The following is a 56,826-nucleotide window of genomic DNA, read 5'->3' as shown; positions in this document are numbered from 1 at the left end:
GGAAAAGCATGGCGGCGAGTATAGCACCGGCAGCGCCCCATGTTGCGTTGCATAAGAAAAAACCGCCTGCAGGCAGGCGGTTCAGACACTTGGCTCGGCTTGGCTTGTGCGCGGGCTCAATACGCACCCGGTGGCGGACCGTAATACACCGGCGGCGGGCCGTAATACCCCGGGGGCGGCGGCGGTGCGTAGTAGTAGCGCGGGTGGTAGGTATAGACGGTGGTGGTCTGCACCGGCTGCTGCACCTGGTTGCCCTTGCTGTACATACACTGGGTGTAGGTCATGTCGTAGCGCTGCTGCATCGAGTAATTGCCTCCCGCCGCGGCATTGCTGCCGGCGGCACTGCCCACCAGCAAGCCACCGCCGGCACCGATGGCCGCACCCGCACCGGCATTGCCCGAGGCCGCGCCGATGAGGGCACCGGCCACGGCACCCACGGCGGTGCCGACCGCGGCGCTGTTGGCGGCATTGTTCTGGGTCTGCGCAGCCTGGCCGCCGATGGCGTCCTGGGCGTATTGCTGGCATTGCTGCTGGTCGGCGCGGAACTGTTCGTAGGTCTTGTCCTTGCCGGGCATGGCCATCACCGACGGGCCGGTCGGCACGCTCACGCAGCCGCCCAGTGCCAGCATGGCACCGACGGCGGTCACGGTGGCGGCGGTTTTGTAGAGGGGTTTCACGATGTTTCCTTTGTCGGGGGGATCGGCGAAATACGGCTCAGGCGATCTGCCTCACTGCGGCGGCGCACTGCCCGGCACGCCGGGGGTATTGGGTACCACTTTCATCCAGGGGCTGGGGCAGTTCTGGACGTAGGGATAGTAGGACTTGGACTCGGCGCAGTAGTACCAGTAGTCCTGGCGCTGCGGTTCCACGTAGACCGGTGCGGGGGCCCGCTCCACGTAGACCGGCGGCGGGTAATACACCGGCGGCGGATAGTAGACCGGGGGCGGCACCCACACCGGTCCGCCGATCACCACGCCACCATAGAAGCGCCCGTGCGCATAGGCCGAGGCGCTGGCGACCAGGCCGGCTACCGCCAGCACGCCACAAACGCCAATTGCCGCTAGTTTTTTCATGTTCTTGCCCTTGGGTGTGTCTCAGAATAATTGGACTGCTTGCCGGATGGCATCAAGGCCGCGTTCCCCACGCGACCGTATCAGCCTGCAATCCTTGCCTGGTGCGGCCTGCAGACGCATCTGGCGCAGGAAAGCAATATACGCCGGGGCTGCGGTGAAATCTTGAGATGTTTCAATTCGTAACCCTAATCAACAGAGATATACACGGGGTTGAAAAGGCTTTGCAAGTTCGGAATGGCCAAGGCAGAACCATGCAGGAGGGCTCGTTGTTGTTTCTCTGATTCCTCTGCCTAGCTGCCATTACTATCGCGTCCACCAGATCGAAAAAATTCCGCTCACACGGCTTTCTTCGCCTTCGACCAACCGGGACTGACGTTTTGCCTTCTAGTATCGCAAATTCGGCTCGTCCGCTTCGTGGTGTCCCATGATGATGTGAGCCGCCAACTGCAGCATGTGGCACGCGCCTGCCCCACTGCCGCCTACCAACTCCTCAGCTTCGCCCACTTCAACGCCATGATCATCACCTACCCCATTGAACTGCCGTATGTCGCCGGCAACGAGCAACGCGTCGTACCTGACACTCTTTTTAACAACAGCGGAATTCTCAGCGGCCCCTACCTGATTGGCAAGAACCGATTCTGGCACGGCGGCCTCCATATCCATCCCACCGACAGAAATGCGCCGATACGGGCGATCGCAGACGGTGAACTGGTCGCCTATCGTTACGATGCGAACGACACCTCAGATGCGTTTTTTAATCAGTCGACCTATTCGCGGAGTTTTGTGCTGTTAAAGCATGAAGCGGAACTCGGCCAAACAGTACTGGGAACGAGCAGCTTGGTCTTTTATTCCCTCTATATGCATTTACGTGCCTTCCAAGAACTCAAAACGGGCCAACTTCCTGGTCTGAATTTCATCCGGAAAATCATCCCGGCACGGCCGCTGGTAAAAGACGGACAGCCCGTGTTTGACAAGAAGAAACGCCCGGTCATCGAACCAGCGCGCGAAGAGGTCATCGAGCCAACCGCGAATGGCGCAGTCATTTCCGGCGTCGGCTCGGCACGCGTCCGCAGAGGCGACATCCTTGGTTATTGCGGGAGCATTCCCGACAACCTGACCACGCCAGCCAAAGGCTTCCACTTTGAAATTTTCTTTGGCGACAACGCATTCCTCAAGAACGTGAACAAGACCATATGGGGAAAATGTCTGCTCACGCAGGCGCAATCCGTCCTGAATGACTTGCTGACGGAACAGATGTTTGCTGTAGATACCTCCATGCCTCTTGAAGTCGCGCCGCATCAGCCGGAGGGGGGGTTATTACAAAATACGGGTGAAAAGTGACCACTATTGGGTCAGCGAAGATCAGATCACGGAGGAAATGGTCGAAACATCGTCTTTGCACCGAAAAGGCAAAAAAAGTGTCGTAAAGCAGTTCCTCCCCAAAACCGACAGCCTGATCGCGTTCGCCAACAATCCCGTTAAAAACGAGCACATCTTGCCCGCTGGAACGGTGGTGGTGCCATGGATGGCTCCATGGCTGAAGGATGAAGAGTTTATCAAGCGGGAGTATCGAGGAACATTCTGGATCCCGCTTTATGTGCCAGACAAGGACAGGCTGTACTGGACTAAAGCGGATGACATCAAGTTCACCAGTGACGCAGACTGGGCGGGCTTCCAGGCCTTTGCAGAGACAGCCGCTCAAAACAGTTTGGACGGCGTAGTTGATGATGAAGGTCTACTAGCTCTGACAAAACCATCGACATCAGAAACTGATTCGTCGGTTGGCATCAATAGGATCGCTGGCAAAAACGAAGAAAAAATTAGCGGCCTGATCGCCAGTCATCCGACAGAATGGAGCAAGACGGACATTCCGGTTCGATTCCAGCGGGTAACCACAGATGAGTTCGGCGCTCAAAAACTCACCATGGATCAGTTTGCCGCGCTGACGAAGCACATCGAGCGCATTGCCTTCTGGGAAGATGTGGCGGGTCTTCCTGATTCCAAACGTGTCTGGCATGCACATCCCCTGCGATTCATCGAACAACTCGCAAAATGCATGTGGCTGAGTGAAGCTGAACTTGTGCGGATCATGCCCAATACCGATCAGGAGACCGTCAAGACACATCGCATCAATCTCAACAAAACGATGCTGCAATGGGGCGTAACGGATCGTCTGGAGCAGGCGCATTACCTGGCGCAAGGCGCTCACGAATCAGCGGAGATGAGGCTGATGACGGAACTCCCGTCAAAGTATGCCAGCAGCGCCTCCCGCTACAAGGGCAGAGGCTTTGTTCAAATCACATCTGAAACCAATTACAAGGCGTTCAATTTTTATCTGAATCGATACATCAGGACAGTCGATGTAGTCAGTGCCCCCGAGATTCTGAGTTCCGACTCTTACCTTTCGTTTGCGGCCTCGTGCTGGTACTGGCGCACCAACGACGTAAGGCGATCTGCCAGAAAAGGCGAGTCGGAGGCAGTGGTTGACGAGGTGGGAAGAGTGATCAATCGCGGCCCCGGACGAAGAGATCTGCCTGAGTATCCGCCCCTTAGCAGAGAGGATCGGCTGGACAAATTCCGCTTCATCAGCAAATTGCTACTGAAGTGAGAAAAAAATGAAAAGGATGACATTCTCCATTTTTCTCGCTTTTTTCGTGCCCTGCGCTACTGTCGCCACAGACATCGAAAAGAAGAAGATAGCTCTCGTCAAGACGGTCCCGGCAAGCGGTCGCGTCAAAAAGGCGAACATCAAGATCGGAGGAATACTTCGCGAAATCACTCTTCCCCCTCCAGGAGCCCATCGACCTTCATTCTCCGTGGCGCAAACCAACTGGGGAGATGTTCAGATCCTCGCATTGACGCTGGATGCGCGGGGAAGAATCCCTTCCATCGCTTACTACGGCATCACCAAGACAAGCATCTGCTTCCTCGGAAATCACGCCCCCCTCATGCTGGATACGCAAACCCGGCTTCTGGTCGAAGTCCTCTACGACAGCGCCAGCAAACAGATCATCAATCGCTACACCTACCAAGAATGCGAGATACGTCTGCATGATCAACTCATCGATCAGGCGATTGACACGCAATCCGCTGATAACATCAGACGGTCCGTAACGCGGGTGACTACCGATGCAGCACAACAACCCACGTGCGAATACGAAATCCGGCAAGGCAAGCCGGTCGGCGACCATGCGTGCTTTGGCTTTTGAATCAGCAAGCAGCGTCGCATGGAAGCAAGACCTGAAACAAAACGGCCTTTTTCAAGGCCGTTTATGGTCGCAGTCCTGGGTAACTTAAAGCCTCCAGCGCCCCTGCAACCAGCCAACTATATCACGCTCAACCAGGCCGCGTCATCTGCTCCGGCTTGATCCACTCGGCAAACTGCTCTTCCGTCACATAACCGAGCGCCAGCGCTGCCTGCTTCAGGGTGGTGCCGTCGTGATGCGCCTGTTTGGCGATCTTGGCAGCCTTGTCGTAACCAATGTGCGGGGCCAGGGCCGTCACCAGCATGAGCGACTTTTCCATCAGCTCGCCGATGCGGCTGTGGTTGGCTTCGATGCCGCGCGCGCAGTGCTCCTCGAAGCTGGCCATGCCGTCGCCCAGCAGACGAACGCTCTGCAGGAAGTTGTGAATAATCACCGGCTTGAACACGTTGAGCTCGAAGTTGCCGCTGGCACCGCCAATGTTGAGCGCCACATCATTGCCGAACACCTGTGCGCACAGCATGGTCATGGCTTCGCATTGGGTCGGGTTGACCTTGCCCGGCATGATGGAACTGCCCGGTTCATTCTCGGGGATGGTGATCTCGCCCAGCCCCGAACGCGGACCGGAAGCCAGCCAGCGCACGTCGTTGGCGATCTTCATCATGGCCGCTGCCAGGGTCTTGAGTCCGCCGTGCGCGGCCACCAGGGCATCATGCCCGGCCAGCGCGGCAAACTTGTTGGGCGCGGTCTTGAAGGGGAAACCGAAATACTTGGCCAGCTCGGCCGCCACACGCTCGCCGAATTCGGGATGCGCGTTCAAACCCGTGCCGACCGCAGTGCCGCCAGCGGCCAGCTCGGAGATGGCGTTGAGGCTGGCGATGATGGCCGACTCGGCATGATCGAGCTGGGCCACGTAGCCCGAGAACTCCTGGCCCAGCGTCAGCGGCGTGGCGTCCTGCAGGTGGGTGCGGCCGATCTTGACGATGTCGGCAAACTGCGCGGACTTGTCCGCCAGCGTGGCGCGCAGGGTGTGCAGCGAGGGAATCAGGTGCGTGGCCACGGCCATGCAGGCCGCCACGTGCATGGCGGTCGGGAAGATGTCATTGGAGGACTGGCCACGGTTGACGTCGTCATTGGGGTGGATCAGGCGGTCTTCGCCGCGCATGCCGCCCAGCAGTTCGGAGGCGCGGTTGGCCAGCACCTCGTTCATGTTCATGTTGCTCTGGGTGCCGGAACCGGTCTGCCAGACCGACAGCGGAAACTCCAGCGGATGCTTGCCGGCGATGACCTCATCGGCCGCCGCGATGATGGCGTCGGCCTTCTTGCCGTCCAGCTTGCCCAGGTCGCGGTTGACGGCGGCACAGGCGCGCTTGACGGCGGCCAGGGCCACGATCAGCTCGGCCGACATGCGCTCGGTGGAAATATGGAAGTGGTGCAGCGAACGTTCGGTCTGCGCGCCCCACAGGCGATCGGCAGGGACTTCGATCAGGCCAAAGGTGTCGCGCTCCATGCGGTGGTTCATGATGCTGGTTCTCCGTGATGAGAGGGCCGCAGGCGGCCCGATGATCCCGTGAGACTCTGGCGCAAGCGGAAGACTGAGTCACCAACGAGACCGACGATATGACATCTAGTGTAACTGCTGGCGGGACCGCCCGCAGGAAGCGGCGGCATGTAGCTGGCGAGGGTACGGCATTGCGCGGCCAGGCAATCAGCCGGCCTTGTTGTCCTTGGGCGGATCCGGCAGCACACAGGCCTCGACCACTTGCAGGTCGTTGTCCTTGGCGAAGTTGACCACGAAGTGATAGGCCAGCGGCTCCAGCTCGCGCAGGGCTTCGTTGACCACCACCGAGCGCACGCCATCGATGTGGGTGGGCAGCACGTAGGGAGAATATTTCAGGTGTGCATTGCGACCGCCACTGCCTTCGGGACGGAAGCACGACATCACGCCGCACAGGCGCTCCGCCCAGTCGCTGGGGCGGAACTGCCGGCCATCCGAGGTCTTGCCCAGGATGATGAATTCTTTGGCCGGTGCGTTTGCGGGTTTGATGGGATCAGCCATACATGCATTCTTCTAAAGCGCTTGCAACCGAATGCCCTTGTCCTGGTGGGACCGGAGCCCTGGAGTCCGCGGTGCCTCGGCGATCCACTGCCTGGGTGCCTGCGGTAGTGAGTATTATATCTTATAGAAGACTTGGCTTCTACCGGTCTCCCCCGGCTACTGCGTGCCGCTCATGGTCTGCGGGCAAGGTACGATCCCTGCACGTGGCGGCCTTCTGAAGTGAAGTGCGAAGTATACCGGGTTGGCGCGAATCGCGTTCCCAAAAACAAAGCGGGCCTGAGCCCGCTTCTTGAAGGACCAGTGCTTAGCCCATCCACACCGCCACCGACAGCAGCAGCAACAGGAACATCCACAGCAGCAAGGCGCGCCAGACCAGGCCCACGGTGCTCTGCAGGGTGCGCGGCGAGGGGGTATCGCCGGGCAGGCCATCAGTTTCTTCCGCCATGGAATCGACGGTAGCAGCATCGGCCGGCAGGATGATGCCGGCGGCCGCTTCCTTCTCGGTACCGAAGCGCACACCCATGGCACCGCCACCGGCGGCCAGGATGATGCCGGCGGCTTCGTCGTCCCAGCGGCTGGCGAAGTTGCGCCAGGCGTAGATGGCATCCTCGAAGTTGCCGACCACCGCAAAGGCCGAGGCCGTCAGGCGCGCCGGAATCCAGTCGATCCAGTAGAAGGCCTGGGCGGCAAAGCGGCCGAAAGCTTCATATTTCATGTGATCCGGCTCGTTCCACGCGCGCGAGAGGTATTCAGCTACACGGTACATCACCGCCAGCGCCGGGCCGACCGGCATCAGGAACCAGAAGAACACGCCAAAGACGTGGCGATGCGTGGTGATGAGGGCGCGCTCGGAGGCGATGCGCGAAATTTCGCTCACATCCATCGCCGTGGTGTCCTGCTTGGTCCATTCGGCCAGCAGGGTGCGGGCGGTCATCTCGTCGCCACTGTTCAACGCAAGCTGGATGGAAGTGAAGTAATGGCTGTAATGGCGGAAGCCCAGGGTCATGTAGACCACCAGCACGTTCCAGGCAAAGGCCGCCACCAGGCTCACATGCAGCAGCAGCCAGTAGACCAGCGCCACCGGCACCGTCAGCGCCCCTACCATCACCACCCAGCCCAGGCGACCGTGATGGGCGTGGCCAGCGTTGAACCAGCCTTCAATGGTGGCCGCGAAAGACTTGATCGACGCGTAGACCGGATTGTCTGCGCGCAGCGGTTTGAGTTGCTCGATTAACAGCGCAAAGAGAATGGAAAGAAATGTCATCAAGCTGCCTTAGGGGTCTCTGTAGGCCGTACGATAGCGCAGTGCAAGAGGGGAATCAAACAATTGATTCGTTGACCACAATCAAACGCGCTATGTCACGGATTTTTACTTATTTGAACATTAACAGCGACATTGCGTAGCTGTGAGGCGACAAATCCTGTCGCTAGCTGCGCAGGAAGTGGAACAGGTTGCGCAGCATGCCCGCAGTCGCCCCCCAGATGAAGTAACGGTCATAGGGCATGGTGTAGAAGCTGCGCCGGCCTACCGGTGCCGGCAGCTCGACGGAACGGCGCTGGTGGTTCAGGCCATCCATGAGGAAAGCCAGTGGCACTTCGAAGATCTCGGCCACTTCGCGCGGATCGCCCACGGCCTCGAACGGCGGCTGTATCAGTCCGGCCACGGGCGTGACCCGATAACCGGTGCCGGTGAAGTAATCGGGCAGCGAGCCGATGACTTCAATGTGCTGGCGCGCCAGGCCGATTTCTTCTTCGGTCTCGCGCAGGGCGGTCTCGATGGCCGAACCGTCATAGTCTTCGCGGCGGCCGCCGGGGAAACTGATCTGTCCTGCGTGATCCTTCAGGTCAGCTGTACGCTGAGTGAAGAGAACCGTCATCCCCTCCTCGCGCAGCACGATCGGGATCAGCACCGAGGCCAACCGGAAGCGTCCCTTGGACTCGGCCAGGCGCGCCATCTGGTCGCCGCTGTGCTCGGGCTCCCAGCGCGGCGGGTCGGCGAAGCGCTGGCGCAGCCAGTCGGCATTCAGGCGCGCGGCCTCCAGCGCAGTTTCGCCGGCGACGGCATCTACAGGCAGATTGACGGGATCGAAACTGGCCACGTTGTGCTCGCTTGATCGTGAGGTTGTCAGGACTTCAATCGGGGGTCAGAAACGAAAAAGGGGCGTCGCGAGACACCCCTTTTCCTGACGCATCAACAGGCGACCGATTACTCGGCAGCAGCAGCCTTTGCCGCACGGCTGGGCAGCTTTTCCTTGATACGTGCCGACTTGCCCGAACGTTCGCGCAGGTAGTACAGCTTGGCACGACGCACGTCACCACGACGCTTGACTTCGATCGAGGCGATCAGCGGCGAGTACAGCTGGAAGGTACGCTCAACGCCTTCGCCCGAAGAAATCTTGCGGACGATGAAGTTGGAGTTCAGACCACGGTTACGGCGGGCGATGACCACGCCTTCGTAAGCCTGAGCGCGCTTGCGGGTACCTTCAACCACGTTCACGTTGACAATCACGGTGTCGCCGGGGGCGAAGTCGGGAATGTTCTTGGCGAGACGCGCGATCTCTTCTTGCTCGAGTTGCTGGATCAGATCCATTTTTTGCTCCTGTAACCATCTTGCCGGCGCTATTGCCACGAGGGCGGATTGTAAAGCCCGGTAGAGGATGGGGTTTCAAACACGGTGACATCGGCCACCGCACGGTGCAGGTCCGTTGCCGGGCCTGCGGTACTGCATTTGCTGCTAAAACTTCACTCGGACGATCTGCTCGCGCGCAAGATTACTGCTGCGGCAAACTGCCCAGAAACTTTTCATCGGCCTTGCTCAGCAGGCCCTGCTCGCGCGCCCTGGCGATGAGGTCGGGACGCTTGCTCTGCGTGGCCTCCAGTGCCCGCTGCCGGCGCCATTTCTGGATCTCGGCATGGTGCCCACCCAGGAGGACGGACGGCACCGGTTCACCTTCATAGACTTCCGGACGCGTGTAATGGGGCGAGTCCAGCAATCCGTTGACGAAGCTGTCTTCCACAGCCGAGGCACTGTCGTTGAGCGCGCCGGGCAAGAGCCGGATCACTGCATCCATCAGCGCCATCGCCGGCAATTCACCGCCGGAGAGGACGAAGTCCCCGATGCTGATTTCCTCGTCCACGCACTTGTCGAGCAGACGCTGGTCGATCGCTTCATAGCGTCCGCACAGCAACACCGCCCCGCTGTCCTGCGACAGCCGCACCACGCGCTCATGCGTCAGCGGTGCGCCTTGCGGTGACAGATAGATCACACGCGGCCGGGCCAGGCCCAGCGCTTGCTGCCGCTGCTGCGCCGCCTCGATGGCAGCCTGCAGCGGCTTGGCCAGCATCACCATGCCGGGGCCGCCGCCATAGGGGCGGTCATCCACGGTGCGGTGATTGTCCGTGGTGAATTCACGCGGATTCCACAACTGCAAGCCCCAGCGCTGCTGCTCCAGCGCCCGGCGGGTAATGCCGGACTGCGTGAGCGCTGCGAACATCTCGGGAAACAGAGTGACGACATCAAACTGCATCACGCCTCCATTTCCTGGGTTCTTTTGACTCGTTTGAATCTGTTGAATCGGTTCAATCTGTTCACATCAGCGAGCCGGAAAAGAAAAAACTGACCTTGAAGGTCAGTAATCCTTGTCCCAGTCGACGATGATCTTTTTTTCGCTCTGCTGCACCGTCTTGACGAACTGGTCGACAAACGGAATCAGCAGTTCGGGTGCCGCCGCGGATTTCTCCTTGGCACCCTTCTTCGGCTTTGCGTCGGCAGTGGGTTGCGGTTGCGGCTCGGGCGCAGTTTCCTGCACCGGGGCCTTCACCACCAGGATGGGATGGGCGCCGTTGTCCATCATGTCGGACACCACGCCCAAGGCTTCACCCTGGAGATTTTCCACTGCCGAGCCGATCAGATCGACCCAGTAGAATTCATTGTCATCCAGCGCCGGGAAGTGCTTGCGGGAGATGGAGACCACCGTTCCCTTCATCGCTTCGGCCGCATTGCGGTCCGCTACCCCGGTCAGGCGCGCAACGACATCGCCGCTGTGCCCCTTGGACTGCATGACATCGACATCCTGCTTGGGCTGGCCGGTTTTCTCCAGCCACCAGGTCTTGGCATTCAACAAGGCATCTGCCTCGGAAGAATAAGGACGCACGCGAATCCAGCCCTGGATTCCGTAGGCTCCGGTCACATGGCCGACGGTCACGAGATCGTCGGGTGCGGAGAACCCCGCTTGGGCTTGATCAGTCATGAGTACACCAGACCTGTTCTTCATCCGGGCGTCAGCAAAACTGACGCGGAATCAGACAGGAAAACCTGTATTAAGCAGCAGCCTTGGAACCGGCTTCAGCGACCAGGCGAGCAACGGTCGGCGACAGTTGTGCGCCAACGCCTTGCCAGTGAGCCAGACGGTCAGCAGCGATACGCACGGTTTCTTCCTTGCCGGAAGCGACCGGGTTGTAGAAGCCGATGCGCTCGATGAAACGGCCATCGCGACGATTGCGCGAGTCGGTTGCAACGATGTTGTAGAAGGGGCGCTTCTTGGCGCCGCCACGAGCTAAACGAATAACGACCATAATGGTTCCAGTAAGAATACGGACACGGAAAAGCCGCAGATTATAACGGACTTCCGCCCACCCGGGCAAGTTGCTTGGTGCTTTTGTGCCATAGACCAACGCACAACGCCTCGCAAACTCCCCAAAACACGGCAAAAGTGATGTCTTTTGGCATCACTTTTGCCCCTTTCTCCGGCCAGGACCGCCACATCGCAGCTTGCCCTGATGGAAATCACCCTGCGCCAGGGGCTCGGCTATACTGCTGCCAGACCTGACCACAACATGGCCGCCAGATTCAACTCCGGCGGCTTACAACAGAATAAAGAGACGCGCAGCATGCCCTTGCCTTCCGCACCCCGCCACAAGAACAAGACCCTGACGACTTTCCTGGCCACCGTCTTCGGCAGTATCGGCCTGCACCGTTTCTATCTCCACGGCGGCCGTGACCGCTTCGGCTGGCTGCATATCCTGGCCATTCCTTTATCGCTGGCCCTGATGGCGGCGCAGCCGGAGGCACCCAAGCTCTTCACCGGCCTGCCCTTCGTGCTGTCGGTGCTGATTGGCTGCCTGGAAGCACTGGTACTGGGCCTGTCGCCCGACGATAAATGGGATGCGCGCTACAACGCCGGCAGCGGCAAGCGTTCTGAGTCGCACTGGATCCTGGCGCTGATCCTGGTCCTGACGGTGGGATTGGGGGCCATGGGCGTGATCGCCCTGCTGGCGCGCAGCTTCGACCTGCTCTTCACCGGCGGGGCCTTCGGCTGAGCTGACGCCCTGCCCTCGCGATCCTAAAGAACAAGCCCGGCACATCGTCACTGCGATGTTCCGGGCTTTTGTTTGAAGCCGGGATCAGAACTGCTCTTCAGCCAGTGCCATCACCGCTGCACCGCCATCGACGATGGCCGTGCGATAGGCCAGCGCCTGCGGCAGGATCTGCTCGGCATAGAAACGCGCGGTCGCCAACTTGGCTTCGTAGAACTTGCCGTCGCCTTCGCCGGACTTGAGCTTGCCCGCTGCGATGGCCGCTGCACGCGCCATCTGCCAGCCGCCGAGCACCACGCCGGCCATCTTCAGATACGGGACGCTGCCCGCGAAGACCGCCTTGATGTCGCTCTTGACGTTGGCCACCACATACCCGACCACCTGTTCCAGCGCATCGGCGGCTTCGGCCAGGCGCGCCGCGATGGGCTGCAGTTGCGCATCGCCCTGCAGTTCGGCCACGGTCTGGCGCACCTGGGCGATGATGCCCTTGGCAACAGCGCCGCCGTCGCGCACGGTCTTGCGGCCCACCAGGTCATTGGCCTGGATGGCGGTCGTGCCTTCGTAGATCGGCAGGATGCGCGCATCGCGGTAATGCTGGGCCGCGCCGGTTTCCTCGATGAAGCCCATGCCGCCATGCACCTGCACGCCGGTGGAGGTCACATCGATGGACATCTCGGTGATCCAGCCCTTGACGATGGGCACCAGGTATTCGTAGAAGGCCTGGTTGGATTTGCGGGTAGCGTCATCATCGCTGAAGTGCGCCGCATCCGAGGTGGCCGCGGCCACATAGGCCAAGGCCCGCGCCGCCTCAATCTGGGCGCGCATGGACATCAGCATGCGGCGCACATCGGGCTGATGGATGATGGCCACCGGACCGGGCGAACCGGCCAGGTCGCGCGACTGGATGCGGTCGCGGGCGTAGGACACGGCCTTCTGATAGGCACGCTCCGACACCGACAGCCCCTGGATGCCCACGGCGAAGCGCGCCGCATTCATCATGATGAACATGTATTCCAGGCCGCGATTCTCTTCGCCGACCAGGGTGCCGATGGCGCCGCCATGGTCGCCGAACTGCAGCACGGCGGTCGGGCTGGCCTTGATGCCCAGCTTGTGTTCGATGGAGACGCAGTGCACGTCATTGCGCGCGCCCAGCGAACCGTCGGCGTTGACCAGGAACTTGGGCACGATGAACAGCGAGATGCCCTTCACGCCTTCGGGCGCATTGGGGGTGCGGGCCAGCACCAGATGGACGATGTTCTCGGCCATGTCGTGCTCGCCATAGGTGATGAAGATCTTGGTCCCGAAGAGCTTGAAGGTCCCGTCACCCTCCGGCACGGCGCGCGTGCGCACCAGTGCCAGGTCGGAGCCGGCCTGCGGCTCGGTCAGGTTCATGGTGCCGGTCCACTTGCCGGAGATGAAGTTGGCGATGAAGGTTTCCTTCTGCTGCTGGGTGCCGGCCGTCATCAGCGCTTCGATGGTGCCATCGGTCAACAGCGGGCACAGCGCGAAGGAGAGATTGGCCGAGTTCAGCATCTCGATGCAGGGCGTGGCCAGCAGCTTGGGCAGGCCTTGTCCGCCGAACTCCACGGGATGCTGCACGCCCTGCCAGCCGGCTTCACCGAACTGGCGGAAGGCTTCCTTGAAACCGGGGCTGGTGGTGACCTTGCCGTCAGCCCAGCTGCTGGGGGCCTTGTCGGCAGAATGGTTCAGCGGGGCGATCACTTCACTGCAGAAACGGGCGTTTTCTTCGAGAATGGCCTCGGCCGTTTCCGGCGTGGCATCCTCGCAGCCCGGCAGCGCATTCACGGCTGCCAGACCGGCCAGTTCGTTCATGACGAACAACATATCCTTCACGGGCGCGATATAACTCATCTCCAACCTCCAATGCGGAACGCTCTGCCGGCGTTCCTTGCTTGCACGAAAACACCCCGGCCTGAGCCGGGGCGGATACTACCTTTCAGACCACATCAGCCAAGCTGCTTGACCAGCTCGGGGACGACCTCGAAGAGGTCACCCACCAGGCCGTAATCGGCCACCGAGAAGATCGGCGCTTCCTCGTCCTTGTTGATGGCGACGATGACCTTGGAGTCCTTCATGCCGGCCAGGTGCTGGATCGCGCCGGAGATGCCGACGGCGATGTAGAGCTGGGGCGCGACGATCTTGCCGGTCTGGCCGACCTGCCAGTCGTTGGGCACGTAGCCTGCGTCGACCGCAGCGCGGGAGGCGCCCATGGCGGCGTTCAACTTGTCGGCCAGCGGCTCCAGGATCTTGAAGCTTTCCGCCGAACCCATGCCACGGCCACCGGAGACGATGATCTTGGCAGCGGTCAGTTCCGGACGATCCGACTTGGCCACTTCACGGCCCACGAAGCTGGACTTGCCCGAATCGGCCACGGCCGGGATGCTTTCCACGGCCGCCGAACCACCCTGCGCGGCCGGATCGAAACCGGTCGTGCGCACGGTGATGACCTTGATCGGGTCGATCGACTGCACGGTGGCAATGGCGTTGCCGGCGTAGATGGGACGCTCGAAGGTATCGGCCGACTCCACCTTGGTGATGTCGGAAATCTGGCCCACGTCCAGCTTGGCGGCCACGCGCGGCAGGATGTTCTTGCCGTAGGCGGTGGCGGGCGCCAGGATGTGGCTGTAATCCTTGGCGATGGCCAGGACTTGTTCGGCCACGTTTTCAGCCAGGCCGTCGGCGAATTGCGGGGCATCGGCCAGCAGTACCTTGGCCACGCCTGCCACTTGTGCGGCAGCATCAGCAGCGGCCTTGGCATTGGCGCCGGCCACCAGGACGTGGACATCGCCACCGGCTTGCGCCGCGGCGGTGATGGTGTTGAGGGTGCTGCCCTTGAGGCTGGCGTTGTCGTGTTCGGCAATAACGAGTGCGGTCATGATCAGATCACCTTGGCTTCATTTTTCAGTTTGGCGACCAGGGTCGCGACATCCGGCACCTTCACGCCGGCGCTGCGCTTGGCAGGCTCGGTGACCTTCAGGGTCTTCACGCGCGGGGCCACGTCCACACCCAGCTCTTCGGGCTTGACGGTGTCCAGCTGCTTCTTCTTGGCCTTCATGATGTTGGGCAGCGTGACGTAACGCGGCTCGTTCAAGCGCAGGTCGGTGGTGATGATGGCCGGCAGGGTCAGGGCCAGGGTTTCCAGGCCGCCGTCCACTTCACGGGTCACGGTGACCTTGCCCTCTTCGAGCACGACCTTGGAGGCGAAGGTGGCTTGCGGCCAGCCCAGCAGCGCCGCCAGCATCTGGCCGGTCTGGTTGCAGTCATCGTCGATGGCCTGCTTGCCCAGGATGATCAGCTGCGGCTGTTCCTTCTCGGTCAGGGCCTTGAGGATCTTGGCCACGGCCAGCGGTTGCAGTTCCACATCGGCCGCCACTTCGGCCAGGATGCCGCGATCGGCACCAATGGCCATGGCGGTGCGCAGGGTTTCCTGGCACTGGGTCACGCCGGCGGAGACGGCGATCACTTCGGTGACCTTGCCGCCTTCTTTCAGGCGCACGGCTTCTTCCACCGCGATTTCGTCAAACGGGTTCATCGACATCTTGACGTTGGCAATATCGACGCCACTGCCGTCACTCTTGACGCGCACCTTGACGTTGTAATCCACGACGCGCTTGACTGGTACTAATACTTTCATCGCATGGCCCTTGCAAAAAGGAATTGACGTAAACGTAAACTTCCGCAGGATTATAAAAGCAAAACGGGGTGCCTACCGGTTTTTAGCACGATCGTTCTTTTTAATGTTCGCAGCATACACCAAAGATTCACGTGAGCGGAAGAGGAAATGAAGAGAAGCTGAAAAAAACTTCATGCAGCGGAATTGAAGCGCGGCCTGCCCGCAGGCAACACCGCGCCGTTCAGACCGCCAGGTGGGGGACCGGTTCGCCGCGCAGGCCGGCCAGCAGGTTGGAGACGGCCAACTCGGCCATGGCCAGCCGGGTTTCATGGGTGGCCGAACCGATGTGGGGCAAGGCCACCACGTTGGGGAGTTGCAGCAAGGGCGATTCGGCGGGCAGCGGCTCGACCTCGAACACATCCAGGCCGGCACCATAAATGGTCTTGTCCTGCAGGGCCGCGACCAGCGCCGCCTCATCGACGATGCGCCCGCGCGAGGCATTGATGAAGATGGCGCTGCGCTTCATGAGCGCGAATTCGCGTGCGCCGATCAGGCGTTCGGTATCGGCGTTCAGGGGCAGCATGACGCAGACGAAGTCCGCCTGGGCCAGCAACTCATCCTGGCTGACGTAGCGCGCATCGAGTTCGCGCTCGGCCTCGAGATCGGGGCGGCGGTTGTGATACAGGATCGGCATGCCAAAACCATGATGCGCCCGCCGCGCCACCGCAGAGCCGATGCGGCCCATGCCGATCAGGCCCAGCGTCTTGCCGTGTACGTTCACGCCGAACTGGGCCTCACCGATGCTGCCCTTCCAGCGTCCGGCCTTGACGTATTCGGCCAGTTCCACCACGCGGCGCGCAGTGGAGAGGATCAGGGCAAAGATGGTGTCGGCAGTGGCTTCGGTGAGCACACCGGGCGTATGCGCCAGCATCAGAGCGCGCTGGCGAAAATAATCCAGGTCGAAATTGTCCACGCCCACCGAGATGGTGGAGGCGATCCTGAGTTGCGGCGCGCCCTCCAGCATGTCGTTGGTGATGGGCAGGCTGGCGCCGATGATGCCTTCGGCAGTCTTCAGCGCTGCGAGAAAATCGGCGCGGTTGTCTGGCGTGATACGGTCGAAGAGCGTTACGTCGCATTCTGCCTGCAGGCGCTGCAGCAGGTGCTCGGGCAATTTTTTGTAGACGACTACGTGCGGCTTCATGGCGATTCCTGTAAGAGTCAAATCAGGCCGAGGCCGCCTCCAGCTCGGCCCGGGTGGGCAAGCCTTCCATGTCGCCTACCACCTGGATGGCGAACGCGCCGATGCGGTTGCCGCGCATGACGGCCTCGGGTACCGGCAAACCTTCCAGCATCGCGCTGATGACACCCACTGCGAAGCCGTCCCCGGCGCCCACGGTATCGACCACTTCCTTCACCGGCACGCCAGCCACCCTGCCCTCGCCTTCACGGTTGCGCCAGTAAGCGCCCTCGGCGCCCAGCTTGATGACCACCATCTTCACACCGCGCTGCAGGTAGAAGCCGGCAATGGCGTGCGGATCTTCATATCCGGTCAGAAGCGTCCCTTCCGACAATCCCGGCAGCACCCAGTCCGCCTTGAAGGCCAGCGCATTCAACTGCTGCGCCATGACTTCGCGCGAGGGCCACAGCATCGGGCGCAGGTTGGGGTCGAAGGAAATCGTCTTGCCCTGCGCGCGCATGAACTCCATGGCGTGATGGGCAAAGGCCATCGTCGTGGGCGACAAGGCCGGTGCGATGCCGGTGGCGTGCAGGTGCCGCGCCGCCCCGAAATACGCCGGATCGAAATCCTCCAGCGACAGATGGCTGGCCGCCGATCCCTTGCGGTAATACTCGATGGCGGGGTCTGCTCCATCGACTGCCTTGGCCTTCAACTGGATGGCCGTGCGGAATTCCATGTCGGTCAGCACGCGGCTGACCTCCACCCCTTCCTGCGCCACCCGCTTGCGGATGAAGCGGCCGAAGGCATCATTGCCCACCCGGCTGGCCCAGCCCACCTTCAAACCCAGGCGCGCCAGGCCGATGGCCACATTGGTCTCGGCACCGGCGAGGCGGCGCGTGTATTTTTCCACTTCTTCAAACGGGCCGACTTCATCGGCCACCAGCAAGGCCAGGGCTTCGCCCCAGGTCACCACATCCAGTTGCATCGTCATTGTGTTTGTCCTCAGACGGCCGCCAGCATCGCCACGTGGCGGCGCGTCGTTTCTTCCAGATCCGTGCCCACCAGCGGGAATTCGATGGCCCGCAGGATGCCCGTGGGGAAATGCGCCAGCATGGCCGGCCAGTGCGTATCCTGCGCCTGCAGCGGCACGGCCTTGAGCTTGCCCTTGTCCTCCTGCACACCCTTGCAGTGCACGTAGCGCACGTGCGGTGCCAGCGAGCGCGCGGCGGTCTCGGGATCGACACCCTGCCAGTGCCAGTTGCCCATGTCGAAGGTCATGCCGAAGGCATAGCCATTGCCGGTGCACAGTGCCAGGAAGCTGACGATGGGCTCCAGCCGTCCGCCCTGCGGGGTCTGGTCGTTCTCCAGCAGCACTTCGATGGGGGAATGCGAGAGGAAGCGCAGCAATGATTGCAGATCACTGGCGACAGAGAAATGGCCGAGCGATACCTTCAGGAAACGTGCACCGATCTCCTCGGCCTCGTTCATCGCCTGCCCGATCTGCTCGCGATCAAATCGCCCGTCGGCACGGAACAATTCCAACGGCGCGGAATACACCGAGAACAGCTTGTGCTGCTCCAACAGCGCGCGCAAGGCCGGCAAATCCTGCGGACCATCGAAGAGCTCACGCCGTATTTCAAGGCCAGCCGCCCCGGCCGCCGCCACCATCGGGACCAGGTCGGCATGGCCGACCCGCCGCACCAGGTCCGCCCCATAGGCCGAGGCGGCGACCAGGACCGGACTCACTTGAGGGCCCCTGCACCGATGAACTGCCTGGCTTCCGGCGTCTGCGGATCGGCAAAAAATTCCTTCGAGGGACGCGCTTCCCACACCTTGCCCTGGTGCATGAAGACGGTGAGGTCCGCCACCCGGCGCGCGAACTCCATCTCGTGCGTTACCAGCAGCATGGTCATGCCGCCGCGTGCCAGCTCTTCCATGACCTTCAGCACTTCGGCGGTCAGTTCCGGGTCCAGTGCCGAGGTCACTTCATCGAACAGCATCACCTGCGGCTCCATGGCCAGCGAGCGGGCGATGGCCACGCGTTGCTGCTGGCCGCCGGAGAGCTGCTCGGGATAGGCGTCGCGCTTGTGATCCAAGCCGACCTGCTTCAAGACCTTGATGGCAGTCTCGCGGGCGGTGTCGGTGGCGGTCTTCTTGACGATGCGGGGTGACAGCATGATGTTCTCCTCCACGGTCAGGTGCGGAAAGAGATTGTAATGCTGGAACACCATGCCCACATCCTTGCGCAATTCGATGAGGTGTTCATGCTTGTTGGTCAGCTTGTGGCCGGCCACGGTGATGCTGCCGCCATCGATGGTTTCCAGCCCGTTGATGCAGCGGAGCATGGTGCTCTTGCCGGAGCCCGAACGGCCGATGATGGCCACCACCTGGCCGCGCTCGACCGACAGCGAAATGCCGTTCAACACCTGGTTGCTGCCGAAGCGTTTGGTGATGTTGTCAATCTCAACGATGGGCATGGTATTTCCTCTCCAGGGCAAAAGCGAAACGAGACAGCGGATAACAGAAAACGAAGTAGATACCGGCCACGATGGGGAAGACCAGGAACGGCTGGAAGGTCGCATTGCTGACCAGCTTGCCGGCCTGCGCCAGTTCCACCAGGCCGATGATGGAGGCGATCGAGGTGTTCTTGACGATCTGCACCAGGAAGCCCACGGTCGGCGGCAGCGAAATACGCACCGCCTGCGGCAGGATCACGTAGCGCAGCTGCTGCCAGCGCGTCATGGCCAGGGCGGTCGAGGCTTCCCACTGCGGCACCGGCACGGCCTCGATGCAGCCGCGCCAGATCTCGCCCAGATAGGCGCTGGAATAGATCGTCATGGCGATGGTGGCAGCCACCATGGGCGGGAGCTTGTAGCCGAAGATCGCCAGTCCGTAGAAGGACAGGAACAGGATGATCAGCACCGGCGTGCCCTGGATGATCTGTATATACACCGCCGAGAGCAGCCGCAGCGGAGCCAGGTGCGAGGTGCGCATCAGGGCCACGATGAAGCCGGCGATGCCGCCGCCGATGAAGGCCAGCGCCGAGAGCAGCAGCGTCCAGCGCGCCGCCTCCAGCAGGAACATGAAATTATCGAAGGAAAATTCAGCGAGCATCACATCCTCCTCGGACGAGCCACGCCCAGGCGGCGACGGCGTTTGAAGACCACCAGTCCGATCAGCCAGAAGGCCAGGCGGAACAGCAATGCCAGCAGGATGTAGAGCACCATCACCACCAGGTAGATCTCGAAGCTGCGGAAGGTCTCGGCATCGAGCAGGTTGGCCGTGGCCGTCAACTCCTCAGCCGAGATGGCCGAGACGATGCTGGAGGCCAGCATCATCAGCGTGAACTGGCTGGCCAGTGCCGGATAGACCTTTTCCAGCGCGGGTGTGAGCACCACATGCCGGATCACCTGCCCGCGCGTCATGGCCAGCGCCTGCGCCGCTTCGATCTGCGAGGGGTGGATGGCCATCATGCCAGCCCGCACGATCTCGGTGGAGTAGGCCCCGAGGTTGACCGTCATGGCCACCAGCGCGGCGATGTTGGCATTGACCTGTACACCGATGGAAGGCAGGCCGAAAAAGATGATGAACAGCTGCACCAGGAAAGGCGTACTGCGGATCAGCTCCACGTAAGAGGTGACCGCCAGCCGCGCCGGTGCGCTGCCATGAATGGAAATGATGGCGCCGAAAATGCCGACGGCCAAACCGCAGATCATCGACAGCGCGCTCAGCCGTATGGTGAGCAGTGCGCCGACCAGCAACTGATCCAGGTGCTGGAAGATGAACGCGAACTGAAAATCGTAATGCATCGTGTGCTCCTCCGACAAACCCGCGCCGTCCGTTCATCCCCTGAACGGCGCGTGATCTGTTCTTCTCAGGCTGCGCAGCTCATGCCTGCGCAGCCGCTTCTGCAAGACAGATTCCGCAGGACGGAATCAGAACACCGGCAGGTTGGGCAGCGGGCCGGCCCACTTGCGCGAGATGGCATCGAGTTCGCCGTTGAGCTTGACGTAGTAGATGAAGTTGTTGAGCCACTGCTGCAGCTCGTAGGAGCCCTTGCGCACGGTCATCGAATTGGGTTGCACCGAGTACGGGAACTTGACTTCGATCTTGCCCTGGCCACGGCTCTTGACGATTTCATTGGCCATCGTGTTGGGAATGGAGATGGCATCGACCTGGTTCGACAGCAGCGCCTGGGTCACCGTGGAGTCATCCTCGAAACGCACCAGTACCGTGCCCGGAGGGGCCAGGCGGGTCAGCGCGGTGTCGTTGGTGGAGCCGCGCGAGACGCCCACTTTCTTCTTCACCAGATCGTCCAGCTTCTTGTAGTTGCTGCCGACCGGGCCGACGATGGACAGCTCGAAGCCGCTGTAGGGAATCGTGAACAACACCGACTTGGCGCGCTCAGGCGTGGGGGCCAGGGTGGCGGCCAGCATGTCGACCTTGCCCGATTCCAGCGCCGGGATACGGGCCGGCGGCACCAGCGGCACGATCTCCACCGGCAGGCCGAGATACTTGCCGATCAGGTTGGCCACATCGACGTCATAGCCGATGGGCTCGCCCTTGGCATCGACCGAACCGAAGGGCGGTGTGCCGCTGACCACGCCGATGGTGATCTTGCCCTTCTTGGTCAGCTCGGCGATGCTCTGCGCGCTGGCGCTGGCGGCGCTGGCCACTGCGCAAGCGGCAGCCAGCGTCAGTGCGACGAATTTTGCGTTGAAAATGTTCTTGATGCTCATCCTGGTCTCCTGATCAATCAATGCCGTGTGGACGGCAGTCCGTTGAGTGCGACAGGCGCCGGGTCCCGCCCCGCTATCGCGTGGCTGCATGGACCCGTTTGCCCCTCTTTGTTGCTGCCTGCTTGTGCTTCCCGCTTGCAGGTCTGTGATGCGGCCGCAAGGCCGTAATACGGTTGCGTGATGCTGAAATACGGCTGAAATACGGACAGTCTTTGCACTGAACAGCTCTGCCGTCCTGTTCCAAGGTCTTACCAGTGAGGCGCAGCTTCACATCGGGAGCGCCACGTCTTGGTACCGGTTCCAGCGATGCGTTTAAATCCGGCCCATCTGCGCCGTCGGCGCGGGGGAAATCTTGTCGGTCATGCCGCGCACCAGCGCGCGCTGCGGATGGCCTTCCACACTGGCGGTCGATCCGCGGCAGATGAGGCGGGGATCCAGCAGCATTTCCATGCGTACCGAGCGTTCGCCGTGGATGCGCACCAGCAAGCGTTCGATGGCCGTAAAGCCGATGTCATACGTGGGCTGTTCGATGGTGCTGATGCCGCTGCCCACCAAGGGCGACCAGGCCAGTTCATCGAAGCACAGCAAGCCCACGTCATCCGGAAAGCGCAGCGTCATGCTCTGCAAGGCCAGCGCGATCTGCAGTGACACCATGCCGTTGCCGGCCAGCAGGGCCACACGCCCCGTGCTGCCGGCGGCGGCCCGGCGCAGGAAATATTCGCGCACGACCGTGGCCACATGGCCGGGCTGGTCCACATCCACTTCCAGCGTCTCGCCGTGGCAATCGGGCCGCTGCGCCATCGCCTGCAAAAAACCCGCCTGCCGCCCTTGCCGCGAACTCACGCCGTACAGGGGCTGCACCACCAGCGCGATATCGGTATAGCCCTGCGCCAGCAGGTGCTGCGTTCCCAGCTGCGCGGCCTTGACGTTGTCCAGGCCCACCAGGTCGAAGTCGCAGCCTTCCACGTGGCGGTCCAGCAGCACCACCGGAAAGGCCGCCTGCCCCAGCTCGCGCAGCGGCGTCACGTTGCGGCCCTGGGTGTTGAACAGCAGGCCTTCCACGCTGTAGGAATGCAGGGCCGCCAGCGACTGCTTCTCGCGCGCCTCGTCGTTGCCCGTGTTGCACAGCATGAGCGTGTAGCCATGCTTCTGGCAGGCCGCTTCCGCACCATGCAGCACGGCCACCGAATAGGGGTTGAGGATGTCCGCCACCAGCATGCCGATGAGGCGGGTGCGGCCACCCTTGAGCCCGCGCGCCATCTGGCTGGGCTGATAGCCCAGGCGCGCGATGGTCTTGCCGATCTGGTCGCGCAGGCGTGCCGAGAGCGCGTCGAATTCGCCGCCCAGGTAACGCGATACGCTGGTCTTGGACACCCCGGCCTCCCGCGCGACCTGCGCGATGGTGACCCGGTCGGTGCCGGTCTTGGTGCTTTGTCTCACTATTGCCCGCCAAATCGTTGAACTGCATCGGTTGATTTGCCTGAAGGTTCCGGGCTGCTCGTTTATATGAATCTTTTGGAACCGGTTCCAAGATAGCAGCGGGATTCGGGCGGGTCAAACTTATTTCAGATGAAAAATTTGAGCACATGCCATGAACGGCGCGCTCACGTTCTCGCAGGGCAATATGAATGAATCAGCGCATGAGACGGGGGCGTTTTGGCGATAGCTTCATTCCCGCCATCAAGGGACCGAAGCTCCCGACCTTCTTGACGCAACGCGCCAATCGCGCTTCAGCCGCACAAGGCGACAAGCTGCCAACGATCAGTAAAAATTTGTTGCCAGGCACAAGAATGCGATATTATGAATAGTAATTATTCTCATTATTATCTGATTCATGCCCTCCCTCTCTCCCGGCGCCCTCGCCGTCCTGCTTGCCTTTTCCGTGTTGCCCGCCTCTACCGTCCTCGCGCAAACTGCCGGCACGGACAACAGCGCGGCCTCTGCGCAATTGCCCACCGTTGATGTGGTCGCTGATGGTGTGAACGACACCAAATTCAAGGCCACCCAAAGCCAGGTCAACAAATCGACGACGCCGCTGTCGCAAACCCCGCAATCGGTGTCGGTGGTGACGCGCTCCATGCTGGACAGCCAGCAAGCCGTGTCGTTGGCCGATGCGCTGGAGAACGTGCCCGGCGTGGTCGCGCAGCAATATGGGCGGCGCGGCTGGGATGACCTGATCATCCGTGGCCAGGTCGCTTCCGATTCGCTGTATCTGGATGGCCTGCGGACCACGGCCAGCTCGCGCGTGGCCGAGCAGTTGTTTGGACTGCAGCAGGTGGAAGTACTCAAGGGACCGGGCTCGCTCTTGTATGGGCTGGTGCTGCCGGGCGGGCTGGTCAACATGGTCAGCAAGCGTCCGCAGGACAATGATTTCGCCAACGTGGACGTGACCGTGGGCAGCCACGATTTCTACCAGACCACGGTGGACATGAACAAATCGCTGTCGGAAAACGGCAAGCAAGCCTTCCGCATCAACGGCCTCATTTCCAACTCGAACGACGCCACCGACAAGGTCTGGTTCAAGAACCGCTACATCGCGCCCTCGCTCTCGCTGGACCTGGGTGCGCGCACCGACTTCACCATCCTGACTAGCTACCAGGAACGCAACTACGTGCGCCAGCAAGGGCTGCCGCTGTCGGGCTCGATCAACAGCAACGTCAACGGCGCGCTGCCGCGCAGCCTCTTCATCGGCGAGCCGGGCGCGCGTCCGTATGCGGCCAATGAAACCCGCATCGGCTATGCGCTGACGCACCGCTTCGATGACGGCTGGACCCTCAACAACAACGTGCGCTACCAGCAGTTCGAGATGAGCGGGCAAGTGGTGACCAACGGGTTAATGGACGGCAATAGCCGCAATCTGCCCCGCACTGGCACGGATCAGACCTATGAAGGCCAGACGTTTTCCATCGATACCAATATCCAGCGCAGCTTCGTTACCGCTTGGGGCAAGCACGACGTTACGATCGGTACCGATTACATGAACTCACGTGAGCAGGAGCGAACGATTACCTGCAACGTCGCCGCCTTGAGCAACATCTATAGCCCGAGCTACGGTGCCGCCATCGTTTGTCCGACCAAGCTCACCTCCTCCAATGCCAAGCTCAACGATACCTCCGTTCGTGATACGGGCCTCTATGCGCGCGACACAATCAGCTTGGGCGAGCGTTGGCAACTGCTGGCGGGCGTACGCCAAGACCGCGCAGCGACCTACACCACCAACAGCATTACTGGCATCCATACGAATAACGCCTCCAGCGCCACCACTGTTTCGACGGCCGTCATGGTGGAGCTGTGGCAGGGTGTGCGTCCCTACGTGAGCTACGCCACATCGTTCTACCCCAACAGCGGTACCAACTTTGCCGGGAGCACCTTCAAATCGGAGACTGGCAAGCAATGGGAAGCCGGCATAAAGGTCGATCTCGACGGCGGGCGAACCAGCGTGAATTTTGCACTCTTCGATCTACGTCGCCGGAACGTTCTTGTTACCGACCCTGACCACGACAACCAAAAAATCGCGGTCGGCGAACAACGTTCGCAAGGCGGCGAGATCAGCGTGACCTCGGACTTGCGCAATGGCCTGAGCCTCAACGCGGGCTACTCCTATACGGCGGCCACCGTGACCGATGACGGCGGCCAGCGCAGCACCACCGTGGGCCAGTGGCTGGACAACGTCCCCCGTCACAACTTCACCACCAGCGCCCGCTATCGCTTCAAGGGCCAGCTGGCCGGATGGGAGTGGAACGGCGGCGTGCATGGCCAGAGCATGATGCGCACCAATGGCTATACCCTGCCCGGCTACGTGCTGGCCGATACCGGCGTGGCCTACAACGCCGAACGCTGGCGCGCTGCGCTGAACGTGAAGAACATCTTCAATACGCACTATTACGCGGGCGGTCTGGCGCGTGCGGTGGCCTTGGGGGATGACCGGACCATCTTGCTGACGCTGGGGTATCGTTACTGATCTCCTGTCCCGCCTTCTCGTGATTCAAGTTCGGCCGCTTTCATGCGGCCGATTTTTTTATTCGAATGATTCGACGTGAATTTCCTCATTCGCGAGGTACTGCGACGTAATCATTCATGTATGGGGAATGCCCGCTGACATCGTCCCATGCGAATCCATACAAGATAAATTGCAGAACATCGCGCAGCACGGCTGTGCCGATGCGCATTGGCGTTAGCCGTTACACCGCACCGGCACATTGAATCAATACGCAATAGAAAAAAGAAGACGTCCCCGCACCGCAAGGGCTGCAGGGAAAGAAGAAGAGAAAAAGCAAAAGAAAAGTGGCGGACTCCCGAAGAAGTCCGCCCGAAATGAAGGCCAGAAGGAGCCTATGACGAAACTGAACAGTGTTTCCTTTCAATCCCGGCCCTCATGGTAGTCAGTCCCCTCCACTGCAGGCAAATCCGCACCGCCGATTAGCCGCATCAATACTGCAAATACTTCTCCAGACAGGGCAGCGATCCTCTCGCGTTTGGTGCAGGATCGCGCCAAACGCCCTTCCCGTGCGGGTTTCGCGCATCATGCGGGTGCACCATGCACAAGCCTGCGTACCAACCCGGAGCAGCCTAATCATTATTACTAATATTCATTCGGCCAATTCCTAAATAGAATTTGACCCTGATTTGACCCAGGACGACACTCAGCTACCTCCTTTCAACCAAAGTGGTGTGCCATGAATTCGATCACGCTCGATGTTTATCCCGTCCAGAAAAAAATCGTCACCGCTGCTCCACCGCATGCGGACTCTCCTGAAATGGATACCCTCATTGCGGAAGTGATCGCACGCCGCGATGAGTTCGATCAGTTAGGCCACGTACCGCGCGACATCGTGGCCACCATGAAGAAGGCCGGCATCTTCCGCAGCGGCACGCCGCGCAAGTTCGGCGGAGAAGCCCTGGCCCCGGCGCCCTTCCTGGCCATGGTCGAACGCATCTCCAAGGCTGATGGCTCGGCCGGCTGGGTCGCTGCCTTCGGTTCGGCCAATACCTATCTCGCCGCCCTGCCCATCGAAACGCAACGCAAGATCTACGCAAGCGGCCCCGACCAGGTCTATGCCGGCGGCCTCTATCCGCTGCAGGAAGCCAAGGCCGTCCCCGGCGGATGGGAAATCACCGGGCGCTGGCACTTCGCCAGCGGCTGCAAGGGCGCCGACTGGATCGGCGTGGGCATCAAGGACACCAGTAGCCTCGAGGACGGCGCGCAAAAACCCGCCCTCATGGCCGTGATGCCGGCCTCGGAAATCGAGATCGTCGACAACTGGAACGTGGTCGGCATGCAAGGCACCGGCAGCCACGATACCCGCCTCAAGGACAAGTTCGTGGCCCACGAATGGACCTGTGCCCGTGGCGCGGCCGGCCTCATCGATGAGCCGCTGTATCGCTATCCGGCCCTGGCCTACCAGGCCGAAGTGCACGCCGCCGTCAACATCGGCCTGGCCCGCGCCGCGCTGGACATCGTCACCGACATGGCCGGTGGCGCCAAGATCATGCCGGGCGCGCTGCGCCTGGCCGACCGCGCGTATTACAAGATCAAGCTCGGCGTGTCCGAAGCCAAGTGGCGCAGTGCCCGCATGTTCTTCTACGATGCCTGCGAACAAGCCTGGGAACAGATCGTGGCCGGCAACCCCGTCACCGAAGAGATCGACATGATGCTCAAGCTCTCGGCCACCTATGCCGCCCGGGTCTCGATGGAAGTCGTCAACGACGCCTACCAGGCCGCCGGCATGGCGGCCATCCAGCGCACCCACCGCCTGCAGCGCATCGTGCGCGATGCGATGGTGGTCACCCAGCACGCGGCGCTGTCGGAGTTGAATTACGAAAGCGCTGGCGCGCTTTTTGCAAAGCTGGGGATCAAGCGCTGATGCGCCTCCCCTCCTGAAAAATTGCCTGCGCTCATGCCTGCGCTGCAGGCGCAAGCGCACCCCGTGTTTTGCCTTTGTTACTGCCGTGCCTGCCATCTCCACTGGCGTTTCACCAACTTTACAAAGAGGACCCAGCCCGTGACCCACTCCACCGTTTCGCCACAACGCCGCAAGCTGCTGCTCGGCGCCGCCTCCATGCTCGCTGCAGGTGCTGCCCCTGCCCTGCCAGCCCTGGCCCAGGGCGCGCCCGTCATCATCGGCGTCGGCGCTGATCCCGTCTTCACGGCCTTCTACGTCGCTGCCAACGAAAAACTGTTCGCCAAATACGGCGCCCCCAACGTCACCGTGCAGTCCTACACCGACGGCGGCGAAGCGCTCAACGCGCTGGTGGCCAACCAGGTGCAGCTGGGCTGCGCCGGCGAACCCACGCACATCGTGCGCCTCTCGCGCGCCGAGCTGCGCCCGCTGGCCGTGACCTATCAATCCAAGACCTACGTCAAGCTGGTGGCCCGCAAGGCCATCACCTCGGCCGACAAGATCAAGAAGTTCGGCATCGTCGCCGGTTCGGTCTCGGAATACGTCACCGGCCTGACCCTGAAGACCCTCAACATCGATGCCGCCAAGGTCGAGATGGTGCGCTCCGGTCCGCCGGAACTGCCGGCCCTGCTGGCGCGCGGCGACATCGATGCCTACTTCGTCTGGGAACCGTGGCCCACGCTGGGCGTACAACAAGGCGGCCACATCCTCATGACCGCCGGCGACGTCGGCTACACCAGCACCCTGTGGCTCTCGGCCAATGCCAACTGGCTGGCCGCCAACAAGGAAGTGGCCGGCAACATCCTCAAGGCCCTGGCCGAAGCCTCCGAGATCACCCGCAAGGATCCGCCGCGCGCGGCGCAATCGGTGCAGGCCATCACCCGCATCCCGGTGCCGCAGACGCTCAATTCGCTCAAGGACATGGAACCGATCGTGCGCGACTTCACCGACACCGATCTCAAGACCGCCAATGCCATCGGCGAATTCCTTCTTTCTAAGCAGGCCATCAAGGCACCGGTGGACATGAGCAAGATCCTGCAACGCGGTTTCTACAAGGGGTAAGCCATGGGACATGGATCTTCAGTTTCCATCAAGCGCGTCGGCCTGACCATCGGCAAGAACGAGATCATGGCGGGCATCGACCTCGATATCCGCGCAGGAGAATTCATCTGCCTGCTGGGCCCCTCGGGGTGCGGCAAGTCCACCCTGCTCAATGCGATTGCGGGCTTCCAGGATGTGGCCGGCGAGATCAGCGTGGCCGGCAAGCGCGTCAAGGGGCCGGGGCTGGATCGCGGCGTCGTGTTCCAGTCCTCCGAGGCGCTGTTCCCGTGGCTGTCGGTGCGCGAGAACGTCGAGTACGGTCTCAAGCTGCGCGGCATCCCGGCGGCCGAACGCCGGTCGGCCGCCGAGCGCTATGTCTCGCTGGTGGGCCTCAAGCACGCCATCGACAAGTTCCCGGCCGAGCTCTCCGGCGGCATGCGCCAGCGTGCGCAGATTGCCCGCGTGCTGGTCAATGAACCGTCGGTGGTGCTGATGGACGAGCCCTTCGGCGCCCTCGATGCGCAGACCCGCGAGGTGCTGCAAAGCGAGCTGGACCGCATCTGGAAAAGCACCGGCTGTACCATCGTCTTCGTCACCCACGACATCTGGGAAGCCATCCTCCTGGCCGACCGCGTGGTCACCATGACGGCAGGTCCGCGCGCCCACATCAAGACCATCGAAGAAGTCGACCTGCCGCATCCGCGCGATCCGGCCGACCCGGCCTGCATGGCACTGTATGCCCGCATCCGCGACGACATCGGTGCAGAAGTCACGCGCGTGCTGCGCGCACAAGGTTTGATTGAAGAGGAATCCGTACAATGACCCAGCTCACACAGACAGCCTCCCCGACGGCACAAGAGTCGGCCATGCCATCCAACCTGGGTCGTCGCATGAAAGCAGCCCGTCCTTTCCTGATCTCGGTGGTCGCCATCGTCGGCGGCCTGGTGTTGTGGCAACTGGTCTCGATGACCACCTCGCCGCTGTTCCTGCCCTCGGTCTCGATGACCTGGGCGGCCGCACTGGAACTGATCAATGACGGCACCCTGCAGCAATCGGTGCTGGCCTCCTCCGGACGCATCCTGGCCGGCTGGGGTGCGGGCGTAGCCATCGGCGTGCCGCTGGGCATCTTCATGGGCCGCTTTGACCTGGTGCGGCAATTGCTCGATCCCTACATCGAGTTCTTCCGCTTCATCCCGCCGATCGCCTTCGTCACCCTGGCCGTGATCTGGCTTGGCCCCGGCGAACTGTCGAAGATCGCGCTGATCTTCTACACCACGGTCTTCATCGTCACGCTCAACACCATCGCCGGCGTGCAGGCGGTAAATCCGCTGCGCCTGCGTGCGGCGGCCTCGCTGGGTGCCGGACAATGGAAGATCCTGACCACCGTGATCCTGCCCTCGACCGTGCCCTTCATGGTCACCGGCGCCCGCATCGCGATGGGCAATTCCTTCCTGACGGTGGTCTCGGCCGAAATCGTCTCGGCCCGCGAAGGCCTGGGCGCCCTGATCTGGACGGCGCGCAATTTCAGCCGTACCGAGTGGGTGTTCGTAGGCATCATCGCGCTGGGCCTGCTGGGCTACCTGTTCGACCGCGTGCTGCGCATCGCCACCCGCAAGCTGCTGGCGCGCTACCTGTAAGCCCCAAGCCCCTCCTGGCGGCGATGCACTGATCGCCGCTGCCAACCATGCGTTTGTATGCATGGTTGGCCTTTCCCATCCATACAAGATCAAGATCACGAGAGACCAGGCACCATGACCGACTTTACCCAGGAAATCCAGCAACTCAAACGCCGCCTCGACATCCTCGAAGCCGAGGCCGACATCCGCCGCATCCAGGCGCGCTACATGTTCCTGTGCGACACGCCCTGCCCCGAGCCGGTGGCCGATGACGCCGAACGCATCGAGAAGATCCTCGATCTCTATGCCGAAGACGCCATCTGGGAAGGCGTCGGTTCCTACTACGAGGGCCAGTTCGGCCAAGCCGTCGGCAAGGAAGCGATCCGCAAGCACTTCCAGGCCTTCTGGGGCCAGAAGAAGGATCCGGAACTGCTCCTGAACGTCCACTACCTGACCTCGGAACAGATCCACGTCAATGCCGACTGCACGCACGCCGATGGCCAGTGGGTGCATTGCCAGCCGTGGATCTTCGGCGATGGCTCGTCGCTGCTGCGCTCCAGCCGGCTCAACAACCTGTTCAAGAAGGTGGACGGGGTGTGGAAGATCGCACGTACCCGTACCGAAAACGTGTTTGTGGCACCGCTGGCCGCAGGCTGGGCCAACAATGTGCCGACCTATTCGGTGCTGATGAAGTAACGAAGCGCTGAATTCTTCAAACGATACAAATCGTTTATATCGTTTGCTGTTTCACGCGGCTGTTCGTTGTTGATGATGTGACCGGGAAGAGGCTGCGGCCTCTTCGCCGTGCCAGAGAGCCACTCTTATGTCCCAAGCCCATCCCGCCCTCGTACGCCAGTTCATCCCCACCAGTGCCGGCCCGCTGCACGTGGCCAGCATGGGCGAAGGATTGCCCGTGCTGCTGCTGCACCAGACCCCGCGTTCCTGGGACGAATTCCGCGATGTGCTGCCGCTGCTGGCGCAGCGCTACCGCCCCATCGCCATCGATACGCCGGGCTTTGGCGATTCCTGCAAGCCGCCACCGGCGCAGCACAGCATCGAGCGCTGGGCCAGCCTGGCGCTGGAAGTGATGGACCAGCTGGGCATCCGCAAGGCCGCCGTGGTCGGCCACCATACCGGGGCAGTCACGGCCATGGAAATCGCGGCGTCGTCCCCTGAGCGGGTGGCGGCGCTGGTACTGTCTTCCTGCCCCTACAACGACGCCGCACGGCGCAGCGCACACGCGGGCAAACGCACCGTGGACGATGTGGAGGTCCGCACCGATGGCGCGCACCTGCAGGAACTGTGGCAGCGCCGCCAGCCCTTCTATCCCGAAGGCGATACCGACCTGCTCACGCACTTCATGGTGGATGCCCTCAAGGCCGGACCGATGGCCTCGCATGGCCATATCGTGGTGCGCAACTATCCCATGGAAGATCGCATCGGCCTGGTACGCGCACCCACACTGGTGTTGCGGGCAGGACGCGATCCGCATGCGGCGCCCTACAGCGAACGCATCGCCCAGGCCATTGCCGGCAGCCAGTGGCAGACGCTGGACGACGGCATGGTCCCCATGCCGGACCAGATGCCAGGCCCCTTTGCTGAAGCGGTGATGGATTTCCTGCAGCGCAGTTGCTGAGTTTTAATCACGGGTGAAGGCGTAATCCCGCTCAACCTTGCAGATCCGTGTCTTGTAGGCCTCGTACCACTGCTGGCGTCCCAGGCGCTGGGCCAGCTGGTGATCGAGGTCGCGTTTCCACGCGGCGATGGCTTCCAGGCTCGCCCAGTAAGACACGGTGATACCCACCTCCTCGCGCGCCGACTCCAGCCCCAGGAAACCGGGCTGGCGCGACGCCGCCTCCACCATGGCCTCGGCCATCTCGCCATAGCCGTGATCGCCTTCCGTGCGCAGTGAAGTGAAAATGACGGCGTAATAGGGAACCTCTCCGGTGACGGCAATGCTCATAATGTGACTCCAGTACGGGGAAGGATCAGGCGTTCTCGGCCTCGCGTCCGAACATCTCGATGAGCAGGCTGCGCAGCCACTGGATGCCCGAGTCCGCCGAGAAGCGCGTATGGGTATAGATGCTCACCGGGATGCGCGGCATCTCCAGCGGCAGGTCCAGCAGCACGCAGGCCTCGTCGACGTTGTGGCGCTCGGCGATGCTGCGCGGCAGGAACAGGGCCAGGTCGGTGTCGCGCACGATCTGCGGGGCCACCGTGAAATGCGGCATGCGCAGCGCGAAATCGCGCTTCACGCCGGCATTGCGCAGCACATCCTCGGCCAGCTGGTGGCCGGTGGTATTGGTGTTGGCGTAGACGTAGCGCAGCTGCAGCAGGCTCTCCATGGTCAGCGGTTCGCCGGCCTGGGGATGGGTCTTGCGCAGCATGCAGACGTAGTCGTCATTGAGCACCAGTTGGCTCTGGCAATCCTCGGGCAGGCCCGGCAGGTAGCCGAAGGCCAGGTCGATGTCGCCGTTGCGCATGGCCGCGCCCAGGTTTTCCATGGCCATCTGCTGCACTTCGATGGAGACGTGCGGGGCGGCATGGGCCAGCTCTTCCATCAGCAACGGCAGCACGTGGCTGCAGGACATGTCCGACATGACCAGGTGGAAGGTCCGCGTGGCCGTGGCCGGATCGAAGCTGGCGTGGGTATGCAGGGCCTCGTGGATGATGCCCAGGGCGCGGGCGATGGGTTCATGCAGGCGGATCGCGGTTTCGGTGGGCACCATGGCGCTGGTGCTGCGTACGAAGAGCGGATCATCGAACATTTCGCGCAAGCGGCGCAGGGCGTGGCTCACGGCGGGCTGGGTCAGGTGCAGGCGGTCGGCGGCAGCGGTGAGGCTACGCAGCTCCCAGATGACGATGAAGGTCTTGAGCAGGTTCAAGTCCACCGCGCCGATATTCATTTGCTTCATGCGGAACATTCCAGACAATCATTTGACCCGCCATTTGTGCAGGGTCTATTGTTCATCCCAGGACGCAGGCTTTCATAGGCGATGCGTTCTCCCTCTCACCTGCTGATCGACATCCGCCTGACGGCGCCGCAGACGACATGGCTGATGGCGCAAAGGATACGAAGCCTTGTGCCGGATGTCATCTCTTTTTTGGACGGACCTACCATGAAGCAAGATTTTCGCGACGCCATGGCGCGTCTCTCGGCTGCGGTCAACATCATCACCACCGATGGTCCTGCCGGACGCGCCGCCATGACGGTCAGCGCCGTCAGTTCGGTCTCCGACGACCCGGCCACGGTGCTGGTGTGCATCAACGTCAAGAGCGCTGCCCATTCCATCCTGGTGGGCAACGGACGGCTGTGCATCAACATCCTGGCCGGGCATCACGAAGACGTGGCGCGCATGATTGCCGGCATGACCGGGCTGGCGGCCGAAGAACGCATGGCGCAGGTAGGCTGGGAGATCGGCGACTACGGCCAGCCGGTGCTGCCCGATGCGCTGGCCGTGCTGGAGGGTGACATCGTCTTGCAGCAGCAGGCGGGCACGCACAGCGTACTGTTCGTGGAGATCCGGCATATTCGCCTGGCAGCGTCGCAAGCCGATGGGCTGGCTTATTTTGGACGGCGTTTTCATCGGATTGCGGCGGAGGTGGCGTTGGCGGCGTGAGGAAGAACCTGTGCCGCAAAGTGCTGTTGCAGTGCTTTACTCGCCTCCGATGGGTGGCATCTCCAACACCTCGGCCTCGGGCCACAACCCCGGGAATAGATAACGAAAACTGCCCAAGGGGAAGCCGGGCTGCAACACCCCCACGCGCCCCTCTGAGACGATCAGTCGCTGCTCCAGCAAGCGACTGATCAGCCGGGTCGCCGTGCGATCCGAAATATCGAGTGCAGCCTTGAACTCGCTGCGCTCCATCTGCCCGGCGCGGAACAGCCGATACAGGATCTTGCCCAACAATTCCGGGCGCAGGATGCTGCGATGATGTGGCACCGGCTCCCGGCCAAAACCATGTGCGAACAGCAGTGCCAGATTGACGTAGCGCGCTTCCATTTCCGGAAACCGCAAGAGCTGCCCCATGAATCGAACCTGATCCAGGCAGGTATCAAGCCAAAAGCGGATGAAATCGGCCAGTCCCTTGGAACTCAATTCACCCCGGCCATCGGTGGCATTACGGCGAGGCAAGTCTGCCTGATGGAGGGCACCGTAGTACTCCTCCTGCTTGCGCGCCAACCCGCGCATGGGTGACCACAACCCATCGGTCAATCCGAGATGGTGCAACAGGACATGATTGTGCAGACGGCTGACGCGTCCATTGCCATCCATGAAGGGGTGAATCCATGACAGCCGATGCAAGGATGCGCCAGCGACGACGATCTTGCTGACATCGCGGTAATGCACCTTGCCGTAGCGACCATGGAAGTGTGTCAGCAGATCAGGGAGCAGTTTGTGCTCCGGGGGTATATGCGCCCCGACCTTTACGGCGTGTCGGCGCAGAGCGCCCGGCTGGAAGCGTCCGCGTTCGCGCCCATGCTGGTCCAGCACGATATGGCTTTCTTCCTGCAGCCGCGCATACAGCGACGCATGCAGATCACTGATCCACTCCTGCGTAAACATCGCATCCCACGTCATGGTCCGCGCCCGCGCCTCGAATTCTTCTTCCACCGCCATGTGCGCCAGTGCCAGGATCTGACGCTTGTGGATCTCGGCATCGGCCGAGAAATGGCGGTGCAGCGCATCCTCAAGATCGGCGGGATAAGTATGCTGGCCTTCGATCTTGTTGGAGTAATAGGAATTCATCGCGCGCAGCATGCTCGCCAGCATTGGCCGGGATCGCTCCCCGACATGCGAGAGCAGCAAAATGGATTCAGCCCGCAGATCCGAGGCCAGTTCCAGCAATGGAACCAGCTCCGAATCCATGGGCAGCAGCGGTTCTATCTTTCCAATGGCGAGCATTTGGCGCACTTTCACGATTTTATTGCCGTGAATTTTATCCATTAAATCAACATCTTATCAACGTTTTTTTACACCTATTGGCGGACTATTGGCGCTTTCTGGAAGTTTTCCAGGTAACCTGGCGTGCTTATCGGCACCCGCACTCAACCGACGAAAAAAAACCGCTCATCCAACTGAGCGGTTTCCTCAAAGTCACAAGCAGGCAGCCGCCCTACACTGCCAACTGCTGCATATGCCGGTTCACCGCCTCCAGCACGATGGGATCCAGGCCCTCCCCTTGCGTCTTCTCGATATGCTCCAGGAAGGCCTTGCGCATACGTGGCTCCCAGAAACGCTTGAGGTGCGAAGCCAGGTCGGCAATGGCCTGGTCACGGTCCGGCATGGTGGAAAAAAAACTGCCGATCTGGTTGGCCATCTTGACCAGGTGTTCGATATTCATGATGCGTCTCCTTCTGCTCTGTTCATCGATTGTCCGTCAATTCTTCATCCGCGCCGCTGCCTCACCGCAAACGATGCGGCCGCGCATACACCACGTGGCCCTGCTTGCGCACGAAACCCAGCAGCGTCACATCCGTCTCTTCGGCCAGCCGGATCGCCAGGGCGGTCGGGGCTGATACGGCAGCGATGAAACCGATGCCGACCGTGGCCGCCTTTTGCACCATCTCGTAACTGGCGCGGCTGGTGATGATGGCCGCGCCCTGCGAAAAATCGGTCTCCTCTTCGGCCAGCGCGCCGATAAGCTTGTCCAGCGCATTGTGGCGGCCCACATCTTCGCGGACCAGCACGATGCGGCCCGACGCATCCATCCACGCGGCCGCATGCGTGGCACCGGTGGCCTGCTGCAAGTGCTGCCCGGCCTGCATCTGCTCAAAAGCCGCATGCACCTGCTCCACCGAAAACACCGCGCCGCCGCGCACGGCCTGCGGATGCCGCACCGCCTGCTCCAGCGTCTCGGCACCACACAGCCCGCAACCGGTGCGCCCGGTGAGGTTGCGGCGCTTTTCCTTGAGCGCCACGAAGCGCTCGGTGGCGATGCGCATCTGTACCTGCACGCCTTCGCAGCCGGGGACAATCTCGCATTCATACAGCTCGCCCGGCGCGGCCAGGATGCCTTCGGTAAGCGAGAAGCCCAGCGCAAAATCTTCCAGGTCGGCGGGTGTAGCCATCATCACGGCGTGCGAGATGCCGTTGTATTCGAGGGCGATGGGGACTTCCTCGGCGACCACATCGTCGACCGTCTCGCGCTGGCCATCGCGCCAGCGATCTACCTGCACGCGGGCGAAGGTGGCGTAGTCGCCAGTGGTGTCGTCGATGACTGGGCTGCTGCTGTTGCGTGTGTTCATGCTGTCCTGCCTGATGCGGATGGGTTGGGCTCGTGTCTGCGGAAATCACGCCGGCACGAGCCCGCCAGGCCCGCGCCGCTTACTTCGTCACCAGGGGTTCCGCCTGCGCCTCGCCCTTGAGCAGATCGAGCTGCGCACGGTTGAAGCGCTCGTAGTGCTGCTGCCATTGCGAGGGCTGCGTCACCGGCATCACCTGCACCGCCGTCACCTTGTACTCGGGGCAGTTGGTGGCCCAGTCGGAGTTGTCGGTGGTGATGACGTTGGCACCCGATTCGGGGAAGTGGAAGGTGGTATAGACCACCCCCGGCTGCACCTTCTCGGTCACCGTCGCCCGCAGCACGGTCTGGCCTGCACGCGACTCCACGCCGACCCAGTCACCCTCGCGGATGCCACGGTCCTCGGCATCGTGCGGGTGGATTTCCAGCCGGTCTTCGCTGTGCCATTGCGAGTTCTCGGTGCGGCGCGTCTGCGCGCCCACGTTGTACTGCGACAGGATGCGGCCGGTGGTCAGGATCAGCGGGTAGCGCTGCGTCACCTTCTCGTCGGTGGCGAAATACTGCGTGTTGATGAACTTGCCCTTGCCACGGATGAAGCTGCCTACGTGCATGATGGGCGTGCCTTCCGGCGCGGCATCGTTGCAGGGCCACTGGATGCTGCCGAGTTTTTCCAGCTTGTCGTAGCTCACGCCGTGGAAGCTGGGGGTCAGGGCGGCGATCTCGTCCATGATTTCCGAGGGGTGATTGTACGGCATCGGGTAACCCAGCGCTTCGGCCAGCGCCACCGTGACTTCCCAGTCGGACTTGCCGGCCTTGGGCGGCATCACCTTGCGCACGCGCGAGATGCGGCGCTCGGCGTTGGTGAAGGTGCCATCCTTTTCCAGGAAGGACGAACCGGGCAGGAAGACGTGCGCGTACTTGGCCGTTTCGTTCAGGAACAGATCCTGCACCACGATGCATTCCATGGCCTGCAAGGCCGCCGCAACGTGCTGGGTATTCGGGTCCGACTGGACGATGTCTTCCCCTTCGCAATACAAACCCTTGAAGCTGCCATCGAGGGCCGCATCGAACATGTTGGGAATGCGCAGGCCCGGCTCCGGGTTCAGCGTCACACCCCAGGCCTGTTCAAACTGGCCACGCACGGTGGAGTCCGAAATGTGCCGATACCCCGGCAACTCATGCGGGAAGGAACCCATGTCGCAGGAGCCCTGCACATTGTTCTGCCCGCGCAGCGGGTTCACGCCCACGCCTTCGCGGCCGACGTTGCCGGTACACATGGCCAGGTTGGCGATGCCCATCACGGTGGTCGAACCTTGCGCATGTTCGGTCACGCCCAGGCCGTAATAGATCGCGGCATTGCCGCCGGTGGCGTACAGGCGAGCTGCGCCACGAATGATGTCAGCGGGCACGCCGGTGACGGCGGCCATGGCTTCGGGGGAATTGTCTTCGCGCAGGACGAATTGCTTCCAGTCCTGGTACGACTGCAGGTCGCAGCGTTCCTGGATGTAGGACTCGTTCTGCAGGCCTTCGGAGAGGATCGCATGGGCCAGCGCCGTGATGATGGCCGTGTTGGTGCCGGGGCGCAGCTTGAGGTGATAGTCGGCCTGCAGGTGCGGGGACTTGACCATCTCGGTAGTGCGCGGATCGATCACGATCAGCTTGGCGCCCTGGCGCACACGGCGCTTGATCTGCGAAGCGAACACCGGATGGCCGGCCGCCGGGTTGGCCCCCATGATGAGGATGACGTCGGACTTCATCACCGATTCAAAGGTCTGCGTACCGGCCGATTCACCCAGGGTCTGCTTCAGGCCATACCCGGTCGGCGAGTGGCAGACGCGGGCGCAGGTATCGACGTTGTTGTTGCCGAAGGCGGCGCGCACCAGTTTCTGGACCAGATAGGTTTCTTCGTTGGTGCAGCGGGAAGAGGTAATGCCGCCGATGGAATCCTTGCCATGCTTGGCCTGGATGCGGCGGAACTCGCTGGCCGCGTAGGACAGCGCTTCTTCCCACGACACTTCGCGCCAGGGGTCGTTGATGCTCTTACGGATCATGGGGTTCAGGATGCGGTCCTTGTGGGTCGCATAGCCCCAGGCGAAGCGGCCCTTGACGCAGGAGTGGCCTTGATTCGCCTTGCCATCCTTGTACGGCACCATGCGCACCACTTCATTGCCCTTCATCTCGGCCTTGAAGGAACAACCCACGCCGCAATAGGCGCAGGTGGTGACCTTGCTGTGCTCGGCCTGGCCCAGCATGATGACGGTCTTTTCCGTCAGCGTCGCGGTCGGACAGGCCTCCACGCAGGCGCCGCAGGAGACGCATTCGGATTCCATGAAGGCTTCCATCTGCCCGGCCGAGACACGCGACTCGAAACCGCGGCCGTTGATGGTCAGCGCAAAGGTGCCTTGCGTTTCTTCGCAAGCCCGCACGCAGCGGTTGCAGACGATGCACTTGGAAGGGTCATAGGTGAAGTAGGGATTGGATTCATCCTTCTTCATCTTGGTGTGGTTCTCGCCCTCGTCACCGTAGCGCACTTCACGCAGGCCGACCACGCCGGCCATGTCCTGCAGTTCGCAGTTGCCGTTGGTGGGACAGGTCAGGCAATCCAGCGGGTGATCCGAGATGTAGAGTTCCATCACGCCACGCCTGATCTCGGCCAGCTTGGGGGTCTGCGTCTGCACCTTCATGCCCGGTTCGCAGGGCGTGGTGCAGGAGGCCGGATAGCCCTTCATCTTGCGGCCATCCTTTTCGATTTCCACCAGGCACAGGCGGCAGGAACCAAAAGGTTCCAGGCTGTCGGTGGCGCACAGCTTGGGCACGTTGATGCCGGCCTCGACCGAGGCGCGCATGACCGAGGTGCCGGCCGGGACCGTCACGGCCACGCCGTCGATCTCCAGCGTGACCATCTGTTCCGAGGCACGTGCGGGCGTGCCGTAATCCGTTTCGTTGAGCTGATTCATGGTGCAACTCCTTGCATTCGCTGATGCGCTGATGCGCTAAATCGCTGATGGGATCAGGCTGCCTGTTCGCCGGGCGCGCCGAAGTCTTCGGGGAAATGGTTCAGGGCCGACAGCACCGGGAACGGCGTCATGCCGCCCATGGCGCAGAGCGAACCATTGACCATGGTGTCGCACAGGCTCTTCAACAAATGGATCTGCTGCGGGCGTTCCTCGTTGGCGATGATCTTGTCGATCACTTCCACGCCGCGGGTGGAGCCGATGCGGCAAGGGGTGCACTTGCCGCAGGATTCGACAGCACAGAATTGCATGGCGTAGCGGGCCTGTCTGGCCATATCGACACTGTCGTCAAACGCCACCAGCCCGCCATGCCCGATCATCGCGCCGATCGCGGCGAAAGCTTCATAGTCGAGCGGTGTATCGAATTGCGAGGGCGGTAGGTACGCGCCCAGCGGCCCGCCCATCTGCACCGCGCGGATCGGACGGCCCGAGGCACTGCCGCCGCCGAAGTCTTCCAGCAACTGGCGCAGCGTGAGGCCGAAGGCCTTCTCCACCAGGCCACCCTGTTTGATGTTGCCGGCCAGCTGGAACGGCAGCGTGCCGTGCGAGCGCCCTACGCCGTAGTTCTTGTAGAAGTCCGCGCCGCGCGCCAGGATCACCGGCACCGAGGCCAGCGAGATCAGGTTGTTGATGACGGTCGGCTTGCCGAACAGGCCCTCGATGGCCGGCAGCGGCGGCTTGGCGCGCACCACGCCGCGCTTGCCTTCCAGGCTTTCCAGCATGGCGGTTTCTTCGCCGCAGATGTAGGCCCCTGCGCCCTTGCGCACTTCCAGCCGGAAGGATTTGCCGGAACCGAGAATGTCATCGCCCAGGTACCCACGCTCGGTGGCGATGGCGATGGCGTCGTTCATCGTCGCAATCGCATGCGGATATTCGGAGCGCACATAGATGTAGCCCTCGGTCGCGCCCACCGCGACGGCAGCGATGGTCATGCCTTCGATCAGCGTGAAGGGATCGTCCTCCATGATCATGCGATCCGAGAAGGTGCCCGAGTCGCCCTCATCGGCATTGCAGACCACGTACTTCTGCGCGGCCGGTGCGCGCAGCACGGTCTGCCATTTGATGCCGGTCGGGAAGGCCGCACCGCCCCGGCCACGCAAACCCGAATCGATCATCTGCTGGACGATGGCCTCCGGTGTCTTGGCCAGCGCATTCTTCAATCCGGCATAACCTTCATGGGCCAGATAATCGTCCAGCGAGAGCGGATCGATGATGCCGACCCGCGCGAAGGTCAGGCGCTCCTGATTCTTGAGGAAACCGATTTCTTCAGTCAGGCCCAGATGCAGCGTGTGCTGGCCTCCGGCCAGCAGGCCCGCATCGAAGAGGCCGCTGACATCTTCGGGCGTCACCGGCCCATAGGCCACGCGGCCGGCTGCGGTGGCCACTTCCACCAGCGGCTCCAGCCAGAACATGCCGCGCGAGCCATTGCGCACCAGCTTGATGGACTGGCCGCGTTTTTGCGCTTCGGCGGCGATGGCGGCTGCGACTTCGTTGGCGCCCAGCGCCAGCGCGGTGGAGTCGCGCGGGACGTAGATGGTCACGGGTTCGTGCGTACTCATCATGCCTCCCGCTTGGCCTGGATCAGGCGCTTGAATTTGTCGGCGTCGACACGGGCGTGCAGCTCGTGGTCGAACGTGAGGTTGGGCCCGATGGCGCACTGGCCCAGGCAATACACCGGTTCCAGCGTGAACTGGCCATCGGCGCTGGTCTCATGGAAACCGCAGCCCAGCACGTTCTGTGCATGTTCAGCCAACGCTTCGCTGCCGCGCGCCTGGCAGGCCTCGGCGCGGCACACCTGCACGACGTGGCGGCCGGCCGGTTCCTGGCGGAAGAAGTGATAGAACGAAATCACGCCATGCACCTCGGCGCGCGAGACGTTCAGCTCACCCGCGATCATCGGGACCGCATCGGCAGGGATGTAGCCGACCTTGTCCTGGATGCCGTGCAGGATGGGGAGCATGGCGCCGGCCATGCCCTTACGTTCAGCGATGATGCCGCGCACCGCCGCCACGTCGAAAACCTGTTGCCTCTTCATTGTTGCCTCCTGTGTTGCTTCGATGCGGACCTGGTCCTTCTCCCGGAGGATCTTCTGGGGTCCGCGCAAATGACGAATGAAAGGAAATGGCCGCGCCTAGGGAGGAGCAGCCTGGGGAAAGCAGATCAAGGGATGGGGAGAACAATGCGGCGGCATGACGCTGCCCCGGTGAAGGGTGCGCACGGCCGTGCGAGATGAACCAGCTGGTCTCCGTTGTTGCATGTTCGCCCTGCCTTGATGGGTTGGTGTGAACACTGCGGATGCTGGCCTGCCCTTACCGGGGGACGGGCCATGCTCCTGTTTTTTGATAGTCGCTGACACAAGCTGCCCTGGTTCACGGGGCCATGGCAGCTTGTGTCAGCGGCTTTCGCCGCTGCGGTCCTGCGTGCAGGCCGGGTGGAGCCGGCCTGCGGGTGAGTCGAGATGGCTTGACTGATTCTTTACAACACTACGTAATCGAACAATCAAGCCGTCAATTAGGTTTTACCTGATCAACGGAACAGCACGGCCGACTTCTGCAGCACCAGGGTGATACCCCAGATCAGCGGAATGCCGACAGCGGCCCAGGCCAGGCCGATGAAGAGCGGATTGCCGCCACTACCGATCTGCGACATGTCGCCCGAACCGGCGGTGACGGCGGCATCGGCGGCCGACTTTTCGTGGGCCAGCTGCTTTTCACGGGCCAGTTCTTCCGGGGTCATGAAGTGCTTGGCGTCGACCGGGCGGATCAGCAGGTTGCAGATCAGGCCCAGTACCAGCATGCCGGCCAGGATGTACATGGTGGTGTTGTAGACCTCGTTCTTGGGCATGCCCAGGGACAGCTGGTACTCACGCATGTAGTTCACCACCACCGGACCCAGGATGCCGGCGGTTGCCCACGCGGTCAGCAGGCGGCCGTGGATGGCGCCCACCATCTGGGTGCCGAACAGGTCGGCCAGGTAAGCCGGCACGGTAGCGAAGCCGCCACCATACATCGACAGGATGATGCAGACCGCGCCCACGAACAGCGGGATGTTGCCCGACTTGGCCGACCACGGCAGGCTCACGTACAGCACGAAGCCCAGCACGAAGAAGATGGCATAGGTCATCTTGCGGCCGAAGAAGTCGGAGCACGAAGCCCAGGCGAAACGGCCACCGATGTTGAACAGCGAGATCAGGCCCGTGAAGCCGGCAGCCAGTGCCGCGATACCGGCCTTCTGCTCGACCGACAGGTCATTGAAACCGATGTCCACGCCCAAGAGCTTGCCGCCGAAGACTTCCTGCAGCATCGGCGAAGCGATGCCGATGACGCCGATACCGGCCGACACGTTCAGGCAGAGCACCAGCCACACCAGCCAGAACTGGGGAATGCCCCAGACCTTGGAGACGTGCACGTGGTTCTGGGTGATCATGGTCGCCGAGGACTTGGCCACCGGCGGGGTCCAGCCAGCCGGCTTCCAGCCGGTGGGCGGCACGCGGTAACCGAAGGCACCGGCCATCATGAAGACGAAGTAGATCACGGCCATGACCACGAAGGTTTCCCACACGCCCACCGAGGTGGGGGAAGCAAACTTCTTCATCAGCGCATCGGCCAGCGGGGTGCCAACCAGGGCGCCACCACCGAAGCCCATGATGGCCATACCGGTGGCCATGCCGCGACGGTCAGGGAACCACTTGATCAGGGTCGACACCGGCGAGATGTAGCCCAGGCCGAGACCGACGCCACCGATGACGCCGGAGCCCAGCCACATCAGCCAGATCTGGTGCGTCTTCACGCCCAGGGCCGAGATCAGCAGGCCGCCGCACCAGCAGATGGCAGCCACCACACCGGCCTTGCGGGGACCGGCGTGTTCCAGCCAGCCGCCCCACAGTGCGGCCGAGATGCCCAGGAGGACGAAGAACATCGTGTACATCCAGCCCAGCATGGAAATCTTCCAGTCACAGGTGGACGAGAAGACTTGCGCGAAGAAGCCGATGTCGGCGCCACAGGCGATGGGCGCAGTCACGCCCAGGGCCTTGGACAGCGGCAGCCAGAACACCGAGAAACCGTAGGCCATGCCGATGCAAAGGTGGATTGCGAGTGCCGCTGGCGGTACCAGCCAGCGATTGAAGCCGGGCTTGGCGACCGTGTGTTCCTTGTTCAGGAAATCGAAAGCCATTATTCCTCCGAATATTTTATGTGTGTGTGATGTGGGTAAATCGAAGGAAGGATTGCATCGCAAAGCCGGTAGGGCCGGATCGTGACTCCAGCCCATCTTTGCGGCGATATCCTTCTCTTTTAATTTATTTATTTATGTACAACACCGCATATATTTCCTATCATTTATGCGGGGTGACGCGAAATTATCACCGATAAACGGCCGTTTCAATATGCTTTCTTTCACATAAATGTTTAAAGTCCACATCAAACCTCACTGGGAAATCGCCTATGACAACGAGGCGGCGCTGGACACGGCCAACTTGTTGACGCTGCTCACGGCGATCCAGCAGAGCGGCTCGATTGCGCGTGCCGCGCAATTGACTCGCTATTCGTATCGCCATGCCTGGGGCCTGTTGCGCGACGCCGAGCGCCTGTTCGGCAACGCCTTGATTGAAAGCGGCCGTGGCCGCGGCACCACACTGACCGATTTCGCCAGCAAGCTGCTGTGGGCCGATCGCCTGGTGACGGCGCGTCTGTCCCCGACCCTGGACAGCCTGGCCTCGGAGCTGGAAGTGGAATTGGGCAAGACGGTCGAAGGCAAATCAGAGAAGGTGCGCCTGAACGCCAGCCACGGCTTTGCGGTGGCGGCGCTGCTCAACAAGATCAACGAAGCCCGCCTGCCGGTAGAGGTGCGCTATCGCCACAGCACCGATGCGGTGGCGGCGCTGTCGCGCCAGGAGTGCGACCTGGCGGGCTTCCACGTACCGCTGGGCGAATTCGAGAAACCGGCCATCGCCGCTTATGCCAAGTGGCTCAACAAGCGCAGCGATTGCCTGATCCACCTGGCCATCCGCAACCAGGGCTTGTTCATCGAACCGGACAATCCCAAAGGCTTGCGCGGCCTGGCTGACCTGACCCGCACCGACCTGCGCTTCGTCAACCGTGAAGCGGGCTCGGGCACGCGCATGCTGCTGGAACTCATGCTCAACGGCGCCGGCATCGCCCACAAGAAGATCAACGGTTTCGAGAACACCGAGTTCACGCACTCGGCGGTGGCGGCCTTCATCGCCAGCGGCATGGCCGATGTCGGCTTCGGCGTACAGACGGCGGCGCAACGCTTCGGGCTGGGCTTCATTCCGCTGGTGCGCGAGCGCTACTTCTTCGCGCTGCCGGCAGCGTCCTTGCAGGATCCGCTGATCCGCTCGGTGATCGACATCCTGCAATCGGACAGCTTCCGCAAGGTGGTCAACAACCTGGCCGGCTATGACGCCACCGACATGGGCAAGATCCAGACCATCAAGGAAGCCTTCGGCTAAACCGCGACGTTGCCCCAAGCGCCGCTTGTGGGCCACCGGCTAAGCGGCTACACTCGCGCCCCTGGCCTGCTGCCGTCCTGGCAGCAGGCCAGTTTTATTTCGCTGCCACCGCCCCACTGCACCATGAATTCCGCTGCCAGCCTTTCCCCCGCCCTGTCTCCCGTCCTGCCGGCCCTGGCCGGGATGGATGCGCGCCTGCTGCGCCTGCTCGATGCCGTCCTCGATGAAGTGCACCTGGCGCGCGCCGCCGCGCGCGTGGGCCTGCCGCTGCCGGCTGCCGCCAGTGCGCTGGAGCGATGCCGGCAATTGCTTCGTGATCCGCTGCTGGAAGATGGCGGCACGCAGATGCGGCTGACAGCCACGGCACAGGCGCTGCGTGAATCGGTGCGCCAGATGCTGGCCGGCGATGCGCAGGCGCAGATGGCCAGCCCGACGCAGCAGGTGCCATCGCAAGCCGCTGTGACGCAGCGCGTGCGCATCCTCATGCCGGACTATCCGGCGCAAGTCGTAGCGCATGCGCTGTATCAGGAGCTGGCTACGGCCGCGCCCGCCTTGGACCTGGAATTCCAGACCTGGCTGGGCGACGCCGATGCGACCGCCCGCTTGGAGCGCGGACAGACCGACCTGGTGCTGGGCAGTGCCGCCCCGGGCGGCCAGCTGCGCGGACGCGAAGTCCTGCAGGAGCGCTGCGTGGCCGTCATGCGACGCGATCATCCTGCCGCCCATTCGCTGACGCTGGCGCGCTGGCTCTCGTATCCACATCTGCAGATCGCCTGCCACGACACCCTCAACCGCATGATCGACGAACAGGTCGCCATGCAGGGGCTGCGTCGTCGCGTGGGCATGGTGGTCCCGAATTTCCTGATGGCCCCGGCCCTGTTGCAGGGCTCGGACCTGATCGCGGTCATGCCCATGCATTGCGTGCCGGCCGCGACCGCCGCGCACCCGGTGGCGCTGACTTGTCTGCGCCCGCCCCTGCCGCTGGAGGCGCCGCCGTTGCGCCTGCTGCAGCATCGCCGCCATGCGGAGGATGCCTCGGTGGCGCTGGTGGCACAGGTGCTGGAACGCATCGTGCGGCAGCGATTGGACGGGCGTTGAACGATCTCGGCTACACCGTCGCCGACGACGCCGTCACATCCAGGTGCTTCTGCAGGAAGCGCACGCACTCCCGCACCTTGGCCGAATTCTTCAACTGCATCGGGTAGACCGCACACAGGTCGGCCTCCTGGAAATACTGCGGCAACACCCGCACCAGCCGCCCGCGCTTGAGGCTGTCGGCCACGTCCCAGATCGAGCGCAGGATGATGCCGTGCCCATCCACCGCCCACTGGTGGATGATCTCGCCGTGGTTGGAGGCCAGCCCGCCGGACACCTTCACCGTCTCCTGCCCCTTGGGGCCCATCATGCGCCAGATCCCGAAGGATTGATTGCGCTCGCGGATCACCAGGCACTGGTGCTGGCGCAGCGCGGCCAGGTCAGCGGGCGTGCCATGCTTCTTGAGATAGGCCGGGCTGGCGCACAGCACGCGCTGGCTGGGCAGGATGCGCTTGGAGAACAGGTGCGGCTCATGCCCCGCCCCCACGCGAATATCGAGGTCGATGCCCTCGTTGACCAGATCGATCTGCCGGTCCACCAGCTCCAGCTGTATCTTCAGTTCCGGATGTTCGCTGGCAAAGCGCGACAGCAAGGGCGAGACCACCTTGCGCCCCAGGCCGAAGCTGGTACTGATCTTCAACAAGCCGCGCGGCACGCGCTTGGCGCTGCTGACGGTTTCCATCATCTGCTCGACATCATCGAGGATCTTGCGCGCCCATTCGTGGACATTGCCGCCATCCTCGGTCATGACCACGCTGCGCGTGGTGCGATGGAACAGGCGCACGCCCAGCGCCTGTTCCAGCAGGGCGATGCGCTTGCTGATGTAGGCCGGCGAGGCACCCACTTCACGTGCCGATTCCGCAAAGTTGCTGTGACGCGCCACCACGCAGAACAGGCGCAGGTCTTCAAGCAGGGGAGAATTGTTCACGATATGTAGGCATTGGAGTCCACGATCTGTGGATTATAGTCCCACGTCCATCCTCTCTCCCATGCCCGCGAGACGCTGCGCATCGCCTGCCCCAGCGGCCAATCTCCCGCAAACGCCCGAAATGTGGCAGTCTTGCGCAATCGCAACGAATTCTCTTGGAGTAGCAGCATGAGCCTCATCGACGAACAGGAAGTCCCGCCCGATCTTCCCCACATCCAGCGCATCGAAGTCAATCAGCTGCAATGCCTGCGCGTGCAGACCGAGCGTGCCGAACTGCTGATCGCCGAGCAAGGCGCGCAGGTGCTGCGCTACCAGGTGCACGGGCAGGAGCCGGTGATCTGGATGAGCGAGGAAGCCGCCTTCGAGGCCGGCAATTCGGTGCGCGGCGGCATTCCGGTGTGCTGGCCGTGGTTCGGCGACCTCATGCGCAACCCGCCGCAGGTGCAGGCGCTGCACGCCGGTGGCCGCCTGCCGGCGCACGGCCTGGTGCGCGGCATCCCCTGGCTCCTGATGGAAAACGCCATCGAAGGCGACACCGTACGCCTGGTCCTGGCCATCCCGCCGACGACCGAATCGCCCGCCCTGCGCCACCTGCCGCCGGGCATCGAGCTGCGCCTGGAAATCCTGCTGGACGACCGCCTGCACCTGAAACTCACCACCCGCAACAACAGCGAGCAGCACATCGCCTTGACGCAAGCGCTGCACAGCTACTTTGCGGTCAGCAGCATCCACAACGTGACGGTCGATGGCCTCGAAGGCCAGCGCTACATCGAAACCCTGGAAGGCTGGGCCGAGCGCGAGCAGAAGCGTCCGCTGGTGGTCAGCAGCGAGACCGACCGCATCTATCTGGACCTGCCGCCGCACCTGGCCATCCGTGACGAGGGCTGGAACCGCCGCATCCACATCGAGGCCAGCGGCTCCACTTCGGCCGTGGTCTGGAACCCGTGGGTGAGCAAGGCGCGCCGCCTGTCGCAGTTTGCTGATGATGCCTGGCAGCGCATGCTGTGCATCGAGACCGCCAATGTGATGGACGACCTGGTGGAACTGGAACCGGGCGCCGAACACACCATGGGCGTGAGTCTCTGGGGCGAGACGCTGGGCGGCTGACGCGGGCCCGTGCAGCAGATTCACCGGGCAAAGGCAGTGCTGTGATGACGGCACTGCCTTTTTTCATGGCTGACGTTTTCTGCACTGTTCACGAATCGTGTTTTATAAAATCACCAGTTCGTGGATGATCCCGCGCGGGAAGCGATTTATGATGGCTGCACTTCATATACAGCCCCGGCAAGCCGGTTTCCCCTTTTTCCAGAGGAGCAGCAAGGATGAGCAAGACCCACAAGATCGCCGTCATCGCCGGTGACGGCATCGGCCAGGAAGTGATGCCCGAAGGCCTGCGCGCGGTCGAGGCCGCCAGCAAGAAGTTCGGCATCGACATCGAGTTCACCCATTTCGACTGGGCGCACTGCGGCTATTACGCGCAGCACGGCAAGATGATGCCGGATGACTGGTTCGATCAGTTGAAGGGTTTTGAAGCCATCTTCTTCGGTGCGGTCGGCTGGCCGGCCACGGTGCCGGACCACGTCTCGCTGTGGGGTTCGCTGCTCAAATTCCGCCGCGACTTCGACCTCTACGTCAACCTGCGTCCGGTGCGCCTGATGCCGGGCGTGCCCTGCCCGCTGGCCAACCGCAAGCCGGGCGACATCGATTTCTACGTGGTGCGCGAGAACACCGAGGGCGAGTACTCCGCCATTGGTGGCCGCATGTTTGAAGGCACCGAGCGCGAGACCGTGATCCAGGAATCGGTGTTCAGCCGCAAGGGCACCGACCGCATCCTGAAGTTCGCCTTCGACCTGGCGCAGAGCCGCCCCAAGAAGCACCTGACCTCGGCCACCAAGTCCAACGGCATCGCCATCACCATGCCCTACTGGGATGAGCGCGTCGAAGCCATGGGCGCCAAGTATCCCGACGTGCGCCGCGACAAGTACCACATCGACATCCTGACCGCGCACTTCGTGCTGAACCCGGACCGTTTCGATGTGGTGGTGGCGTCCAACCTGTTCGGCGACATCCTCTCCGACCTCGGCCCGGCCTGCGCCGGCACCATCGGCATTGCGCCCTCGGCCAACATCAATCCCACGCGCGAGCTGCCGTCGCTGTTCGAGCCGGTGCACGGTTCGGCACCGGACATCTTCGGCAAGAACATCGCCAACCCGGTGGCTGCCATCTGGTCCGGCGCGATGATGCTGGACTTCCTGGGCAATGGCGAAGGCAAGTATCGCCAGGCACACGACGCCATGCTGGCGGCCATCGAAGAGGTGCTGGTCAACGGACCGACCACCCCGGACCTGGGCGGCAAGAGCAATACCACGGAAGTGGGCAAGGCGATTGCTGCGGCGATCTGATTGCTCGCCGGTCTGTATTGCAGCAACAAGTGGCTCGCCTGGTGCGGGCCATTTTTTCGTGAGGGGATTTCATGCGGTGGGGGCATGTTCAATCGTAAAGGGCATGTTAGGATGGCCGCACTTTCATTTTTCGCGATCGATGAGTTGGACATGGCTGCAAGCCTGCGCATGACAGGACACCGCTTGCTGGCGGAGCTGCTCTTCTGGAGCATCACGCTGGTGCTGTTGCTGGAGGACGATGTCGCCATGCTGGCCATGATGCTGACCTGACGCGACGCCCAGCCCGACATGGATCCACGCTTCTCTTCTTTTTTCTCCGCGCCACGCCGGTCCCTGCTGCTGGCCATTTTGCTGACTGCGACCTGCCTGCCGGCGCATGCCGAGTGGATGCCGCTGGGGGAGAACAACATCGGCAGCTTCTTCATCGACAAGAGCAGCATCGTGAGCACCCGCAGCGTGCGGCAGGCGCAGATCCTGCTGAACTGGAACCGTCCGCAGCTATTGATGGGCCAGGGCAGCAAGACGTATTACCTGTCGGAGGTCTCGACTGCCTACTTTGATTGCACGGCGCGCCAGCTCGGCTTTGGCAGCCGCAAGATGTATGCGCAGGCCGATGGCCAGGGCCAGTTGCTGCTGGCGCCGCAGCTGGCATATTCGGACGTGAAGCTGCAGGATCCCATTCCCGGCTCGACCGGGGAACGGGCCATTGAGGCGGTGTGCGGTAAATAATTTGCATTGCGGCGTTACCGGGCGCTTGAAGGGCTTGCTCCGGAATGCGAAATCGGTAATAATCGCTGGCTCGCGTCGCCGGGATGGCGGAATAGGTAGACGCACGGGACTCAAAATCCCGCGCCGCAAGGCGTGCCGGTTCGATTCCGGCTCCCGGCACCATTAGTATGCCCAGCAACACCAAAGTTTGCACATAAGCCCTTGATTCTAAACGAACAAGGGCTTTTTTGTTGCCCATCGTTGCCCACGCAAAACCAGTAACTGCAATCCTGAATTGCAGTAACTATCGCAGTAAACCTAAAATAGACGGGTTACTGCAATTCGAGTTACTGCATTTTCACTGCCGGTTACTGCGAAAGGGCTGCCAGCCATGGCGATCAACAAAATCTCAGACACTACCCTTCGTGGTTTGAAGGCGACAGCGACCACGCATAACGGCAAGGGCCGCATTGATGATGGCGGGGGACTGTATTTGCTGCTAGCGGTGAAGGGCGGCGGCAGAGCCTGGCGACTGGATTACACCATCAGCGGCAAGCGCAAGACGATCAGCCTTGGCAAATATCCCGAAACCACCCTGAAGGTAGCGCGAGATTTTGCGGAGCAGGCGCGCAAGGAAGTAGCGGCAGGCATCGACCCCAGCGAATCGCGCAAAGCCAGCAAGGCCACGCAACGCGCCGAGCTGGCAGCAGAAAAGCGGGAGGCATCTGGCCTGCCGTCCATTGACTCATTCGAGTATGTGGCGCGCGAATGGTATGAAAGCCGCGTCAGCGGCTGGTCAGAGAGCCATGCAGGCCGCACCCTTGCCTATCTCGAAAAAGACCTTATCCCCTGGCTGGGCAAATTGCCCATCGCTGAAATCAGAGCCCCTGCCCTACTGGAATGTCTGCGCCGTGTAGAAGATCGGGGCGCGACAGAGACGGCGAACCGGTTGCGCGAGCAGTCAGGCCAGATATGGCGCTATGCCATCGCCACGGGCCGCGCCGAGCGTGACATTGCCGCTGATCTGCGCGGCGCACTCAAACCCCATGAGGGCAAGAATTACTCGCACATCAAAGACCCAAAACAGCTAGGCCAGCTTCTGCGCGATATCGAGGGCTATACCGGCTCCCCGATGGTGAAGACGGCACTTCGCTTGCTTCCCCTGCTATTCACCCGCCCTGGAGAGTTTCGCGCGGCCCGCTGGGCCGATATCGACCTGGATGCGCGAGAGTGGCGCTATGTCGCCCCCAAGACCGGAGCCGATCATATCGTCCCGCTCTCATCTCAGGCGGTGAGCTACCTCACCGAATTGCGGCCACTCACTGGAAATGGCGAATATGTGTTTGGCGTGAGAGCTGGTGCGCGTCCTTTGTCGGAAGGCACTATCAATCAGGCTCTCAAAGGACTTGGCTACAGTGCCGACATGATCCAGCCGCACGGATTCAGGCACACGGCGGCAACCATGCTTGCAGAAATGGGCTGGAACACAGAAGCAATCGACCGCCAGTTAGCCCACAAGGAGGCAGGCGTTAAAGGCGTCTATCAAAAGGCGCAGTACCTGGAGGAACGACGCAAGATGATGCAGGCATGGTCTGATCATGTGGACACTTTGCGCGCCGGTGCGACCGTTATACCAATCAAGGCCGCCTAGTGGCTAACTTTTTGTCATGCCTACCGCGACGGCGGGAAAACAGGTTGTTGCCCCTTTGACCTGCTGGCATGGCTCCCGATTTGAAGGGGTAAGGGGCAGAAATTGCTAATCCAAAAGCGCGGAAGAAAACCACCCGTATTTAAACGAGAGCAACAGCTCAAAGCGGAAGGCGGTCTTGGACCATATGATGATGAAATCGCTTGGTTACGAGAGATAACTTTCGAGCAGCTCGAACGTCTCGGTATTGATCCAGAAAATTCCGAACAAGCGGTTTCGTTTATGGCGGAGAACGCGCCATCTAACAATCTACATCAAACCGAAGGCGGCCTAAGAAAGAAAGCTGAGCAGCTCCTTGCCCAAGTAATGGTAAATCTGATGTTGACCGGCGACTCAGAAAATTACGATGAGCTAACCGTCTTCAGATTGTGTCAATCTTTTTTATATGTCGGATTAGTGGCCGGCACCCCTGATTTTGATTCGCATTACGTTTGCCCTACGTGCATTATCAAGCAGCACTCAAAGCACAACGGCAAGAGCGGCGCTAAAAAGAGGTACGCCCCACTGCACGAACTGAGAGTATGGGCAGTCGAGAAATACAAAATGCGCAGTTGGCCTTCTGCTAGCAACGCAGCGTATCAACTCATGAAGGAGGTTATCGCCCACGGGAAAACCCTCGGCGTTAGTTTGAAGGAATCGAACGCGCAAAGAACTATCGCAGAATGGTTCCGCGAGTCTGACTAGCAGCTAGACCGACACGTCTAGCCGCCACACCGACACGTCTAGCGGCTAGACGATAAAGACAAAGAACTAGCTGTTTGCGAACCTTGCATCACTCCGCCCCGTTGCGGCGGCACTGTGCAAGGAAAGGCAAACATGGAAAACGCAGCATCCCCCAGCAAGGCACTCCCAGCGGACGGCATGAGCCGCTGGAAGCAAATCGAACCATTCTCCCCATTCTCCCGCGAGAAGTTCCGACAACTGGTCATTGCCGGTAAAGCGCCCCAGCCGGTGAAGTTCTCCGAACGATGCACCGCTTACCCTAACCGCGAACTGCACAGGTTCTTTGCTGATCCGCTGAACTATCGTGCCAGCAAGGAGGGAAAATAATGTCCTCGCGCATAAATCAACTGACGGAAATTCTCCGCACCACACCTGGCAATAGCAGGGAGGACCAGCGTTCCCGAATGATGAAGGCCATGCAGCGTACCGGCCATATCACCACCTTTGAAGCGATGCGCTTTCTGGATGTTTACGACCCCCGCCCACGTATCTACGAGTTGCGCGGCGAGGGTAAGCCCGTCAAGACCGTAATGCGCGTCGAGCAGACGGAGAGCGGCGAGCATCACCGTATCGGAATGTACATTTTGGAGGGGCGCACCAATGGCTAACTTGACGCTCTTGGCGCGCTGGCGTGATAATCAGCGGATCCCCGAGAAAGAGGGGAACGGGTTTGGAAGCCTGGATAACATCAAAGCGCACGGGCCGCACAATGCGGCTTTTTTTCGTGCGTATGCTGTCGCGCGTCTTCAATGGGCGGCGGTAGTGGGGAGGCTTCGGCCTGCCGGTTTTCCTTTGGTGTACCGGTCTTCCAATCCTACTATTCGCCGCCCACCCCGTTTGGAAACGGGAAGCGGTGTAACCCACACCAAAGGAGTCACGCCATGACACGCACCACTACACCTAATCAATCCCACGCTGAAGAAGTCAAGACCTTGCGCGCGGCTATTTACGACATGGATGCGCTTTCGCAGTCCGGCTTCGACCGTATCACCGGAATTGCGAATCTCGCCCTCATGGCGATGGAAACGCCGGAAACATATCTGCACCCGGAAAAACTCGCGCAAGCCTTCAAGGCGATTGCCGCTATCTCTGAAGATGCGGTTAGCTGCATCAGTCACTTGGCAGAAGAAACCGGCAACTCGCACAAGAGCGGCAGCGAGCATCGCTTTAGTGCGCGCCTCAAGGCAGAACAGATGAGGGAGGCTTGCGGATGATTGCATCGATGTCGCAAGTCGAATCTCAATTTGCTGAAGCCTTGGCAGCGTATGGCCTGCAACCGCCTGAAGTTGTGGCTGACGGACAGCGCCGCCGTTTTGACGGCCCGGAAGACAAACCCGGCAAGAAATCCGCCTGGTACGTTCTGCACGGCGATGGTGTCCCGGCTGGGGCTTTTGGCGACTGGAAAACCGGGCTCTCTGAAAAATGGTGCGGCCAACCAGACAGCACGATGACAGATGCTGATCGGGCGGAGTATCGCGCCAGGATCGAGAAGGCAAGGCAGATAGCAGAGTTTGAACGCGTGGAGATGGAAGCCGCAGCGGCTACAGATTGCGCGAGGATTTGGGCTGCTGCGCGTGACGCCACGGACGACAATCCCTATTGCCAGCGCAAGGGCATCAAGCCCTACGGCCTGAAGGAGTTCAAGGATCGGCGCACCCTGATCGTCCCGATCCGTGACGCCACTGGGAGAATCACCAGCGCGCAATTCATCGATGCAGACGGGAGCAAGCGATTCAAGAGTCACGGCAAGATCAAGGGCTGCTATTACAGTTTGGGCGGCAAGCCTGCTGATACTCTGCTGATCTGCGAGGGGTTTGCGACTGGTGCCAGTCTGCACGCTGCCACGGGTTTTCCGGTGGCGGTGGCCTTCAATGCTGGGAACCTGGAAGATGTAGCGCGGGCTCTGCACGGCAAGCTGCCTGATATCAGAATCATCGTGTGCGCCGACAATGACCGCTTCAATGAAGGCGGGAATGTGGGCATCGAGAAGGCCACAGCAGCGGCGCGAGCGGTGGGCGGCTATCTGGCAATGCCAGTCTTCCCCATTGATGAAGGAAAGCCCACGGACTTTAATGACCTTCACCAATTGGACGGCGGCGCTGAGCTGGTGCGCCAGGCTATTAAGGAAGCCCAGCCGGTGCAGAAGCAGGATTTGCCAGCGACGGAGCCGGTTTCATTGGTTGAGGAAGAAGCCCCCAAGACTTGCCGCTATGGGGACGGACATTTTGAGCTTTCCATGCGGCGCGGCGTCTTCTATGTTGGTACAGATAGCCAGGGAAACAGCACGGCACCGCAATGGATTTGTGCCCCGCTGGAAGTCATCGCCATGACCCGCGACAGCAAAAGCGGTGCTTGGGGCCGCCTGCTGGCTTGGCACGATGCGGACGGAGTACGCCATCAACAGGCTATCCCAATGGAGGCCCTGCAAGGCGATGGCATCGACATGCGCCGGGAGCTTGCGAGTAATGGACTCGCCATCACTACCAGGCGCGGCACCCGCGATCATCTGGCGACTTATATCCAGGTCTGGCCGGTGAAAGAACGTGCGCGGAGTGTGGAGCGCCTTGGGTGGCATGGGCATGTGTATGTGACGCCAACGGAGTCCATCGGCCAAGATGGGGAGGTAGTAGTCTTCCAGAACTCTCACGCCATTGAACCCGCCTTCTCGACTGCTGGCACCCTGGACGGCTGGCGCGATACCGTGGGCAGGCTGGCCGGTGGAAATTCGCGGCTGGTGTTTGCCTTGTCGGCGGCCTTTGCTGGGCCGCTGGCGGATATCGTCAATGAGGACTCAGGCGGGTTCCATCTGCGCGGCGGATCATCGTCAGGCAAGACAACGGCACTCAAGGCGGCGGCATCTGTATGGGGCAGCCCCAGCACATACCCCAGGCTTTGGCGGGCCACGGCAAACGGCCTCGAAGGACTGGCAGCCCTGCACAATGACGGCCTGCTGATTCTTGACGAACTGAGCCAGATCGACCCCAAGGAGGCGGGGGAGTCGGCCTATCTGCTGGCGAACGGGCAAGGCAAGGCCAGAGCATCACGCACAGGCACTGCGCGGCAGTCTTCGCGGTGGCGTGTCCTGTTCCTTTCTGCTGGTGAGGAGTCTTTATCTGCCCTGATGGCAAGGGCCGGGAAGAAAGCCAATGCGGGGCAGGAAATCCGCCTTGCTGATATCGAGGCCGATGCAGGCGTGGGCATGGGTTCCTTCGAGTTCTTGCATGACCTGGCTTCCCCTGCTGATCTGGCCTTGGCCGTGAAGGAGGCAGCAGCCGCCAACTATGGAACCGCGGGCATTGCGTGGCTGCGCGCCATTGTGAAAGACCGGGAAGCCTTGGTCGCGACGATAGCGGACGGCATGAAGCAGTTTGTCTCTGAGGCTGTGCCTGCTGAAGCCGCAAGCCAAGTTCAGCGGGTGGCCCAGCGTTTCGCACTGGTTGCCGCTGCTGGCGAGCTGGCAACGCACTACGGCATCACCGGATGGCAGCAAGGCGACGCCGACCAGGCAGCGCGTAAATGCTTTGATGCTTGGCTACAAGCCTTTGGCGGTACAGGGAACCGAGAGGAGCGCGGCATCTTGTCCCAGGTGCGGGCCTTCTTTGAGGCCCACGCCGCGAGCAGGTTTGAGGATATCCACGCGACCAATGAGCCCCGAATCATCAACCGGGCCGGGTTCTACCGCATCGGTGAGAATGGAGAACGGGAGTTTCTGGTTTTGCAGGAAGCATTTAAGCGGGATGTTTGCCAAGGCTTTGATCCCAAGGCGGCAATATCTGCACTTCTGGCCGCCGGATGGTTGCAACCCGGCAAGGATGGCAGGCCGACCCAGAAACCAAGAATCCCCGTTCTTGGCAGCACAACCCGATGCTATGTGTTTACGTCGAAGATGTGGGAGGCTGAATAATGCGCCTCGACTTCTCAAAGCTAACGCAGAATAGCCCAAAAACAGTGGGGACACTGGGGACATTGGGGACAACCAATACCGGCGCGGGTTTGCGCCGTCCCCACCATGAAAACGTGACTGGGGACACTGGGGACAAAATCATAGAAAGTCGCGTATTTGTCCCCAATGTCCCCACTGCGAAAAACCACTGGGGACAGCGGAAAGCCGCGCCAGTAGCGGTGTCCCCAATGTCCCCAATGTCCCCAGCAAAAAACGGCACTTCTCATTCGTCACGGGAAAGCGAAGACTTGATCCGGGAATTTATGGAAGTAGACGGCATGACATTGGAGCAAGCGGAAGCGATGGCGGCTATCAGTATCAGACCGCGACCGATTACCGAATGGCTGGCGAATATCCGGGAACTTGAGCGGCTGATAGGTGTTTATTGCTTGGCCGCAAGAATCAACCCAGAATCAGCAAAGCGGATCAGGGAGGCCAGCAAGCGGCAGTCCCTGGCATCAATCCCGGACTGCTTGGCATGGTTTCGACATCAGTGCGAAGCCTTGGAGCGGCAGAAGCAAGGACTTGATCCGATTTGAAATCCTCCCAAGTATCGGGGAGCCCGCAATCCGCGTAATGCGCGAGTTCCCCGAGCGCTACCGGTAGTTGAAAAACAATCAAAGTAAATCAATCGGCGGGGCGGCCCGGTCGGGGGAAGTGGCCGTAATGATCTGCTTTGCACAATTTGAAATTGAGCTTTGGCCGGACGCCCCAAATGGGCATCCGGGTCACAGCCGACCAAGACCAGGATTGACCGAAACGCAAGAAGCATCAAGGTTTCAAGTGAAGGTTTCAGGCAAATAGAGTGGGCGATGCGGCGAATCAATACCT

At 61.6% G+C, this 56,826-nt stretch carries 55 protein-coding genes and 1 tRNA gene; 25 read left to right on the top strand and 31 right to left on the bottom strand.

The features are described 5' to 3' along the window. Window positions 1-116: 116 nt before the first annotated feature. A complete protein-coding gene (locus ACLRDN_RS07490) occupies window positions 117-677 on the bottom strand; it encodes a glycine zipper family protein (RefSeq protein ID WP_413459620.1) in 561 nt (186 codons plus the stop codon). Between the two features lie 51 nt (window positions 678-728). Further along, window positions 729-1,073, bottom strand: a complete 345-nt coding sequence (locus tag ACLRDN_RS07485) for a hypothetical protein (RefSeq protein ID WP_413459619.1) — start codon at window positions 1,071-1,073, stop codon at window positions 729-731. A gap of 432 nt (window positions 1,074-1,505) precedes the next feature. Between ACLRDN_RS07485 and ACLRDN_RS07480 the strand changes: the two genes are divergently transcribed. Genes ACLRDN_RS07480 through ACLRDN_RS07470 form a run of 3 tightly spaced genes read left to right on the top strand, consistent with a single transcriptional unit; the run spans window position 1,506 to window position 4,282 of the window. Then, complete coding sequence (locus ACLRDN_RS07480) at window positions 1,506-2,414, top strand: hypothetical protein (RefSeq protein ID WP_413459618.1); 909 nt, start codon at window positions 1,506-1,508, stop codon at window positions 2,412-2,414. Continuing rightward, a complete protein-coding gene (locus tag ACLRDN_RS07475) occupies window positions 2,404-3,681 on the top strand; it encodes a glycoside hydrolase family 19 protein (RefSeq protein ID WP_413459617.1) in 1,278 nt (425 codons plus the stop codon). The genes ACLRDN_RS07480 and ACLRDN_RS07475 overlap by 11 nt, the downstream gene beginning before the upstream one ends. A 16-nt stretch (window positions 3,682-3,697) precedes the next feature. Then, window positions 3,698-4,282, top strand: coding sequence for a hypothetical protein (locus tag ACLRDN_RS07470; protein WP_413459616.1), 585 nt, complete (start codon window positions 3,698-3,700; stop codon window positions 4,280-4,282). 127 nt (window positions 4,283-4,409) lie between these two features. On the opposite strand, the gene fumC is transcribed toward ACLRDN_RS07470, so the two are convergent. The 8 genes from fumC to rpsP all read right to left on the bottom strand — a co-directional run bounded on the left by fumC (window position 4,410) and on the right by rpsP (window position 10,910). Further along, window positions 4,410-5,798, bottom strand: coding sequence for a class II fumarate hydratase (fumC, locus tag ACLRDN_RS07465; RefSeq protein ID WP_413459615.1), 1,389 nt, complete (start codon window positions 5,796-5,798; stop codon window positions 4,410-4,412). Window positions 5,799-5,984: 186 nt separating this feature from the next. Beyond that, complete coding sequence (locus tag ACLRDN_RS07460; RefSeq protein ID WP_008327247.1) at window positions 5,985-6,335, bottom strand: DUF3579 domain-containing protein; 351 nt, start codon at window positions 6,333-6,335, stop codon at window positions 5,985-5,987. Window positions 6,336-6,639: 304 nt separating this feature from the next. Continuing rightward, the gene (locus ACLRDN_RS07455) at window positions 6,640-7,599 is read right to left on the bottom strand and encodes a CobD/CbiB family protein (protein ID WP_413459614.1); all 960 of its coding nucleotides are present in this window, start codon (window positions 7,597-7,599) and stop codon (window positions 6,640-6,642) included. Between the two features lie 163 nt (window positions 7,600-7,762). Next, a complete protein-coding gene (locus ACLRDN_RS07450; RefSeq protein WP_134221848.1) occupies window positions 7,763-8,434 on the bottom strand; it encodes a CoA pyrophosphatase in 672 nt (223 codons plus the stop codon). A gap of 107 nt (window positions 8,435-8,541) precedes the next feature. Then, window positions 8,542-8,925, bottom strand: a complete 384-nt coding sequence (gene rplS, locus ACLRDN_RS07445; protein WP_008327243.1) for a 50S ribosomal protein L19 — start codon at window positions 8,923-8,925, stop codon at window positions 8,542-8,544. 181 nt (window positions 8,926-9,106) lie between these two features. Further along, complete coding sequence (gene trmD / locus ACLRDN_RS07440; protein WP_413459613.1) at window positions 9,107-9,862, bottom strand: tRNA (guanosine(37)-N1)-methyltransferase TrmD; 756 nt, start codon at window positions 9,860-9,862, stop codon at window positions 9,107-9,109. Window positions 9,863-9,964: 102 nt separating this feature from the next. Further along, complete coding sequence (gene rimM, locus ACLRDN_RS07435; protein ID WP_413459612.1) at window positions 9,965-10,585, bottom strand: ribosome maturation factor RimM; 621 nt, start codon at window positions 10,583-10,585, stop codon at window positions 9,965-9,967. Window positions 10,586-10,655: 70 nt separating this feature from the next. Beyond that, window positions 10,656-10,910 carry a 30S ribosomal protein S16 gene (rpsP, locus tag ACLRDN_RS07430; RefSeq protein WP_008327198.1) on the bottom strand — a complete coding sequence of 85 codons (255 nt, stop codon included), beginning with the start codon at window positions 10,908-10,910 and terminating at the stop codon, window positions 10,656-10,658. A 315-nt stretch (window positions 10,911-11,225) separates the two neighbouring features. Between rpsP and ACLRDN_RS07425 the strand changes: the two genes are divergently transcribed. Then, window positions 11,226-11,654 (top strand): NINE protein, encoded by a 429-nt coding sequence (locus ACLRDN_RS07425; protein WP_413459611.1) that lies wholly within the window; start codon window positions 11,226-11,228, stop codon window positions 11,652-11,654. Between the two features lie 84 nt (window positions 11,655-11,738). Here ACLRDN_RS07425 and ACLRDN_RS07420 read toward each other — a convergent pair whose 3' ends face one another. From ACLRDN_RS07420 to ACLRDN_RS07370, 11 genes are all read right to left on the bottom strand, one after another. Further along, on the bottom strand, window positions 11,739-13,523 hold the full coding sequence (locus ACLRDN_RS07420; RefSeq protein WP_413459610.1) for an acyl-CoA dehydrogenase: 1,785 nt from the start codon (window positions 13,521-13,523) through the stop codon (window positions 11,739-11,741). A 95-nt stretch (window positions 13,524-13,618) separates the two neighbouring features. Further along, window positions 13,619-14,548, bottom strand: coding sequence for an electron transfer flavoprotein subunit alpha/FixB family protein (locus ACLRDN_RS07415; RefSeq protein ID WP_039787724.1), 930 nt, complete (start codon window positions 14,546-14,548; stop codon window positions 13,619-13,621). 2 nt (window positions 14,549-14,550) lie between these two features. Continuing rightward, window positions 14,551-15,306, bottom strand: a complete 756-nt coding sequence (locus ACLRDN_RS07410; RefSeq protein ID WP_413459609.1) for an electron transfer flavoprotein subunit beta/FixA family protein — start codon at window positions 15,304-15,306, stop codon at window positions 14,551-14,553. 220 nt (window positions 15,307-15,526) lie between these two features. Then, window positions 15,527-16,486, bottom strand: coding sequence for a 2-hydroxyacid dehydrogenase (locus ACLRDN_RS07405; protein ID WP_413459608.1), 960 nt, complete (start codon window positions 16,484-16,486; stop codon window positions 15,527-15,529). 22 nt (window positions 16,487-16,508) lie between these two features. Further along, the gene (locus ACLRDN_RS07400; RefSeq protein ID WP_413459607.1) at window positions 16,509-17,453 is read right to left on the bottom strand and encodes a sugar kinase; all 945 of its coding nucleotides are present in this window, start codon (window positions 17,451-17,453) and stop codon (window positions 16,509-16,511) included. Window positions 17,454-17,464: 11 nt separating this feature from the next. Next, complete coding sequence (locus ACLRDN_RS07395) at window positions 17,465-18,208, bottom strand: sugar phosphate isomerase/epimerase family protein (RefSeq protein WP_134134831.1); 744 nt, start codon at window positions 18,206-18,208, stop codon at window positions 17,465-17,467. Next, window positions 18,205-18,939 carry an amino acid ABC transporter ATP-binding protein gene (locus ACLRDN_RS07390; RefSeq protein ID WP_134221841.1) on the bottom strand — a complete coding sequence of 245 codons (735 nt, stop codon included), beginning with the start codon at window positions 18,937-18,939 and terminating at the stop codon, window positions 18,205-18,207. The genes ACLRDN_RS07395 and ACLRDN_RS07390 overlap by 4 nt, the downstream gene beginning before the upstream one ends. Next, a complete protein-coding gene (locus ACLRDN_RS07385) occupies window positions 18,926-19,576 on the bottom strand; it encodes an amino acid ABC transporter permease (RefSeq protein WP_121038556.1) in 651 nt (216 codons plus the stop codon). The genes ACLRDN_RS07390 and ACLRDN_RS07385 overlap by 14 nt, the downstream gene beginning before the upstream one ends. Further along, entirely contained in the window at window positions 19,576-20,271 is a 696-nt protein-coding gene (locus ACLRDN_RS07380) for an amino acid ABC transporter permease (RefSeq protein WP_121038554.1), read from the bottom strand. The genes ACLRDN_RS07385 and ACLRDN_RS07380 overlap by 1 nt, the downstream gene beginning before the upstream one ends. 126 nt (window positions 20,272-20,397) lie before the next feature. Continuing rightward, complete coding sequence (locus ACLRDN_RS07375; RefSeq protein ID WP_413459606.1) at window positions 20,398-21,201, bottom strand: transporter substrate-binding domain-containing protein; 804 nt, start codon at window positions 21,199-21,201, stop codon at window positions 20,398-20,400. 312 nt (window positions 21,202-21,513) lie between these two features. After that, window positions 21,514-22,641, bottom strand: coding sequence for a LacI family DNA-binding transcriptional regulator (locus ACLRDN_RS07370; protein WP_413459605.1), 1,128 nt, complete (start codon window positions 22,639-22,641; stop codon window positions 21,514-21,516). Between the two features lie 394 nt (window positions 22,642-23,035). Between ACLRDN_RS07370 and ACLRDN_RS07365 the strand changes: the two genes are divergently transcribed. From ACLRDN_RS07365 to ACLRDN_RS07335, 7 genes are all read left to right on the top strand, one after another. After that, window positions 23,036-25,162, top strand: a complete 2,127-nt coding sequence (locus tag ACLRDN_RS07365; protein WP_413459604.1) for a TonB-dependent siderophore receptor — start codon at window positions 23,036-23,038, stop codon at window positions 25,160-25,162. A 715-nt stretch (window positions 25,163-25,877) separates the two neighbouring features. Further along, window positions 25,878-27,065 (top strand): acyl-CoA dehydrogenase family protein, encoded by a 1,188-nt coding sequence (locus tag ACLRDN_RS07360; protein WP_413459603.1) that lies wholly within the window; start codon window positions 25,878-25,880, stop codon window positions 27,063-27,065. Between the two features lie 138 nt (window positions 27,066-27,203). Then, window positions 27,204-28,163, top strand: a complete 960-nt coding sequence (locus ACLRDN_RS07355; protein ID WP_121038542.1) for an ABC transporter substrate-binding protein — start codon at window positions 27,204-27,206, stop codon at window positions 28,161-28,163. A gap of 3 nt (window positions 28,164-28,166) precedes the next feature. Continuing rightward, window positions 28,167-28,964 carry an ABC transporter ATP-binding protein gene (locus tag ACLRDN_RS07350; RefSeq protein ID WP_088756766.1) on the top strand — a complete coding sequence of 266 codons (798 nt, stop codon included), beginning with the start codon at window positions 28,167-28,169 and terminating at the stop codon, window positions 28,962-28,964. Next, window positions 28,961-29,779, top strand: a complete 819-nt coding sequence (locus tag ACLRDN_RS07345; protein WP_209582947.1) for an ABC transporter permease — start codon at window positions 28,961-28,963, stop codon at window positions 29,777-29,779. The genes ACLRDN_RS07350 and ACLRDN_RS07345 overlap by 4 nt, the downstream gene beginning before the upstream one ends. A 114-nt stretch (window positions 29,780-29,893) precedes the next feature. Then, a complete protein-coding gene (locus ACLRDN_RS07340; RefSeq protein WP_276839356.1) occupies window positions 29,894-30,454 on the top strand; it encodes a nuclear transport factor 2 family protein in 561 nt (186 codons plus the stop codon). 127 nt (window positions 30,455-30,581) lie between these two features. After that, window positions 30,582-31,394, top strand: a complete 813-nt coding sequence (locus tag ACLRDN_RS07335) for an alpha/beta fold hydrolase (protein WP_413459602.1) — start codon at window positions 30,582-30,584, stop codon at window positions 31,392-31,394. A 3-nt stretch (window positions 31,395-31,397) separates the two neighbouring features. Here the strand turns inward: ACLRDN_RS07335 and ACLRDN_RS07330 are convergent, their stop codons facing one another. Both ACLRDN_RS07330 and ACLRDN_RS07325 read right to left on the bottom strand, forming a co-directional pair. Continuing rightward, window positions 31,398-31,721: an antibiotic biosynthesis monooxygenase family protein gene (locus ACLRDN_RS07330; RefSeq protein ID WP_134134819.1), complete on the bottom strand. Its 324-nt coding sequence runs from the start codon at window positions 31,719-31,721 to the stop codon at window positions 31,398-31,400. Window positions 31,722-31,746: 25 nt separating this feature from the next. Then, window positions 31,747-32,673 (bottom strand): LysR family transcriptional regulator, encoded by a 927-nt coding sequence (locus tag ACLRDN_RS07325; RefSeq protein WP_413459601.1) that lies wholly within the window; start codon window positions 32,671-32,673, stop codon window positions 31,747-31,749. 204 nt (window positions 32,674-32,877) lie between these two features. Here ACLRDN_RS07325 and ACLRDN_RS07320 point away from each other — a divergent pair, with 204 nt between their 5' ends. Next, window positions 32,878-33,378: a flavin reductase gene (locus tag ACLRDN_RS07320; RefSeq protein ID WP_413459600.1), complete on the top strand. Its 501-nt coding sequence runs from the start codon at window positions 32,878-32,880 to the stop codon at window positions 33,376-33,378. 36 nt (window positions 33,379-33,414) lie between these two features. Here ACLRDN_RS07320 and ACLRDN_RS07315 read toward each other — a convergent pair whose 3' ends face one another. The 7 genes from ACLRDN_RS07315 to ACLRDN_RS07285 form a co-directional block, all read right to left on the bottom strand. Then, the gene (locus ACLRDN_RS07315; RefSeq protein ID WP_413459599.1) at window positions 33,415-34,707 is read right to left on the bottom strand and encodes a Fic family protein; all 1,293 of its coding nucleotides are present in this window, start codon (window positions 34,705-34,707) and stop codon (window positions 33,415-33,417) included. Between the two features lie 169 nt (window positions 34,708-34,876). Next, a complete protein-coding gene (locus ACLRDN_RS07310) occupies window positions 34,877-35,104 on the bottom strand; it encodes a formate dehydrogenase subunit delta (protein WP_034331331.1) in 228 nt (75 codons plus the stop codon). Window positions 35,105-35,165: 61 nt separating this feature from the next. Next, window positions 35,166-36,008 (bottom strand): formate dehydrogenase accessory sulfurtransferase FdhD, encoded by an 843-nt coding sequence (fdhD, locus tag ACLRDN_RS07305; protein ID WP_413459598.1) that lies wholly within the window; start codon window positions 36,006-36,008, stop codon window positions 35,166-35,168. Between the two features lie 79 nt (window positions 36,009-36,087). Beyond that, a complete protein-coding gene (fdhF, locus tag ACLRDN_RS07300; RefSeq protein WP_413459597.1) occupies window positions 36,088-38,961 on the bottom strand; it encodes a formate dehydrogenase subunit alpha in 2,874 nt (957 codons plus the stop codon). A 53-nt stretch (window positions 38,962-39,014) separates the two neighbouring features. Beyond that, a complete protein-coding gene (locus tag ACLRDN_RS07295; protein ID WP_413459596.1) occupies window positions 39,015-40,577 on the bottom strand; it encodes a formate dehydrogenase beta subunit in 1,563 nt (520 codons plus the stop codon). Then, a complete protein-coding gene (locus ACLRDN_RS07290; RefSeq protein ID WP_413459595.1) occupies window positions 40,577-41,053 on the bottom strand; it encodes a formate dehydrogenase subunit gamma in 477 nt (158 codons plus the stop codon). Before ACLRDN_RS07290 ends, ACLRDN_RS07295 begins: the two co-directional genes overlap by 1 nt. A 491-nt stretch (window positions 41,054-41,544) precedes the next feature. Then, window positions 41,545-43,191: an OFA family MFS transporter gene (locus ACLRDN_RS07285; RefSeq protein WP_413459594.1), complete on the bottom strand. Its 1,647-nt coding sequence runs from the start codon at window positions 43,189-43,191 to the stop codon at window positions 41,545-41,547. Between the two features lie 229 nt (window positions 43,192-43,420). On the opposite strand from ACLRDN_RS07285, the gene ACLRDN_RS07280 reads away from it, so the two are divergent. Next, window positions 43,421-44,488: a substrate-binding domain-containing protein gene (locus ACLRDN_RS07280; protein WP_413459593.1), complete on the top strand. Its 1,068-nt coding sequence runs from the start codon at window positions 43,421-43,423 to the stop codon at window positions 44,486-44,488. A 123-nt stretch (window positions 44,489-44,611) separates the two neighbouring features. Further along, window positions 44,612-45,586 carry a LysR substrate-binding domain-containing protein gene (locus tag ACLRDN_RS07275; RefSeq protein ID WP_413459592.1) on the top strand — a complete coding sequence of 325 codons (975 nt, stop codon included), beginning with the start codon at window positions 44,612-44,614 and terminating at the stop codon, window positions 45,584-45,586. 10 nt (window positions 45,587-45,596) lie between these two features. Here the strand turns inward: ACLRDN_RS07275 and ACLRDN_RS07270 are convergent, their stop codons facing one another. Continuing rightward, complete coding sequence (locus tag ACLRDN_RS07270; RefSeq protein WP_413459591.1) at window positions 45,597-46,511, bottom strand: LysR family transcriptional regulator; 915 nt, start codon at window positions 46,509-46,511, stop codon at window positions 45,597-45,599. A 168-nt stretch (window positions 46,512-46,679) separates the two neighbouring features. Here ACLRDN_RS07270 and ACLRDN_RS07265 point away from each other — a divergent pair, with 168 nt between their 5' ends. From ACLRDN_RS07265 to ACLRDN_RS07215, 11 genes are all read left to right on the top strand, one after another. Beyond that, window positions 46,680-47,618 (top strand): D-hexose-6-phosphate mutarotase, encoded by a 939-nt coding sequence (locus ACLRDN_RS07265; RefSeq protein ID WP_413459590.1) that lies wholly within the window; start codon window positions 46,680-46,682, stop codon window positions 47,616-47,618. Window positions 47,619-47,833: 215 nt separating this feature from the next. Beyond that, window positions 47,834-48,913, top strand: coding sequence for a tartrate dehydrogenase (locus ACLRDN_RS07260; RefSeq protein ID WP_413459589.1), 1,080 nt, complete (start codon window positions 47,834-47,836; stop codon window positions 48,911-48,913). 288 nt (window positions 48,914-49,201) lie between these two features. Next, the gene (locus ACLRDN_RS07255; RefSeq protein WP_413459588.1) at window positions 49,202-49,642 is read left to right on the top strand and encodes a surface-adhesin E family protein; all 441 of its coding nucleotides are present in this window, start codon (window positions 49,202-49,204) and stop codon (window positions 49,640-49,642) included. Between the two features lie 77 nt (window positions 49,643-49,719). Continuing rightward, window positions 49,720-49,804, top strand: a tRNA-Leu gene (locus tag ACLRDN_RS07250). A gap of 208 nt (window positions 49,805-50,012) precedes the next feature. Beyond that, complete coding sequence (locus ACLRDN_RS07245; RefSeq protein ID WP_413459587.1) at window positions 50,013-51,272, top strand: tyrosine-type recombinase/integrase; 1,260 nt, start codon at window positions 50,013-50,015, stop codon at window positions 51,270-51,272. 102 nt (window positions 51,273-51,374) lie between these two features. Further along, window positions 51,375-52,013 (top strand): hypothetical protein, encoded by a 639-nt coding sequence (locus ACLRDN_RS07240; protein WP_413459586.1) that lies wholly within the window; start codon window positions 51,375-51,377, stop codon window positions 52,011-52,013. Window positions 52,014-52,145: 132 nt separating this feature from the next. Beyond that, window positions 52,146-52,379, top strand: a complete 234-nt coding sequence (locus tag ACLRDN_RS07235) for a helix-turn-helix transcriptional regulator (protein WP_413459585.1) — start codon at window positions 52,146-52,148, stop codon at window positions 52,377-52,379. Continuing rightward, window positions 52,379-52,660 (top strand): helix-turn-helix domain-containing protein, encoded by a 282-nt coding sequence (locus tag ACLRDN_RS07230; protein ID WP_413459584.1) that lies wholly within the window; start codon window positions 52,379-52,381, stop codon window positions 52,658-52,660. Before ACLRDN_RS07235 ends, ACLRDN_RS07230 begins: the two co-directional genes overlap by 1 nt. Window positions 52,661-52,933: 273 nt before the next feature. Then, window positions 52,934-53,266, top strand: a complete 333-nt coding sequence (locus tag ACLRDN_RS07225; RefSeq protein WP_413459583.1) for a hypothetical protein — start codon at window positions 52,934-52,936, stop codon at window positions 53,264-53,266. An 8-nt stretch (window positions 53,267-53,274) separates the two neighbouring features. Further along, window positions 53,275-55,956: a DUF927 domain-containing protein gene (locus ACLRDN_RS07220; RefSeq protein WP_413459582.1), complete on the top strand. Its 2,682-nt coding sequence runs from the start codon at window positions 53,275-53,277 to the stop codon at window positions 55,954-55,956. 227 nt (window positions 55,957-56,183) lie between these two features. Beyond that, window positions 56,184-56,534 (top strand): hypothetical protein, encoded by a 351-nt coding sequence (locus tag ACLRDN_RS07215; RefSeq protein ID WP_413459581.1) that lies wholly within the window; start codon window positions 56,184-56,186, stop codon window positions 56,532-56,534. Window positions 56,535-56,826: the final 292 nt, after the last annotated feature.

This window comes from Herbaspirillum huttiense (assembly GCF_047300815.1).
In the GTDB taxonomy this organism is placed as follows: Bacteria; Pseudomonadota; Gammaproteobacteria; order Burkholderiales; family Burkholderiaceae_D; genus Herbaspirillum; species Herbaspirillum huttiense_A.
Note: the sequence above shows the minus strand (reverse complement) of the source record. Positions and strands in the feature narration are given on the sequence as shown.

Coding starts and splice junctions, on each gene's coding strand:
- ACLRDN_RS07485 (WP_413459619.1), bottom strand. CDS start 1,073: ATGAAAAAACTAGCGGCAATTGGCGTTTGTGGCGTGCTGGCGGTAGCC.
- ACLRDN_RS07470 (WP_413459616.1), top strand. CDS start 3,698: ATGACATTCTCCATTTTTCTCGCTTTTTTCGTGCCCTGCGCTACTGTC.
- fumC (WP_413459615.1), bottom strand. CDS start 5,798: ATGAACCACCGCATGGAGCGCGACACCTTTGGCCTGATCGAAGTCCCT.
- ACLRDN_RS07460 (WP_008327247.1), bottom strand. CDS start 6,335: ATGGCTGATCCCATCAAACCCGCAAACGCACCGGCCAAAGAATTCATC.
- ACLRDN_RS07455 (WP_413459614.1), bottom strand. CDS start 7,599: ATGACATTTCTTTCCATTCTCTTTGCGCTGTTAATCGAGCAACTCAAA.
- rplS (WP_008327243.1), bottom strand. CDS start 8,925: ATGGATCTGATCCAGCAACTCGAGCAAGAAGAGATCGCGCGTCTCGCC.
- trmD (WP_413459613.1), bottom strand. CDS start 9,862: ATGCAGTTTGATGTCGTCACTCTGTTTCCCGAGATGTTCGCAGCGCTC.
- rimM (WP_413459612.1), bottom strand. CDS start 10,585: ATGACTGATCAAGCCCAAGCGGGGTTCTCCGCACCCGACGATCTCGTG.
- rpsP (WP_008327198.1), bottom strand. CDS start 10,910: ATGGTCGTTATTCGTTTAGCTCGTGGCGGCGCCAAGAAGCGCCCCTTC.
- ACLRDN_RS07425 (WP_413459611.1), top strand. CDS start 11,226: ATGCCCTTGCCTTCCGCACCCCGCCACAAGAACAAGACCCTGACGACT.
- ACLRDN_RS07420 (WP_413459610.1), bottom strand. CDS start 13,523: ATGAGTTATATCGCGCCCGTGAAGGATATGTTGTTCGTCATGAACGAA.
- ACLRDN_RS07415 (WP_039787724.1), bottom strand. CDS start 14,548: ATGACCGCACTCGTTATTGCCGAACACGACAACGCCAGCCTCAAGGGC.
- ACLRDN_RS07410 (WP_413459609.1), bottom strand. CDS start 15,306: ATGAAAGTATTAGTACCAGTCAAGCGCGTCGTGGATTACAACGTCAAG.
- ACLRDN_RS07405 (WP_413459608.1), bottom strand. CDS start 16,486: ATGAAGCCGCACGTAGTCGTCTACAAAAAATTGCCCGAGCACCTGCTG.
- ACLRDN_RS07400 (WP_413459607.1), bottom strand. CDS start 17,453: ATGACGATGCAACTGGATGTGGTGACCTGGGGCGAAGCCCTGGCCTTG.
- ACLRDN_RS07390 (WP_134221841.1), bottom strand. CDS start 18,939: ATGCCCATCGTTGAGATTGACAACATCACCAAACGCTTCGGCAGCAAC.
- ACLRDN_RS07385 (WP_121038556.1), bottom strand. CDS start 19,576: ATGCTCGCTGAATTTTCCTTCGATAATTTCATGTTCCTGCTGGAGGCG.
- ACLRDN_RS07380 (WP_121038554.1), bottom strand. CDS start 20,271: ATGCATTACGATTTTCAGTTCGCGTTCATCTTCCAGCACCTGGATCAG.
- ACLRDN_RS07375 (WP_413459606.1), bottom strand. CDS start 21,201: ATGAGCATCAAGAACATTTTCAACGCAAAATTCGTCGCACTGACGCTG.
- ACLRDN_RS07365 (WP_413459604.1), top strand. CDS start 23,036: ATGCCCTCCCTCTCTCCCGGCGCCCTCGCCGTCCTGCTTGCCTTTTCC.
- ACLRDN_RS07360 (WP_413459603.1), top strand. CDS start 25,878: ATGAATTCGATCACGCTCGATGTTTATCCCGTCCAGAAAAAAATCGTC.
- ACLRDN_RS07350 (WP_088756766.1), top strand. CDS start 28,167: ATGGGACATGGATCTTCAGTTTCCATCAAGCGCGTCGGCCTGACCATC.
- ACLRDN_RS07345 (WP_209582947.1), top strand. CDS start 28,961: ATGACCCAGCTCACACAGACAGCCTCCCCGACGGCACAAGAGTCGGCC.
- ACLRDN_RS07340 (WP_276839356.1), top strand. CDS start 29,894: ATGACCGACTTTACCCAGGAAATCCAGCAACTCAAACGCCGCCTCGAC.
- ACLRDN_RS07335 (WP_413459602.1), top strand. CDS start 30,582: ATGTCCCAAGCCCATCCCGCCCTCGTACGCCAGTTCATCCCCACCAGT.
- ACLRDN_RS07330 (WP_134134819.1), bottom strand. CDS start 31,721: ATGAGCATTGCCGTCACCGGAGAGGTTCCCTATTACGCCGTCATTTTC.
- ACLRDN_RS07325 (WP_413459601.1), bottom strand. CDS start 32,673: ATGAAGCAAATGAATATCGGCGCGGTGGACTTGAACCTGCTCAAGACC.
- ACLRDN_RS07320 (WP_413459600.1), top strand. CDS start 32,878: ATGAAGCAAGATTTTCGCGACGCCATGGCGCGTCTCTCGGCTGCGGTC.
- ACLRDN_RS07315 (WP_413459599.1), bottom strand. CDS start 34,707: ATGGATAAAATTCACGGCAATAAAATCGTGAAAGTGCGCCAAATGCTC.
- ACLRDN_RS07310 (WP_034331331.1), bottom strand. CDS start 35,104: ATGAATATCGAACACCTGGTCAAGATGGCCAACCAGATCGGCAGTTTT.
- fdhD (WP_413459598.1), bottom strand. CDS start 36,008: ATGAACACACGCAACAGCAGCAGCCCAGTCATCGACGACACCACTGGC.
- fdhF (WP_413459597.1), bottom strand. CDS start 38,961: ATGAATCAGCTCAACGAAACGGATTACGGCACGCCCGCACGTGCCTCG.
- ACLRDN_RS07295 (WP_413459596.1), bottom strand. CDS start 40,577: ATGAGTACGCACGAACCCGTGACCATCTACGTCCCGCGCGACTCCACC.
- ACLRDN_RS07290 (WP_413459595.1), bottom strand. CDS start 41,053: ATGAAGAGGCAACAGGTTTTCGACGTGGCGGCGGTGCGCGGCATCATC.
- ACLRDN_RS07285 (WP_413459594.1), bottom strand. CDS start 43,191: ATGGCTTTCGATTTCCTGAACAAGGAACACACGGTCGCCAAGCCCGGC.
- ACLRDN_RS07280 (WP_413459593.1), top strand. CDS start 43,421: ATGTTTAAAGTCCACATCAAACCTCACTGGGAAATCGCCTATGACAAC.
- ACLRDN_RS07275 (WP_413459592.1), top strand. CDS start 44,612: ATGAATTCCGCTGCCAGCCTTTCCCCCGCCCTGTCTCCCGTCCTGCCG.
- ACLRDN_RS07265 (WP_413459590.1), top strand. CDS start 46,680: ATGAGCCTCATCGACGAACAGGAAGTCCCGCCCGATCTTCCCCACATC.
- ACLRDN_RS07260 (WP_413459589.1), top strand. CDS start 47,834: ATGAGCAAGACCCACAAGATCGCCGTCATCGCCGGTGACGGCATCGGC.
- ACLRDN_RS07255 (WP_413459588.1), top strand. CDS start 49,202: ATGGATCCACGCTTCTCTTCTTTTTTCTCCGCGCCACGCCGGTCCCTG.
- ACLRDN_RS07245 (WP_413459587.1), top strand. CDS start 50,013: ATGGCGATCAACAAAATCTCAGACACTACCCTTCGTGGTTTGAAGGCG.
- ACLRDN_RS07235 (WP_413459585.1), top strand. CDS start 52,146: ATGGAAAACGCAGCATCCCCCAGCAAGGCACTCCCAGCGGACGGCATG.
- ACLRDN_RS07230 (WP_413459584.1), top strand. CDS start 52,379: ATGTCCTCGCGCATAAATCAACTGACGGAAATTCTCCGCACCACACCT.
- ACLRDN_RS07225 (WP_413459583.1), top strand. CDS start 52,934: ATGACACGCACCACTACACCTAATCAATCCCACGCTGAAGAAGTCAAG.
- ACLRDN_RS07220 (WP_413459582.1), top strand. CDS start 53,275: ATGTCGCAAGTCGAATCTCAATTTGCTGAAGCCTTGGCAGCGTATGGC.
- ACLRDN_RS07215 (WP_413459581.1), top strand. CDS start 56,184: ATGTCCCCAATGTCCCCAGCAAAAAACGGCACTTCTCATTCGTCACGG.